At 58.8% G+C, this 57,633-nt stretch carries 46 protein-coding genes, 3 tRNA genes and 1 pseudogene; 7 read left to right on the top strand and 43 right to left on the bottom strand.

The annotated features are described in order from the left end of the window. Positions 1-58: 58 nt before the first annotated feature. From DU506_RS10735 to ccmA, 15 genes and pseudogenes are all read right to left on the bottom strand, one after another. Entirely contained in the window at positions 59-790 is a 732-nt protein-coding gene (locus DU506_RS10735) for an RNA-guided endonuclease InsQ/TnpB family protein (RefSeq protein ID WP_235825511.1), read from the bottom strand. Between the two features lie 305 nt (positions 791-1,095). Beyond that, positions 1,096-1,170, bottom strand: a pseudogene (locus DU506_RS22140) (helix-turn-helix domain-containing protein); the annotation flags it as partial. A gap of 149 nt (positions 1,171-1,319) precedes the next feature. Further along, on the bottom strand, positions 1,320-1,595 hold the full coding sequence (locus DU506_RS10730; RefSeq protein ID WP_114486929.1) for a YheU family protein: 276 nt from the start codon (positions 1,593-1,595) through the stop codon (positions 1,320-1,322). Further along, positions 1,592-3,646, bottom strand: coding sequence for an NAD-dependent DNA ligase LigA (gene ligA / locus DU506_RS10725; protein ID WP_114486928.1), 2,055 nt, complete (start codon positions 3,644-3,646; stop codon positions 1,592-1,594). Before ligA ends, DU506_RS10730 begins: the two co-directional genes overlap by 4 nt. Before the next feature lie 83 nt (positions 3,647-3,729). Next, on the bottom strand, positions 3,730-5,343 hold the full coding sequence (gene zipA / locus DU506_RS10720; RefSeq protein WP_114486927.1) for a cell division protein ZipA: 1,614 nt from the start codon (positions 5,341-5,343) through the stop codon (positions 3,730-3,732). Between the two features lie 236 nt (positions 5,344-5,579). Next, a complete protein-coding gene (gene smc / locus DU506_RS10715) occupies positions 5,580-9,092 on the bottom strand; it encodes a chromosome segregation protein SMC (protein ID WP_114486926.1) in 3,513 nt (1,170 codons plus the stop codon). Between the two features lie 33 nt (positions 9,093-9,125). Further along, entirely contained in the window at positions 9,126-10,370 is a 1,245-nt protein-coding gene (ccmI, locus tag DU506_RS10710; protein WP_114486925.1) for a c-type cytochrome biogenesis protein CcmI, read from the bottom strand. After that, positions 10,367-10,861, bottom strand: coding sequence for a cytochrome c-type biogenesis protein (locus DU506_RS10705; protein ID WP_371829346.1), 495 nt, complete (start codon positions 10,859-10,861; stop codon positions 10,367-10,369). Before DU506_RS10705 ends, ccmI begins: the two co-directional genes overlap by 4 nt. Next, a complete protein-coding gene (locus tag DU506_RS10700; RefSeq protein ID WP_114486924.1) occupies positions 10,852-11,379 on the bottom strand; it encodes a DsbE family thiol:disulfide interchange protein in 528 nt (175 codons plus the stop codon). Before DU506_RS10700 ends, DU506_RS10705 begins: the two co-directional genes overlap by 10 nt. Beyond that, entirely contained in the window at positions 11,376-13,382 is a 2,007-nt protein-coding gene (locus DU506_RS10695; RefSeq protein WP_114486923.1) for a heme lyase CcmF/NrfE family subunit, read from the bottom strand. The genes DU506_RS10700 and DU506_RS10695 overlap by 4 nt, the downstream gene beginning before the upstream one ends. 12 nt (positions 13,383-13,394) lie before the next feature. Continuing rightward, complete coding sequence (gene ccmE, locus DU506_RS10690) at positions 13,395-13,904, bottom strand: cytochrome c maturation protein CcmE (RefSeq protein WP_114486922.1); 510 nt, start codon at positions 13,902-13,904, stop codon at positions 13,395-13,397. Beyond that, complete coding sequence (ccmD, locus tag DU506_RS10685) at positions 13,888-14,136, bottom strand: heme exporter protein CcmD (RefSeq protein ID WP_328587971.1); 249 nt, start codon at positions 14,134-14,136, stop codon at positions 13,888-13,890. The genes ccmE and ccmD overlap by 17 nt, the downstream gene beginning before the upstream one ends. Beyond that, positions 14,133-14,873, bottom strand: coding sequence for a heme ABC transporter permease (locus DU506_RS10680; protein ID WP_114486921.1), 741 nt, complete (start codon positions 14,871-14,873; stop codon positions 14,133-14,135). The genes ccmD and DU506_RS10680 overlap by 4 nt, the downstream gene beginning before the upstream one ends. A gap of 13 nt (positions 14,874-14,886) precedes the next feature. Beyond that, entirely contained in the window at positions 14,887-15,555 is a 669-nt protein-coding gene (gene ccmB / locus DU506_RS10675; protein ID WP_114486934.1) for a heme exporter protein CcmB, read from the bottom strand. A gap of 55 nt (positions 15,556-15,610) precedes the next feature. Next, on the bottom strand, positions 15,611-16,255 hold the full coding sequence (ccmA, locus tag DU506_RS10670; RefSeq protein WP_114486920.1) for a cytochrome c biogenesis heme-transporting ATPase CcmA: 645 nt from the start codon (positions 16,253-16,255) through the stop codon (positions 15,611-15,613). Between the two features lie 249 nt (positions 16,256-16,504). Here ccmA and DU506_RS10665 point away from each other — a divergent pair, with 249 nt between their 5' ends. Next, the gene (locus DU506_RS10665) at positions 16,505-16,855 is read left to right on the top strand and encodes a S24 family peptidase (RefSeq protein WP_114486919.1); all 351 of its coding nucleotides are present in this window, start codon (positions 16,505-16,507) and stop codon (positions 16,853-16,855) included. Continuing rightward, the gene (locus DU506_RS10660) at positions 16,855-17,484 is read left to right on the top strand and encodes an IMPACT family protein (protein WP_114486918.1); all 630 of its coding nucleotides are present in this window, start codon (positions 16,855-16,857) and stop codon (positions 17,482-17,484) included. Before DU506_RS10665 ends, DU506_RS10660 begins: the two co-directional genes overlap by 1 nt. 77 nt (positions 17,485-17,561) lie before the next feature. Here DU506_RS10660 and DU506_RS10655 read toward each other — a convergent pair whose 3' ends face one another. The 3 genes from DU506_RS10655 to DU506_RS10645 form a co-directional block, all read right to left on the bottom strand. Further along, positions 17,562-18,884: a sodium ion-translocating decarboxylase subunit beta gene (locus DU506_RS10655; protein WP_114486917.1), complete on the bottom strand. Its 1,323-nt coding sequence runs from the start codon at positions 18,882-18,884 to the stop codon at positions 17,562-17,564. A gap of 9 nt (positions 18,885-18,893) precedes the next feature. Continuing rightward, positions 18,894-20,714 carry a sodium-extruding oxaloacetate decarboxylase subunit alpha gene (oadA, locus tag DU506_RS10650; protein ID WP_114486916.1) on the bottom strand — a complete coding sequence of 607 codons (1,821 nt, stop codon included), beginning with the start codon at positions 20,712-20,714 and terminating at the stop codon, positions 18,894-18,896. A 118-nt stretch (positions 20,715-20,832) separates the two neighbouring features. Next, complete coding sequence (locus DU506_RS10645; protein ID WP_114486915.1) at positions 20,833-21,090, bottom strand: OadG family protein; 258 nt, start codon at positions 21,088-21,090, stop codon at positions 20,833-20,835. 174 nt (positions 21,091-21,264) lie between these two features. Between DU506_RS10645 and DU506_RS10640 the strand changes: the two genes are divergently transcribed. Next, positions 21,265-22,194 (top strand): tRNA dihydrouridine synthase, encoded by a 930-nt coding sequence (locus tag DU506_RS10640; RefSeq protein ID WP_114486933.1) that lies wholly within the window; start codon positions 21,265-21,267, stop codon positions 22,192-22,194. Positions 22,195-22,368: 174 nt separating this feature from the next. On the opposite strand, the gene DU506_RS10635 is transcribed toward DU506_RS10640, so the two are convergent. From DU506_RS10635 to DU506_RS22480, 10 genes are all read right to left on the bottom strand, one after another. Further along, positions 22,369-22,445 (bottom strand) — tRNA-Arg (locus DU506_RS10635). A 63-nt stretch (positions 22,446-22,508) separates the two neighbouring features. Continuing rightward, a tRNA-Arg gene (locus DU506_RS10630) sits at positions 22,509-22,585 on the bottom strand. 20 nt (positions 22,586-22,605) lie between these two features. Then, positions 22,606-22,698 (bottom strand) — tRNA-Ser (locus DU506_RS10625). A 135-nt stretch (positions 22,699-22,833) separates the two neighbouring features. Beyond that, positions 22,834-23,022 (bottom strand): carbon storage regulator CsrA, encoded by a 189-nt coding sequence (gene csrA, locus DU506_RS10620; RefSeq protein WP_114486914.1) that lies wholly within the window; start codon positions 23,020-23,022, stop codon positions 22,834-22,836. A 194-nt stretch (positions 23,023-23,216) separates the two neighbouring features. Beyond that, positions 23,217-24,467, bottom strand: coding sequence for an aspartate kinase (locus tag DU506_RS10615; RefSeq protein ID WP_114486913.1), 1,251 nt, complete (start codon positions 24,465-24,467; stop codon positions 23,217-23,219). A gap of 112 nt (positions 24,468-24,579) precedes the next feature. Further along, positions 24,580-27,189 (bottom strand): alanine--tRNA ligase, encoded by a 2,610-nt coding sequence (alaS, locus tag DU506_RS10610; RefSeq protein ID WP_114486912.1) that lies wholly within the window; start codon positions 27,187-27,189, stop codon positions 24,580-24,582. A 126-nt stretch (positions 27,190-27,315) separates the two neighbouring features. Next, entirely contained in the window at positions 27,316-27,768 is a 453-nt protein-coding gene (locus DU506_RS10605; protein WP_114486911.1) for a regulatory protein RecX, read from the bottom strand. 3 nt (positions 27,769-27,771) lie between these two features. Next, positions 27,772-28,881 carry a recombinase RecA gene (gene recA / locus DU506_RS10600; protein WP_114486910.1) on the bottom strand — a complete coding sequence of 370 codons (1,110 nt, stop codon included), beginning with the start codon at positions 28,879-28,881 and terminating at the stop codon, positions 27,772-27,774. A gap of 109 nt (positions 28,882-28,990) precedes the next feature. After that, entirely contained in the window at positions 28,991-29,515 is a 525-nt protein-coding gene (locus tag DU506_RS10595) for a CinA family protein (RefSeq protein ID WP_235825510.1), read from the bottom strand. A 112-nt stretch (positions 29,516-29,627) separates the two neighbouring features. After that, complete coding sequence (locus DU506_RS22480; protein ID WP_268877316.1) at positions 29,628-29,759, bottom strand: hypothetical protein; 132 nt, start codon at positions 29,757-29,759, stop codon at positions 29,628-29,630. Here DU506_RS22480 and mutS point away from each other — a divergent pair. Next, the gene (gene mutS / locus DU506_RS10590; protein ID WP_114486908.1) at positions 29,722-32,322 is read left to right on the top strand and encodes a DNA mismatch repair protein MutS; all 2,601 of its coding nucleotides are present in this window, start codon (positions 29,722-29,724) and stop codon (positions 32,320-32,322) included. The genes DU506_RS22480 and mutS overlap by 38 nt on opposite strands. Before the next feature lie 151 nt (positions 32,323-32,473). Further along, positions 32,474-32,797, top strand: a complete 324-nt coding sequence (gene fdxA, locus DU506_RS10585; RefSeq protein WP_114486907.1) for a ferredoxin FdxA — start codon at positions 32,474-32,476, stop codon at positions 32,795-32,797. A 393-nt stretch (positions 32,798-33,190) separates the two neighbouring features. Here the strand turns inward: fdxA and eno are convergent, their stop codons facing one another. The 12 genes from eno to pilM form a co-directional block, all read right to left on the bottom strand. Beyond that, positions 33,191-34,483, bottom strand: coding sequence for a phosphopyruvate hydratase (gene eno, locus DU506_RS10580; RefSeq protein ID WP_114486906.1), 1,293 nt, complete (start codon positions 34,481-34,483; stop codon positions 33,191-33,193). Positions 34,484-34,557: 74 nt separating this feature from the next. After that, a complete protein-coding gene (gene kdsA, locus DU506_RS10575) occupies positions 34,558-35,424 on the bottom strand; it encodes a 3-deoxy-8-phosphooctulonate synthase (RefSeq protein ID WP_114486905.1) in 867 nt (288 codons plus the stop codon). 5 nt (positions 35,425-35,429) lie between these two features. Then, positions 35,430-37,085 carry a CTP synthase gene (locus tag DU506_RS10570; RefSeq protein ID WP_114486904.1) on the bottom strand — a complete coding sequence of 552 codons (1,656 nt, stop codon included), beginning with the start codon at positions 37,083-37,085 and terminating at the stop codon, positions 35,430-35,432. A 104-nt stretch (positions 37,086-37,189) separates the two neighbouring features. Next, complete coding sequence (locus DU506_RS10565; protein WP_114486903.1) at positions 37,190-38,608, bottom strand: FAD-dependent oxidoreductase; 1,419 nt, start codon at positions 38,606-38,608, stop codon at positions 37,190-37,192. Between the two features lie 24 nt (positions 38,609-38,632). Continuing rightward, positions 38,633-43,075: a glutamate synthase large subunit gene (gene gltB / locus DU506_RS10560; RefSeq protein ID WP_114486902.1), complete on the bottom strand. Its 4,443-nt coding sequence runs from the start codon at positions 43,073-43,075 to the stop codon at positions 38,633-38,635. 461 nt (positions 43,076-43,536) lie between these two features. Then, a complete protein-coding gene (aroB, locus tag DU506_RS10555; protein WP_114486901.1) occupies positions 43,537-44,643 on the bottom strand; it encodes a 3-dehydroquinate synthase in 1,107 nt (368 codons plus the stop codon). Continuing rightward, complete coding sequence (aroK, locus tag DU506_RS10550) at positions 44,640-45,188, bottom strand: shikimate kinase AroK (RefSeq protein ID WP_114486900.1); 549 nt, start codon at positions 45,186-45,188, stop codon at positions 44,640-44,642. Before aroK ends, aroB begins: the two co-directional genes overlap by 4 nt. Further along, positions 45,188-47,221, bottom strand: coding sequence for a type IV pilus secretin PilQ (locus DU506_RS10545; protein ID WP_114486899.1), 2,034 nt, complete (start codon positions 47,219-47,221; stop codon positions 45,188-45,190). Before DU506_RS10545 ends, aroK begins: the two co-directional genes overlap by 1 nt. Beyond that, positions 47,218-47,793, bottom strand: coding sequence for a pilus assembly protein PilP (locus tag DU506_RS10540; protein ID WP_235825509.1), 576 nt, complete (start codon positions 47,791-47,793; stop codon positions 47,218-47,220). The genes DU506_RS10545 and DU506_RS10540 overlap by 4 nt, the downstream gene beginning before the upstream one ends. Further along, positions 47,790-48,431, bottom strand: coding sequence for a type IV pilus inner membrane component PilO (locus DU506_RS10535; protein ID WP_114486898.1), 642 nt, complete (start codon positions 48,429-48,431; stop codon positions 47,790-47,792). Before DU506_RS10535 ends, DU506_RS10540 begins: the two co-directional genes overlap by 4 nt. Then, entirely contained in the window at positions 48,428-49,012 is a 585-nt protein-coding gene (locus tag DU506_RS10530; RefSeq protein ID WP_114486897.1) for a PilN domain-containing protein, read from the bottom strand. The genes DU506_RS10535 and DU506_RS10530 overlap by 4 nt, the downstream gene beginning before the upstream one ends. Beyond that, positions 49,009-50,094, bottom strand: a complete 1,086-nt coding sequence (pilM, locus tag DU506_RS10525) for a type IV pilus assembly protein PilM (protein ID WP_114486896.1) — start codon at positions 50,092-50,094, stop codon at positions 49,009-49,011. The genes DU506_RS10530 and pilM overlap by 4 nt, the downstream gene beginning before the upstream one ends. A 193-nt stretch (positions 50,095-50,287) precedes the next feature. Here pilM and DU506_RS10520 point away from each other — a divergent pair, with 193 nt between their 5' ends. Continuing rightward, a complete protein-coding gene (locus tag DU506_RS10520; RefSeq protein ID WP_114486895.1) occupies positions 50,288-52,816 on the top strand; it encodes a penicillin-binding protein 1A in 2,529 nt (842 codons plus the stop codon). 29 nt (positions 52,817-52,845) lie between these two features. On the opposite strand, the gene DU506_RS10515 is transcribed toward DU506_RS10520, so the two are convergent. The 3 genes from DU506_RS10515 to DU506_RS10505 are packed head-to-tail and all read right to left on the bottom strand — an operon-like array spanning position 52,846 to position 56,452. Beyond that, on the bottom strand, positions 52,846-54,855 hold the full coding sequence (locus DU506_RS10515) for a TRAP transporter permease (RefSeq protein ID WP_114486894.1): 2,010 nt from the start codon (positions 54,853-54,855) through the stop codon (positions 52,846-52,848). A gap of 59 nt (positions 54,856-54,914) precedes the next feature. Continuing rightward, positions 54,915-55,490, bottom strand: a complete 576-nt coding sequence (locus DU506_RS10510) for a DUF1850 domain-containing protein (RefSeq protein WP_235825508.1) — start codon at positions 55,488-55,490, stop codon at positions 54,915-54,917. 2 nt (positions 55,491-55,492) lie between these two features. Continuing rightward, positions 55,493-56,452 (bottom strand): TAXI family TRAP transporter solute-binding subunit, encoded by a 960-nt coding sequence (locus DU506_RS10505; protein ID WP_114486930.1) that lies wholly within the window; start codon positions 56,450-56,452, stop codon positions 55,493-55,495. A 284-nt stretch (positions 56,453-56,736) separates the two neighbouring features. Here DU506_RS10505 and DU506_RS10500 point away from each other — a divergent pair, with 284 nt between their 5' ends. Then, positions 56,737-57,483 (top strand): sulfite exporter TauE/SafE family protein, encoded by a 747-nt coding sequence (locus tag DU506_RS10500; protein ID WP_114486893.1) that lies wholly within the window; start codon positions 56,737-56,739, stop codon positions 57,481-57,483. Positions 57,484-57,633 lie beyond the last annotated feature (150 nt).

The raw sequence follows: 57,633 nt of genomic DNA, 5'->3' as shown, positions 1-57,633 counted from the left end.
TCATCATCAGATATACGCTATAGAGCTGTAATGGATAATAATTCTACAGCGTACCAAGCTAACAGTAAAGGCCTCTTTGTATACTTTGTGGATTGAAAATATTGTGTAGTAGATAACGGTCGTGGTGCGTATGGCAGGCGGGGCAACCCCATGACCGGACATCAAGCGTCATCTTTTCCATCTTGTGCTGGCAGGCATGGCATATCTTGGAACTGGCAAACCATGTATCGATCTTGACCAGGTGCTTGCCTTGTTCCTTGGCCTTGTAGTCCAGCTTGGTGATCAAGGCGTGCCAGGAGGCGTCACCGATATGCCTGGCGAGCTTGGCATTCTTCATCATGTTGTTGATTTTCAGTGTCTCGACTACCACCGCTTGGTTATCGTCAACGATCTGTCGGGACAGTTTGTGCTGGAAGTCATTGCGCGCATTGGTGACGCGTTCATGCGCCTTGGCAACGAGCATGCGGGCCTTGGTTCGCTTGCCGCTGCCTTTCTTCTTGCGCGACAGCGCTTGCTGTTTGCGCTTGAGGTTCTTCTGCGCCTGCTTGAGAAAGCGCGGGTTGGCGACTTTACGCCCGCTGGAGTCAATGGCCAGGTGTGTCAGCCCCATATCGAGGCCGATAACGTTCGTCGCGTCGATGTCCTTTAGAGGCTCGGGCACCGCCTGTTCTGTTTCATACAGCAGGGAGGCGTAGTGCTTGCCAGTGACGGTGCGAGACAAGGTGATGCTCTTGAGCTTGCCGTCAACCGGACGGTGAATCTTTGCCTTGATCGGCCCGAGCTTGGACACCTTGACCCAATTCTCCCCGGATTTAATCCCAACGCAGTGATAGCTCGCTGTTTTCCACGCTTGCTCTTGAAGCGGGGATAGCCGGTCTTCTGCTGGGGATCAAAGAAGCGCTGAAACGCCTTGTCGAGGTTAATGCACACCTGTTGGAGGGCGATGGAGTCCGCCTCTTTCATCCATCCATACTTGCGGGACTTCTTGGCGACGGGCAGCAACCGCTTGATGTCGTGCCTGGCACTCAGCGACTGGCCATGGCGCTTGTAGCGGCAAGACATGATGCGAAGGCCGGTGTTGTAGCAGAAACGCACCATGCCGAACTGACGGTTAAGAAACACCGCCTGTTCGGACGTGGGGTAAAGGCGTACTTTGGTGGCTTTCAGCATGGGCATGGCGGCTTTTAAACTGTACGTTTATATAATAGTGGGTTCTTGATCAACATCAACCCCGAGCAGCGCTACCGCGCCCGAGTGGGCGGGGGTTTACGCGGATTTTTGCTAACCATGAGCACCTATAAGCGACTCAGGAGAGTTTGTCAGTAGTGCTCGCCTTCTTCTTCGTCGTCGGCCAGGTCGCGACCGAAGGCACGCCACTGAGCCAGCGTCATCACTTCCGTCATTTCCAGCTCCAGATCGTGGGCAATAATCAGCTCGCTGCGCTCCAGCTGACGCTTGAGTTCCACCACCCAGCCGGCCATGCCTTCGCCGGTATCAGTGGTGTCGTAGCCTTGTCGGGTGACGAAGGTTTCAAGCAGGGCATTCAATGTCTCCGGCGGCAACATGCGCGCCGGGACTTCGATAAAGCGACTCATGATTCCTCTCCTTGCGTCACGCTGTTTTCCCACTTTTCCAGACGCACAAGAAAGGTGGGTTCGTCGATCACTTCAACCCCCATCTGCTCCGCCTTGCTCAATTTACTGCCGGCAGCTTCGCCCGCCACCAGGCAGGCGGTCTTTTTCGAGACACTGCCGGACACCTTGGCGCCCAAGGCTTGCAGACGGGCCTTGCCTTCGTCGCGTGTCATACTTTCCAGGGTGCCGGTCAACACCCAGGTCTGGCCTTCCAGGGGCCGGGGGCCATGGGTCACTTCGGCTTCTTCCCAAGTGACGCCTGCCTGCAACAAAGCGTCAATGGTTTCGCGATTATACGGCTGACGAAAAAAAGTATACGCATGCGCGGCGACTACCGGGCCGACATCGTTCACCGCTTCCAAGGCGGATTGTTCGGCTTGCATCACCCCTTCAAGCGTGCCGAAATGGCGAGCCAGGTTAGCTGCAGTCGCCTCGCCTACTTCCCGAATACCCAGGGCATAGATAAAACGCGAAAGCGTGGTTCGGCGCGCATCGCCCAACGCCCTTATCAATTTACTGGAAGATTTTTCACCCATCCGTGGCAGCGTTGCCAGCTGTTCTGCCGTCAGATGAAATAGATCTGCCGGCGTCTTCACCCAATCGCGCTCGACCAGCTGCTCGATTAGCTTCTCTCCTAAGCCATCGATATCCAGTGCACGGCGGCTGGCGAAATGCTTGAGTGCCTCCTTGCGTTGGGCCGGACAATAAAGCCCTCCGGAGCAGCGCGCCACGGCTTCACCTTCCAGACGCTCGACTTGGGCTTCGCATACCGGGCAATGGGTGGGGAATTCAATCGGGCGCGCATCCTCAGGACGCTTATCCTTGTCCACTCGAATCACTTGGGGAATCACGTCTCCCGCCCGTCGAATGGCCACCGTATCGCCGATCATCACGCCCAGCCGCTCAATTTCATCGGCATTGTGCAAAGTGGCATTGGATACCGTCACACCGGCGACAGATACCGGTTCCAAGCGCGCCACCGGGGTAATGGCCCCGGTACGCCCCACCTGGAATTCGACATCGTTGACCACCGTGGTTTCTTCCTGGGCTGGAAACTTGTACGCCACCGCCCAGCGTGGCGCGCGAGCGACAAACCCTAACTCACGCTGCAACCGCAAGTCATCGACCTTGATCACCACCCCATCGATATCATAGCCAAGGCGGTCACGCTTGGCCTCCAGCCGGTGGCAGTAATCAATCACCGCTTCAGCGCCGTTCAGCACTTCAAGCTCGACACTCGAGCGAAATCCCAGCTTTCCCAGACGTTGCATCAATTCGCTATGGCGCTCATCGCCCATGTCCGGCTCAAGCCTCGCCAGTTGATAAGGATGAAACTCCAACGGGCGAGTGGCGGTCACCTCGGGGTCGAGCTGGCGCAGGCTACCGGCGGCGGCATTGCGTGGGTTGGCGAATATCTTGCTGTCTCGCTCACGAGCGCGTTCGTTCAATGCCTCGAAACCTGAGTGACGCATGATGACTTCCCCGCGCACTTCGAGAAGCTCAGGGGTGCTCCGATTTCTTAACTTGAGTGGAACAGTCTGCAAGGTGCGCAAGTTGGAAGTAATCCCTTCACCGGTACGGCCATCGCCACGGGTAGCCCCACTGATAAGCACGCCCTGCTCATACACCAGCGATACCGCCACTCCATCGAGTTTGGGTTCACAACTGAAGCTGAGTGACTCGGCGTGTATTTCCAAACGCTCGGCGACGCGCTGGGCAAAGGCCTGAATATCCTTTTCACTGAAGACGTTATCCAACGAAAGCATGGGGATGGCGTGTTCGACTTGCGGAAAACCTGCGGCGGGAGCGGCGCCAACACGCTGCGTGGGAGAATCGGGGGTGATCAGTTCAGGGTATGCCGCTTCCAAGGTTTTCAGGCGCTGCAGCATACGATCAAAATCGGCATCGCTGAGCTTGGGATCATCCAGTACGTAGTAACGATAGTTGGCTTCATCGAGTTCGGCACGCAGCTGCGCCACTTCATCAAGTGTCTTGGAGTCAGGCTGGCTCATCGGGCAATCCAAATCTGGCGGTTATAACGGCAACGCCAACAGCCGCCATCTATTCAAGATGACGGCTGTTGGCGAAGTGAAGATCAATGAGCCTGGAGTTGGCGATTCAGGCGATGGCGGCGTTCGAATTCATGGACCCGCTGACGGGCAAATTCAATGGTTTGCGCGGTCATGACGCTGTGATTTTCATCTTTCAGCTCACCGCCCATATGTCGCACCACGACCATCGCGGTTTCCACCATGGCTTCGAAGGCAGCGGAACTATTATCGGCACCCGGCAAAGGCATCAACAGCGTGATACCCGGCGTGGTGAAATCGCTCATGGCTTCAATCGGGAAGGTACCCGGCTTGACCATGTTCACCATGGAGAATTGCAGCTCGCTGTCGGGGCTTTCGGTTTCGAAACGATGGAAGATACCCATTTCACTGCTGTAGCGCAGGCCGCAGGCCAGCATGAGGTCGAGCAACCTTCCGCCGGAGAAACCTTCTTCGTCTCGCGAAATGATGCTTATCACCACCACTTCCTCGGCATTGGTCAAGGTTTCCTTGGCGAGGGCACCACCGACGTCGTTGCGCAGGGCCTTTTCCATAGCGGGATGAACGTATTCAAGGTCATCGGCAGGATAGTCGTCCGCGTATCCAGCCTGCTTCTGCTCTTCTTGCAGAGCGGCGGCCATGTCACGCTGAAAGGCTTGTTCTTGAGCTTGCTCCTGGGCTTGCTGAGCCTTTTCCTGCTCCATACGCAGCCGTTGGGCTTGGGCCGCGGCATCGGCTTCACGCTGTTGTTCGGCCTCAAGCGCCTTGCGTTCGGCTTTTTGCTCAGCCAATACAGCCGCGCGACGGGCCTTTTCCGCCTTGCGCTCTTGCTTGGCTTCGCGCCGTTGGGCCAAGCGCTCCTTGAACGAGCGACCCAGGCCTTCGAAATCGACCAGACGGTAACGATCTTCTTCTTCGTACTCCTGATCTTCTTCCGGCTGTACATGCATCGCGGAAGCTTCTCTGTCATTACCGGCAGTATCACCACGTAGCTGGCGACGACTGGATGAGGGCGATGACGCTAGCGGTTCGCTTTGCCGCCCGGCTGATTCATTTTTTTGCATATCGGCCTGGTCGAATTCAGGCTCGGCTTTCCATATATCCTGTGCCGCCTGGTTATCAGGGTGCGCGGGCTGCGCGGGCTGCTCGTCCTGCCCTAATGCTGAAATATGCGACGCTGAAATATGCGGTTCGCGACGTGGTTCGGTGGAGGGCACATCAGAGGGGCCATTTTCTCTATGTACTTTATGACCTCTCTCTGCGTGACCTCTCGCTGCCTTGTTAGCACTTACCTTGTCAGTACTCTCCGCCTTCTTCTCACTCTCCGTCTTTTTCGCGCTACTGAAGGAGCGGCGGAATTCCGAAAGCACCTTGGAGGGCCCGGGGTGATCCTGACGTTTGAGCTTGGGCTTTTCTTCCCCGGCGCTGTAATCCGCCGAGCGAATCACCCTTGCGCCGCCATTAGGCAGCTCCCAATTAATTTCCGCCTCGCGCGCCGCCTCTTCCGGATCGGTAGCTGATGCTGCCGAACTCGTGGGGTTGTCTTCCGCCTGGTCCAGGCGAGGGACACGACGCTGTCGTTGTAAACGCCGTACACCGTCTATGACGATTAGCGTTACTAACGCCAGCCCCAGAATGATAAGCCACTCTCTTAATTCCATGTTGAAAATTCCATGGGTCGTCTTGCCTGTTGCTAAGTCACCGTGCCTGAATAAATACTGCCCGCAAGCATAGCGCGATTGCTACAAAAAGAGCCAATTTTTGCCAACATTCTTATTTTATCGCTACTTGTTTGTTACTTTAGACTGACAAGCAGCACTTTAAAGTTTAGCTAAAAATGGCGCGACGTCATGCAAAAAGTGGAACTTATTTCTATCAACATGCCATTGGCTACTTACTAGATGCTAGCGTCAGCCAAGGCAGCCGCTTCTTCCACCCCAACAGAGACAAGTCTAGACACGCCAGGTTCCTGCATCGTCACACCCATTAAACGTTCGGCGGCTTCCATGGCAATCTTGTTGTGAGTGATATAGATGAACTGGACGCTTTCTGACATCTCCTTGACGAGTTTGGCATAACGGCCGACGTTTGCATCATCGAGAGGCGCATCCACTTCATCAAGCATGCAGAACGGCGCGGGATTCAATTGAAAGATAGCAAATACCAATGAAAGCGCCGTCAACGCTTTTTCTCCCCCCGAAAGCAGATGAATAGTGCTGTTTTTCTTGCCCGGAGGTCGTGCCATGATCGCCACCCCGGTTTCCAGGAGGTCATCGCCGGTCAAGGTCAGCCAGGCCGCGCCACCCCCGAAAACACGCGGAAACAGAACTTGCAGCCCTTCATTGACTTGATCGAAGGTGGCCCGGAAGCGTAGCCGTGTTTCCTGGTCGATGCGCCGAATGGCCCGTTCCAGCGTCTCCAGCGCTTCACTAAGCTCCTGATGCTGGGCCTCCAGGTAATCGCGCCGCTCGGCTTGTTGTTCGTACTCCTCGATCGCCGCCAGGTTGATCGCTCCCAATCGACGAATTTTCTCGGCGGTGCTTTCGAGCTGCTGTTGCCAGGCCGTTTCAGTGGCATCAACCGCCAGGCTCTCGCCCAGCACCTGGGCATCGTGGCCCAGCTCGGCCAGTTGTTCTTCTTGAGCGGCGGCCTTGAGCGAAAGTGCCTGAACATCCATGCGTCGCTGCTGAAGGTATTCGCGACTTTGCTCCAGGCTTCGCTCATGTTGTTGGCGAGCCTGCTCATCCGCACGCAACTGTTCGGCCAACGCCTGGGACTGCTGGCGGACTTGATTGAGGCCCTGCTCTTCCCGGGCGCGGCGCTCCAAAAGCTCATCGAGTTCTTCACGCCCCAGTTCATCCGGCTCGATCAAGGCTTCGCGCATTTCTTCAAGCTCGGCTATGCGTAACGCCAGACGCTCCTGAGTGTCGTCGTTGCGGGATTGCTGAGCCAGCAGGCCGTCACGCTCGGTCATCAAACGCTGGGTTTCCAGTGCAAAGGCTTGCTGCTGGTCTTTCAGAGGGGCATGACGCTCGCGCAAAAGGCCGAGTTGCTCTCGTGCCACCTGCCTGGCCTGCTCGCATTGTTCGCGCCTCAGAGCAGCCTCTTCCAGACGGGTCATGGCCTGGTCCCATTGCTCGCGCTGTTCGTCCAGGGTCAGTTCGAGTTCGGCGGCATCCGCTTGCAACTGGGCAAGCTCCTCGTCCAGCTCCATGCCACGACTTTTCAGATGCATCAGCCGGTTGGAAAGTTCGCGTTCCTTGAGCGCCAGGCGCTGATGGTCGGTGGCATGGTCGCGCTCTTCCTGAGCCAGGGTATCGAGGGATTTCTCCACCTCATGCAAGCGTTCACTTTCTTCCAGTCGCTTGCTTTCACAGGCTTCCAGTTGCGTCAGGCTATGCTCTAGCTGCTGTTGCGTGTCCGCGTAGCGACGACGGGTGACCAGCAGGGCATCCACCCCCTCGCCTTCACCCTGGCGGCATAGCCAGCCGTTGCCACACCACACGCCATCCCGGCTAAGCACGCTATGCCATTCAGATGAGTGGTCGGGCAATCGAGCGGCTATCGCCAATGCCTCTGCGCCGCTGTCGACACAGTAAATCCGGCTCAGCCAGTCGCTCAGGGCCCCCGTTCCTGAAACGAGCGCAGCCAAGGACGCCGCAGAAGCCTCACCGCTTTGTGCAGCATCGACCAACTGCCAGTCCGCCGCTACCTGGCTATCCAATAAACTCAGTTGTTGCGTACCGACCAACCGGGCATTCAGCCAAGGCGCCAGCACCCAGGAGACGACCCGTTCCCAGCCGTCTGCCACTTCCAGGGTTTCGCCCAGGCGAGGCGTATTTTCCAGCCCCCGCTGCTTGAGTGCCTCGCTCAGTTGAGGGTCGTGATCGGCCAGGGCGACATCAAGCAATGCCTGAAGCGATGCCAGCTCTCCCTGGCATTGACTGACCTTGTCGCGACAGAGGTCACGCTCTTGCTCAAGGCGCTGCTGGGCATCGCGACGTTCGGTACGCGCCTGCTGCAAGGCGTCACGACGCACGGCAAACGCCTGGGTCTGGTCTTCGACGATCGTCAGGCGTTCCAGCGCTTGCTGGTGAGCTATCTCAAGCGCCTCGAAGCTTTCCAGTTCACTGCGCTGTTGATGGCGGCGCTGAATATCCGCTTGATGGCGCGTGATGCGACTTTCCAGATCACGCAGCTGGTCCTGGCGCCGTTCGGCATCACGGCTAGCCTGTTGCCAGCCGGCATTGGCTTCCTCCCACGCCTGCTCAGCGGCCCTGGCCTCGGGCTCACATTGTTGCTGGGTTTCCTCTATATCGTCGAGCTGCTCTTCCAGCGCCGCCTGTTCCGGCGCAAGTTCAGCCAGGCGCTGGGTAATCGTCTCCAGGCGCTCGGCATCGCCGGCATGAATCTGGCGTTGCTCCGCCTGTTCCTTGACCGCAGCGGCTATATCACTGGCCAACTGGGCATCCCGGCTGCGTCGGTGGGCACTATCCTGTTCCAGGCGGGCAATGGCGGTGGTGGTTTCGAAAAAGCGCTGTTGATGACGCTCCAGGTCTTCGGCCAGACGGTCATGCGCCAGACGGGCTTGCTCAAGGCGACTTTCACACTGCCGGACCCCCAGCACATCACGCTCGACGGCGGTTTCGAGCTCGTTGACGCGATTTTCCTGGGCGGTTTGCTCGGCACGCAACGTACGTCCACGCAAAAGCGCCAGCTCTCCCTTGAGCCGGTATTCCTGCTGTTTCAGGTCTCGATAACGTTGAGCGGCCTCCGCCTGACGCTTCAAGCGATCGAGCTGCTTGTCGAGCTCTTCGCGAATGTCATCCAGGCGCTCCAGGTTTTCCTGGGTGCGGCGCATGCGGTTTTCGGTTTCTCGCCGACGCTCCTTGTACTTGGATATTCCCGCGGCCTCTTCGAGCGTGGCCCGCAAGTCATCCGGGCGAGCCTCGATCAGGCGTGAAATCATGCCCTGACCGATAATCGCGTAGGAACGCGGGCCAAGACCGGTGCCCATGAATAGATCGGCGATATCGCGCCGTCGACATTTCTGACCGTTGAAGAAATAGCTCGACTGGCCGTCTCGGGTTACCAGTCGCTTGACCGCAATTTCGGCATATTGGGCGTAGAGTCCGCCCATGCTTCCGTCGCGGTTGTCGAAACGCAGCTCGATGGTGGCCTGGCCCACCGGCTTGCGCCCGGTGGCGCCATTGAAAATGACATCGGCCATGGATTCGCCACGCAAGGTCTTGGCGGAGGACTCGCCCATGACCCAACGCACCGCATCGATGATGTTGGACTTGCCGCAGCCATTGGGTCCGACGATGGCGGTCATATTGCCATCGAAGGGTACTGTCACCGGATCAACGAACGACTTGAAGCCAGCCAGCCGAATCGAGATCAAACGCATCGAATGGGCTCGGCCGGTACAACGTTCAATGTTTTATTCAAAGACACGGTCGATAACGACCTCTACCGGTTCAGCGTCGCTCTCACCCACGCGGACGTTATCCAATTGGCCGAACAGGTCTCCCGGTTGTGGCGTGGCCTGGCCTGAAGGCGACACGCGCACCATCAGGCGTGCCTGATCGACCATGGAAAGCGTTGCCTGCGGCGCCATCGCGACATTGTCATCAAGCACCACGGTCATGGGAAGCTCACCCACCACAGCGCGTACCACGGCCAGTGGCGGGAGTTCCCCTTCCAGGTCACGCGCGGTCACGAACACGGTGGCATCGTCTTCAACCTGACCGACCAGAGACGCATCCAGACTTACACGCACCTGAATTCCCGGACCTTCGGCAGCAGATAGCTCTGCCGCTTCCGGTTCGACACCCATACGTTGCTGAGCCACCCGAATTCCCTCGCGCAGCGACTCAGCCGTTGCAGTGTCCTGGACATTGGCCACTGCACGGCGCCAGTGACCAATGGCCTTTTCATAAGCACCACGCTCAAAAGCTTCGATACCCAACATGCCCAGCACGGTGGGCTGACGCGGGTCCTGCTCTAGCGTTTCATCGACCAATGCCTGCACCTCGGCGGTCAATTCACGTCCAGCCATGAAAAAACGTATTTGCGCCAACTGCGCCAGCAAAGGAGGAATACGCCCTTCGAGTTCGATCAAGCGCTCCAGCGCATCCACTGCCTCGGACACCTTGCCGGAATCGCGGTATAGCGGAAACAGGGCAGACCAGACATTAGGGTTGTCGGGTTGCCTCTCTGCCTGTTCTTCCAGACGCTCGATATACATGCTCAGCGACCCCTCGGGATGGCTCTGCACTTCCTGCTGCACTGCATAGAGGGCCAGATCACCTTCTGCGCCTTCCTGCTGGTAGCCGATCACCGCAGCACTCACCACGACCAGCATGGCAATAGGCACCATCAAGCGCCCGGAGGAAGGCGACTTGAGTGGGCGGCGTTGGTCGTTGGCGGTATCTTCGAGCAGGCTACGCTCAAGTTCCAGGCGGTCTTCATCGAAACGTGCCTGGTCGATATCACCCCGCGCCAGCGCCGCCTCGAGAGATTCGACTCGACGCCTGAAAATCGCCACATTCTGTTCCGCGGAAGTGTCATTGGCTTCAAAATATTGCTGGGCGTCGTGCCACTCGCGGGCTTGGCGCAACGGCGAGATCAACAACCACAAGGCCGGCAACAGCAATATAGCGAAAGCGATCCAGAGCAGCGTCATTTAGGCCTCTTACGGTTGATCAGGTCATTTAAGCGGGCGCGCTCTTCCGGACTCAGCGCTCGGGCCGCGGCATTGCGTCGGCTACGCACCATTAACACCACCAGCAGCAAGCCGGCCAGCGTCAGCGCAATAGGGGTGCCCCAGAGGAGATAGGTACGATTTTCCAGACGCGGATTATAAAGGATGTATTCGCCGAAACGTTGCACCATATGATCGACGATCTCGATATCCGCACGCCCGTCTTGCAGCAATACATACACTCGCTGACGCATGTCGGCGGAAATCGGCGCATCCGAGTCATCAATCGCCTGATTTTCGCATAACGGGCAACGCATGGAGCCGGTCAAGTCACGGTAACGCTGCTCCATCACCGGGTCATCGAACTCACGAATTTCGATGCCGGCCGCCATCGCAACGCTACTATTTCCCAGTAGCATCAGCGCCATTGCCAATGCGGTTGCTAACCCCAGGAACGGGCGGATCATTGCCATTTTTCCACCTCCGGTAAAATCGTGTCGCGCACATCCGCCGGAGAGATATAGCCGGTATGGTGGTAGCGAATCACGCCATCACGATCGACCAGAAAGGTTTCCGGCGCCCCATAGACTCCCAGTTCGAACCCCAGGTCTCCCTCGGGATCGAAGATATTGACTTCAAAAGGGTTGCCGAATTCATCCAGGAACTGCAGCCCCTTTTCACGGGTATCTCGGTAATTGATCCCCACCATGCGAATGCCTTGTTCGGCAAGGCTCAGAAGTTGCGGCATTTCCTGCTTACAGGCGGGACACCACTCGCCCCATACATTGACCAACGTCACCTCACCTTCGAGCAGCGAGGTATCCACCCGCCTTTCCGGCTCTTCCAGAGTGGCCAGATCGAAGGCGGGAAAATCACGTGCCATCAACGCTGAATCGCGATGCGAAGGGTCCAGTGCCAAGCCCCGATAGAAGAAAAGCGCCAGCAACAGGAAACCCACCAGCGGTAGCAGCAACAACAAACGGCGCTTCATGCGGTGGCCTCCCGAGAGGGGGTTTGGGTCTGTCCGGGCTGCGTCTCACGCCGGCCCGCCAAGCGCCGATAACGTTTGTCGGCAATCGCCATGATGCCCCCTGCAGCCATCAACAGAGCCCCTAGCCATAACCAGCGCACGAAGGGTTTGTACTGCACACGCATGGCCCAGCTACCATCACCCAGGTCTTCGCCCATGGCGACATAAAGGTCACGGAACAAGCCAGGGCGCAGCGCGACCTGGGTCATCGGCATGCCGGTGGCGATATACAGGCGCTTTTCCGGGCGCATGGTAAAGCTGCGTCCATCCTCGCCACGCTGCACCTGCAGTGTTGAGGTATCGGCCAGGAAGTTGGGGCCGCGACGGCTGCCCAGCTCGGTCATGGTGAACTGATAACCCGCCACTTCGACCGTCTCCCCGGGGGTCATGCGCACATTGCGTTCGATATTGTAGTTGGAAACCACCGTGACCCCGATGATGGTAACCGCGACACCCAAATGTCCTAGCACCATACCCCAGTAGGCCAGCGACAACTTGCGCAGTCCACTGAGAAACGAGCTGGCGTTACGTGTCTTGTCGAACATGTCACGCAGCATGGGCAGCACGATCCAAAGCGCCGAGACGATGCCCAGCGACACCCAAAGATTCCAGCTGCCGCCATATACCAATGGCGCCAATATCCCGATGGCCAGTGCGGCCACCCCAGACATCCATAGCTTGCGAGCCAATGCCGAGACCGACATGCGCTTCCAGCGTGAAGACGGCCCAAGCCCCATGAAGACACACAGGAGCACGGTCAAAGGGACGAACAAGGAGTTGAAGTAAGGCGGACCCACGCTGATCTTGCCCAGCCCCAAGGAATCCAGAATCAAGGGATAAATGGTTCCCAACAACACCGTCACCGTCATGATCACCAACAGGATATTGTTGATCAGCAACAAGGCATCCCGCGACAACCAGCTGAAGCCCACGTTCTGGCTCACCCGTGGCGCGCGCAGAGCGAATAACAGTAGGGATAGCGCCACCGTGATGGCCAACAGAACGAGAATGAAGAAGCCGCGGGCTGGATCGTTGGCGAAGGCATGCACCGAGGTGAGAACCCCCGAGCGCACCAGGAAAGTGCCCATCAACGACAGCGAAAAGGTGGTAATCGCCAGGAGTACGGTCCAACTCTTGAACGAGCCGCGTTTTTCAGTCACCGCAAGCGAGTGAATCAGGGCGGTACCTGACAGCCAGGGCAACAGAGAGGCGTTTTCCACCGGATCCCAGAACCACCAGCCACCCCAGCCAAGCTCGTAGTAAGCCCACCAACTGCCCAGCGCGATGCCTACCGTGAGAAAGGCCCAGGCCAGATTGGTCCAGGGACGTGCCCAGCGTGTCCAGGCAGCATCCAGCCGCCCTCCCAGCAATGCCGCAATGGCAAAGGCGAACACCACCGAAAAGCCCACATAACCCATATAGAGCATGGGCGGATGCACCACCAGGCCAAAATCCTGCAGCAGGGGGTTAAGATCGGCGCCGTCCTGGGGCATGTTGGGCAACAGGCGTTCAAATGGGTTTGAGGTCACCAGAATGAACAGCAAGAACCCCATGCAGACCATGCCCAGGATACCAAGCACCCGGGCCACCATATCCCGGGGCAAGTCTCGCGAGAACACCGCGACCGCACAGGCCCAGCCTGCAAGCATCAAGCTCCACAGCAGGACAGACCCTTCATGGTTTCCCCATACCGCGCTGAACTTGTAATACCAGGGCAACAAGGAATTGGAGTTATTGGCCACGTTGGCCACGCTGAAATCATCCAGCATGTAACTGGCGGTCAAACAGGCGTATGCAATCGACACGAACAGAAATTGGCCCATCGCCATGGGGCGGCCGTAGGCCATCCACAACGGACGCCGTGTAGCGGCACCGGCCAGCGGGACAATCGCTTGCACTACGGCCAGCAGCAACGCGATGATCAGCGCAAAATGGCCGACTTCAGGAATCATCTTGATCAACATGAGGGCTCCGGATCAATACTGGCTGGGTTCGGCATTACCTTGGGCTTCCAGGCGTTTGCCCACTTCAGCCGCCTTGGCCTGATAGTCGGCGGGAGAATAGCCGGCCTCTTCCAAGGCTTGAGCCACTTCCGGGGGCATATAGTTCTCATCATGGCGCGCCAGTACCTGATCGGCACGAAAACGCCCGTCGCTCTGCAGCTCACCCACGACCACCACGCCCTGACCCTCACGGAACAGGTCCGGCAGAATGCCGCTGTAATAGACCTCCAGGTCATCGACGTAGTCGGTCACCTTGAATTCCACTTCCAGGCTTTCTTTGTTACGCGACACGGACCCTTCCTTGACCATGCCGCCGGCACGAATCTGTCGTTCCATGGGAGCGCTACCCGCCGCAATCTGCACCGGGCTGAAGAACAGATTGATATTGGCCCGCAGGGCATACAAGGTCAGCCCGATGGCAATTGCCGCCAATGACACCAGGCCGAGTACGATAAAGAGTTTCTGTTTACGCTTGGGGGTCATGATTGCCTCCACCTTGAGCTGTGTTCAACGGGGCCTGAGATGCCACCGGCTGATGGCGTGCCTGTTCGCGGCGAACACGCCGCCGGAGTGTCGTGAGCAGTTGGCGCCGCTCGAAGCGCGCATGCAATACGGCGACGATCAGCAACAAGAAGGTGATTCCCCAGGAGGACCACACATAAGGCGCATGGCCGCCCATGGCGAGGAAATCTGCAAACGAATCGAATGCCATCATTGTCCTTCCTCTACCAACTCACGCACCCAGCGTTTATTCGATTCACGCCGCAATATTTCACTGCGGGTGCGCATCAACGTCAGTGCAATGAAAAAACTGTAAAAACCCAACACCATCAGCAGCAACGGCAGCCACATTTCAGTGGGCATCGCCGGACGCGAGGTAATGGTAAAGGTGGCCGGTTGGTGCAAGGTGTACCACCAGTCTACCGAATACTTGATGATCGGAATATTAATCACCCCCACCATGGCCAGCACGGAGGCGGCACGTGAGGCACTGTCGCGGCTGGTAAAGGCACCACGCAAGGCAATCACACCCAAATACAGAAACAGCAGTATCAGCATCGAGGTCAGACGCGCATCCCACATCCACCAGGTTCCCCAGGTGGGCACGCCCCAGACCGCGCCGGAAAATAGCGAGATGAAGGTCATCGCCGCTCCCAGCGGCGCCATGACCGCCGCCGCCATGTCCGCCACCTTGATCTTCCACACCATGTACACCAGCCCGGCTATCGCCATCGACACGAAGATCGATTGCGCCAGAAATGCTGCGGGGACGTGCACATAGAGGATACGAAAGCTGTTGCCCTGCTGGTAGTCCGCCGGAGCGAAAGCCAGCCCCCAGAGCGAGCCGGTCACGATCAGACCGGCTGCCGCCACCCAGAACCAAGGTTGCAGCTTGGCGCTGATGCGGTAAAACCACTTGGGCGAACCCAGTTTATGAATGAAAGCCCACATTCTGTATTCGTCCTCAACCGTTGATACTGATTCGCAGCGAGGCTGCAATTGCCCAAGGGGCGAAGATCAGCGCACCTGCCAGTAGCGCGCCTAGAATAGCCAGGTGCGCGGTGACGCCATCACCGAAAACGGCCGCCTGGACGGCACCGGTACCGAAAATCAATACCGGAATGTAGAGTGGCAACACCAGCAGCGAAAGCAGGACACCGCCTTTCGCCAGCCCCACGGTAAGCGCTGCACCAATCGCCCCGATAAGACTCAAGCTGGCGGTACCCAACGCCAGCGAAAGGGCCAGGATCAAATAACTGCCCGCCGGCAGCGCCAACATGATGCCCAGCACCGGCGCCATCAGGGCGAGGGGCAAGCCGGTCAACAACCAATGTACCGCTACTTTGGCCAGGCTCAATGCCGCCAACGGCTGGGGAGCCAGCATCAGTTGCTCCAAGCTGCCATCGTCATAATCACTGCGAAACAGACTGTCCAGGGAAAGCAGGGCCGCCAGTAGCGCCGCCACCCATAAAAGCCCTGGTGCGATCAACGCGAGCAGTTCGGGGTCGGGAGAAATGCCGATCGGAAACAAGGTGATCACCAGCGCGAAGAACACCAGTGGATTGAGCATTTCGCCTCGCCGTCGCAACATCAACGTCAGGTCACGCTTTAGGGTCGCCGTAATAGCGACCATGAGATTACCGCCGGGTTCCCCAAGCGCCACGCCAGCAGAGGCCACGGGAGCTGTATCAGATACCTGCAAGGTTATCTCCTTGACCCAGCTGAATGCGCCTTAATGCTGTTGATGCCGCCAACTCATGATGGGTGGTGACCACAACACTGCCCCCGGCCCGCGCATGAGCCACAAGCCGCGCTTCGAGTGCTGCGACACCCTCTCGATCAATGGCGGTAAACGGCTCATCCAGCACCCAAAGGGCACGCGGGGTCAGTTCCAGCCGTGCCAAGGCGACGCGACGTTGCTGGCCGGCGGAAAGCTGGCCGGCCGGCAAGTCTTCGAACCCGGCGAGCCCAACGCTTTCCAGTGCAGCGAAGCGAGCCGTTTCATTGCCGGTCTCACCACTCAACGCCTGATACCACTTCAGGTTTTCCAAGGGTGTCAGCCCCGCCTTGACCCCGGGGGCATGCCCCAGATACAGCAGGTTGGCCAGAAAATGCTCGCGCGCCTGACGCATGGGCGTGTCGTTCCAGAAGAGCTCACCCTCATATTCCGTCAGCTGGCCGGAAAGGATCTTCAACAGCGTGGTTTTACCACTCCCGTTAGGCCCCTCGATTCGCACGATTTCACCGCCGCGCACCTCCAGGTCGAGACCTTGAAAAAGCCAGCGATCATCGCGCTCACAGGCTAGGTTTCGGGCGTGTAGCCGCAGGCTCAAAGGGGACTCTCCCGGCATATTGAATTCGAGCCAGACTTTACACGGAAAGGTAGTTTGTCGCTAGTCGAGTCCTGCGGCGCCAGGTCGCATGGAATGCCAAACGTTGAGAGTCGAAGCTGGCACTGTAATTAAAGACAGGTCTATACTGGCAGTCACTGTATAAAAAGACATGCTCAAGAAACGCTACGTATGGAAACTCTCACCATTGATGACAGCCCATCGCTTTACGCTACCGCCAGGAGCTCCCTGATGCTGCCTTCTTCCGCCGTACCCTCTCCTCGCACGACTTCTCCTTCTCAGGATAGAGTCATGCGCCGCAATACCTATGCCGTGAAAATTCGCGGTAATGCCCTGCATGATTGCAACCTTTTCGATGGCGATGTCATCATTATCCGGCGCTTCCAGAACGACGCCGATGAAGAAACGCTTACCGCAGAGATCAATCAACAGGAAATCACCTTGAAAAAGCTCTCGATCAGCCGGCTCGGGGTTCATTTGCTCCCCGCCGACACCCTGCAGCCCGCCATGTTCCTGCATAATCGTGACATTCAGGTGCTGGGCCTGGTCATGGGCATCAATCGCCATGTCACGGCGCACTGATGCGCTACCTCGTTCCACAACTTCCTCCTGAGACATGGCACAGTGCCGATACCGAGGTGGAAAAAAGCCGCTTCATTACCTGGGTCAGCCATGCGCCGTCTCCCGCCGAGTTCCAGGCTCTACTCGGTGCAGCCCGCCTTGCTCACCCCAATGCCAGCCATCATTGCAGCGCCTTCATCGCCGGCCCCCCCGGCGAGCAGAACCACATCGGCTTTTCCGATGACGGTGAACCGGGCGGCACCGCCGGACGCCCCATGTTTCAGGTGCTGGAAGGCAGCGGGCTGGGGCAGATCGGCTGCGTGGTGACTCGCTACTTCGGCGGCACCAAGCTGGGAACCGGCGGGCTGGCGCGGGCCTACGCTCAGGCAGTCAGCGCCGCACTTGTCGACTTACCCACCCGGGAGCTGGTGGAGCGCCGCCGTTACGGCTTGCAACTGCCGTTTGCGGGCGAAGCCGAAGCGCGAGCCTGGCTAGCCGAACAGGCCATTCCTATCACCGACGTGACCTATGATGCCCAGGGTGCCCATCTGACCATCGGTTGGCCCAGCGACCAGCCTGTGGATCTTTCACCACTGGAAAACCGTTTGAAAACGTCACTCGGCTACCAGGATCTCGACGCCAAAAAATAACGCGACATGCCAGGGCATGCCGCGTTATTTATATTCTTGCCAGCGATACGTTCAAGCCAGGTGGCTTTCTCAAGTACTTAACCTAGGTACTTGATCATCACCCCGGCGGCCACCGCCGAACCGATGACCCCGGCCACGTTGGGCCCCATCGCATGCATCAGCAGGAAGTTGTGCGGGTTGGATTCCAACCCCACCTTGTTGGCCACCCGCGCCGCCATGGGGACCGCCGAGACACCGGCGGCACCGATTAAGGGGTTGATCGGCATCTTGCTCATCAGGTTCATCAGCTTGGCCATCAATACCCCGGCGGCGGTGCCGATGCCGAAGGCCACAATGCCTAGCCCCAGAATACCCAGCGTCTCCACCGACAGAAAGCTTTCCGCCATCAGCTTGGACCCGACCGAAAGCCCCAGAATGATGGTGACGATATTGATCAGGGCATTCTGGGCGGTATCCGACAAGCGCTCGACCACGCCACACTCGCGCATCAGGTTACCGAAGCAGAACATCCCCAGCAGCGGGGCCGCATCGGGCAGAAACAGCGCGACCAGAATCAGCAGCATCAGCGGGAAGATGATTTTTTCCAGCTTCGAGACCGGCCGCAGCTGGGTCATGGTGATTTCGCGTTCTTTCCGTGAGGTCAGAAGCTTCATGATCGGCGGCTGGATCAGCGGTACCAGCGCCATGTAGGCGTAGGCGGCCACCGCGATGGCCCCCAGCAGCTCCGGTGCCAGGACGCTGGACACGTAAATCGAGGTCGGGCCATCCGCCCCGCCGATGATGCCGATGGCGGCCGCCTGGTTCAGCGAGAAGTCCATCACGCCCATCGACGACAGCGCCACCGCGCCAAACAGCGTGGCGAAAATACCAAACTGCGCAGCGGCCCCCAGGAACAGCGTGCGTGGGTTGGCCAGCAGCGGGCCGAAGTCGGTCATCGCCCCCACGCCCATGAAGATGATCAGCGGCGCAATGCCTGAAGCGATCGCGACGCTATAGAAGCTGTAGAGCATGCCGTCGCCATAACCGACACTCATGGCGACATCCTTGGCCGCGCGCAGCTGATCCGGGGCAGCGGCGTCATGGGCCATGGCTTTCAGCGATTCCCGCCATGCTTCAACCCCGGCTAACGGATCCAGCGTCGCCTCAAGTGCCATCGCTATCTGCTGCAGCACAGCGGGTTTCGCCACCTCGATGGCTTGGTCCAGCGCGGAAATCGCCAGCCCCGCTTCAGGAATATTGGCCAGGATACCGCCGAAACCGATCGGGACCAGTAGCAGCGGTTCGAATTTCTTGTAGATGGCCAGGTACAACAGCAAGAGGCCCACCGCAATCATCACGGCCTGGCCCACTTCTAGGTTATATAGCCCTGACCCTTCCCACAGGATGTGTAATTTATCCATGTCCTGCCCTTAAAGTTCGATCAGGGTGTCGCCGACGGCAACGCTATCGCCTTCGCCGACCTTGACCGCGGTGACGGTACCGGCGCTGGCGGCCCGCACTTCGGTTTCCATTTTCATGGCTTCGAGAATGATCACCACGTCACCGTCGGCCACGCTATCGCCGGGCTTGACGTTGACCTTGAAGATATTGCCCGCCAAGGGCGCACTGATGACGTCTCCCGACGAAGGGGCAGAGCCTTCGTCGTGCGACACGGATGCCGGGCTTGCGGCCGACGGCTGAATATCGCCGACCTCGCCGCCTTCAGCGACTTCCACCACATAGGCCTTGCCATTGAGCTTGATGGTGTAGGTTTCCGGGGCGGCGGCAGGAGCCGGGGCCTTGGCAGCGGGCTTGGCCGGCACTTTAGGTTGCGCCGTTGCCTGTTCAGCCTGGGGGACCGGTTCGAAGGCGTCCGGATTGTCGCGGTTCTTGAGGAACTTCAGGCCGATCTGCGGAAACAGCGCATAGGTGAGTACATCGTCGATCTCGCGCTCGCCCTCGGCCAGACGGATGCCCTCGGCCCTGGCCTTCTCCCTGAGCTCGGTGGTGAGCCTATCCATTTCCGGGCTGAGGTTGTCCGCCGGGCGACAGGTGATCGGCTCACCGCCCTCGAGCACGCGGTTCTGCAGTTCCTTGTTGAACGGCGCCGGGGCGGTACCGTACTCGCCCTTGAGCAGCGCCTGGACTTCCTTGGAAATCGACTTGTAGCGCTCGCCCATCATGACGTTCATCACCGCCTGTGTGCCGACGATCTGAGAGGTGGGCGTGACCAGCGGAATGAAGCCTAGGTCCTCGCGCACCCGCGGAATTTCTTCGAGCACGGCATCGAGCTTGTCACCGGCACCCTGCTCCTTGAGCTGGCCTTCCATGTTGGTCAGCATGCCGCCGGGCACCTGGGCGATCAGGATGCGCGAGTCGATGCCTTTGAGCGAACCTTCGAAGGCGGCGTACTTCTTGCGTACCTCACGGAAATAACCGGCGATATCTTCGAGCAATTCCAGATCCAGCCCGGTATCCCGGCCGGTGTCCTTGAGCATCGCCACGACCGATTCGGTGGGGCTGTGGCCATAGGTCATCGACATCGACGAAATCGCGGTATCCACATTATCGATACCCGCTTCCACCGCCTTGAGAATGGTCGCGGTGGAAAGTCCGGTGGTGGCGTGGCACTGCATGTGAATGGGAATCGACAGCTCTTTTTTCAGCCGCGTCACCAGTTCGAATGCCGTGTAAGGCGTCAGCAGCCCGGCCATGTCCTTGATCGCCAGCGAATCCGCGCCCATGTCGGCGATCGACCGGGCCAGATCGACCCAGCTGTCCAGGGTGTGAACGGGGCTCACGGTGTAGGAAATCGTGCCTTGGGCGTGACCGCCCACCTGGCGCACCGCCTTGATCGCCCGCTCCAGGTTGCGCGGGTCGTTCATGGCATCGAACACCCGGAAGACATCCACCCCATTGGTCTTGGCCCGCTCGACAAATTTATCCACCACATCGTCGGCGTAGTGGCGGTACCCCAGCAGGTTCTGGCCACGCAGCAACATCTGTTGCGGGGTATTGGGCATCGCTTCCTTGAGGGCCCGAATGCGCTCCCAGGGGTCTTCCCCCAGGTAACGAATACAGGCGTCGAAGGTTGCGCCACCCCAGGACTCCAGCGACCAGAAGCCCACCTTGTCGAGTTTTTCGGCGATCGGCAGCATGTCATCCAGGCGCATGCGCGTGGCAAACAGTGACTGGTGCGCATCGCGCAGCACCACATCCGTGATGCCTAAAGGACGTTTTGTGTCGTTCATGATGTAGGCCCTAGTGTCGTTTTAATGAAAAATGAAGAAAAAAGACGCAAATATGCATAGGAAATAAAAGCACGAAAACGACACACGACAGGCACCCAAACGGCCTGTCGTGTGCGGTTCAATTCCGGTGACGGTTGCGATATCGGTGAATGGCAGTGCTGATCACCACCTTCAGTTCATCTTCCTGGGGGGTGCCCGGCGCTGTTGGCGTCGCTGGTTTACCTGTCGCGGCGGGCGCAGCCTCGGGGGCAAAACGCCGGATTACGCCCGACATCAGCGTGACGCTGATTACCAAAACCGTAAGAAAAACAAAAACAAACCCCATACCCAGTCCCATCAAGGCCAGTCCTTCATGGAGCAGCTGTGTATCCTGCATACGGTTTTTCTCCTGAAAATTTGCGGGTGTTGCCAGTATAACAGCCTAGAAAAGCAACTTGGCGCACTAAGAATGATGCATTAACCTGCCACACCCTGAAAAGATTGCAAGGTCGCCATGGTGGAAGTCAACGTTGTTAATTTACTACAAGATGGAAAAATTGGCTTGGCGCCGATGGAAGGCGTCATCGATGCCACCACGCGCGACCTCCTGACCCGGATACCCGGTTTCGACTGGGCGGTAACGGAATTCGTCCGCGTGGTCGATGCACGTCTTCCGCCGCGAGTGTTTCGCAAACATTGCCCGGAACTCGACAGCGCACCGGTTGCAACGCCTAGCGGGGTACCGGTGCATCTTCAGTTACTGGGCTCCCAACCCGAGGCACTGGCCACCAATGCCCGACAGGCATTGGCCTTGGGGGCGATCAGCATAGATCTTAACTTTGGTTGCCCAGCCAAGATTGTCAACCGGCATGATGGTGGCGCCTCAATGCTGCGTCGGCCGGATCGCTTGCATCAGGCCGTCCAGGCGGTGGCCGATGCCGTAGGCGAGCACATCCCCGTGACCGCCAAGATCCGCCTCGGGTTCGCTGATCGCCGCCTGGCACTTGAGTGCGCCCTGGCCGTCGAAGCCGGGGGCGCTCGCCAGCTAGTGGTACATGGCCGCACTCGCGACGAAGGCTACCGCCCACCGGCACACTGGGAATGGATAGGCAAGATTCATCACCGTTTACGCATTCCCGTGGTCGCCAATGGCGATATCTGGACGCTGGAAGATTATTGGAAAGCGCGCACCCTATCCGGCTGTCGCGATGTCATGCTGGGACGAGGCGCTCTGGCCGACCCTTGGCTGGCAGCCCGCATTCGCCACTGGCAAGCCACGGGCGAGCGCTTGCCCGCCACCACCTGGGCGATGCAGGCAGACATGCTGCAGCGCTACGCGGCTCGGCAGAGCCAAAGCCTGCCGCCACGGGTGGTGGTCTCTCTGGTCAAACAGTGGTTGGCTCAGATGCGCTTGCGTAGCCAGGAGGTGGAAACACGCTTCCAGCAGCTAAAGCGCATCACCGATCTGGCTATACTTCTGGAAGTCCTGAGAGCGGCTTAAAAAAAAGCGCCCTTCGCAAAGCGAGGGCGCCAAACACGATCACCAGACCGTCTATGCGAGCAGCAATAGGCCTAGCCAGTAGAAAAACAAGAAAAAAGCGATTCCGAAAAACTATTTCTTAAAAGTTATTCTGAAACAGAAAACCCGCCCTCGCGAGAGGACGGGTTTGAAATCTGGCGCGCCCGGGAGGATTCGAACCTCCGACCACCTGATTCGTAGTCAGGTACTCTATCCAGCTGAGCTACGGGCGCTGAACGAAAGCATGAAGGCTGGTGTAAAAACGTGATACTTACAGCGAACTTCATGGATGAAGATGGCGCGCCCGGGAGGATTCGAACCTCCGACCACCTGATTCGTAGTCAGGTACTCTATCCAGCTGAGCTACGGGCGCTTGTCTTCACATCTACCGATTGGCGGAGAGAGAGGGATTCGAACCCTCGATAGGGCTATAAACCCTATACTCCCTTAGCAGGGGAGCGCCTTCAGCCACTCGGCCACCTCTCCTTAACGGCACGGCGCGAATATTACCGATTTCAGGGATGCTTGTCCAGTCATCCTGCCGATTTTTTCGCGCCCGCATCAAACCATCTTGCTTGGCAACACCGGGAACAGCCTGCTCGGCAGGCAGTGGAAAGCACTTTATTCGGCACCTTCTTCACTGCTTCTCTCACGCTGAATGCGCTGATAAATCTCTTCACGGTGTACGGCGACGTCTTTAGGTGCATTAACACCAATACGTACCTGGTTGCCTTTTACACCCAGTACAGTCACGGTGACTTCATCACCGATCATCAGGGTTTCGCCGACACGGCGGGTCAAGATGAGCATGGCTGATCTCCTTCTCAGTCGTTTTGTAGCAACGGGATGTGCACGCCAACAGCGTCACCATGCCATTATGCGGCATGGTGATGCCAGTCACCAATCTTCCAGTTTTGTAGCACTCAACGCTTCCCGTTGAAATAAAGCCCACCACCACCCGGTAGCGAGTCCCTTTTCAGGGTAGAAGGGTCGCTATATGAGCGTTACTCGCTTTCAATATCGGACTTATCCAGCCCAAACGCCGTGTGCAACGCCTTCACCGCCAGTTCCATGCGCTTCTCGTCGATGACGACCGATATCTTGATTTCCGAGGTAGAAACCATACGGATATTAATATTTTCATCCGCCAGTACGCGGAACATCTTGGAAGCCACCCCGGCATGCGAACGCATACCCACACCGACCAGGGACACCTTGGCGATATTATCGTCGCCACGCAGCTCACCGCCGCCCAGATCAGGAATCACGATCTCTTCGAGAATACGCTTGGTAGCCTTGTAGTCGCCCTTGGCCACAGTGAAAGTGAAGTCGGTGTAATCGCCTGCTGGTGCCACATTCTGCACGATCATGTCGACTTCGATATTGGCATCGGCAATCGGCCCGAGAATGCGTGATGCAACACCAGGGACATCAGGCGTGTTCAACAGGGTCAGCTTAGCTTCGTTCTTGGTAAAAGCGATACCGGAAATCAGCGGTTCTTCCATGGAGTCCTCGTCTTGGTCGGATTCTGCAACAATCAGGGTGCCGGGGCCGTCTTCGAAACTCGACAGCACCCGTAAGGGAACGTTGTACTTGCCGGCGAATTCGACCGCGCGGATCTGCAGCACCTTCGAGCCCAGGCTGGCAAGCTCAAGCATTTCCTCCACGGTTATGCGTTCCAGGCGCTTGGCCTTGGTGCATACCCTGGGGTCGGTTGTATAGACGCCATCCACATCGGTGTAAATCTGGCATTCATCAGCCCCCAACGCCGCCGCCAGAGCAACGCCGGTAGTATCCGAACCGCCCCGGCCCAGCGTGGTGATATTGCCATCCTCATCCACTCCCTGGAAGCCGGCGACCACAACCACCTGACCATCATCCAGGTCAGCCTTGAGATCATCGGTTTCGATACGCTGGATACGCGCCTTGGTATAGGCACTGTCGGTATGAATACCCACCTGGGCACCGGTATGCGAGGTAGCCGGAACACCGATCTGCTGAAGCGCCATCGCCAGCAAGGAAATCGTCACCTGCTCACCGGTGGAAAGCAGCATGTCCATTTCACGGGGAGTGGGTTCTTCATTGATTGAGCGGGCCAATTCGGTCAACCGGTTGGTTTCGCCGCTCATGGCGGAGACCACCACCACGACCTGATGGCCCTGGTCGCGGAAGCCCTTGACCTTTTCCGCCACGGCCTTGATGCGCTCAGGAGAGCCCACCGAGGTACCGCCGAACTTCTGTACGTATAGTGCCATATGCGGTTTTTCCTGTTCGTCCGGGAATGGAGGGTGAATGAAAATGCAAAATGAATAACAAGGATAATAACAAAAAACCGGGCCGGAGCATTTCGCCACCGGCCCGGTTTTTTTAGCCGAGCTGAGTTTCCAACCAGCCGGGAACACTTTCCAGAGCACCGGGCAAGGCCTCCGGCTGACTTCCTCCGGCCTGCGCCATATCGGCACGACCACCGCCTTTACCGCCTACCTGGGAAGCCACGAAATTGACCAGCTCGCCCGCCTTGACGCGATCCGTCAGGTCCTGGGTGACCCCGGCAATCAAGCTGACCTTACCGGCGGCTTCGTCGGCCACCGCCAGCACGATAACGCCTGAACCCAGCTTGTTCTTGAGCTGGTCGAGCATACCGCGCAATTCCTTTCCGGAAACGCCTTCCAGCTGTGTAGCGAGAAGCTTGACACCGCTGATCTCACGGGCTTGACTCAACATATCGCTGCCTGCTGCACTGGCCAGCTTGCCCTTGAGCTGTTCGAGCTCTTTTTCCAGCGTACGGTTACGCTCGACCAATGATTCGACCCGCGACTCCAGTTGTTCGGGTTTGACCTTCAGGCGTTCACCGATGCGATTCAAACAACTTTCCTGCTCACGGAAATAGCTCAAGGCATTCTCACCGGTAATCGCTTCGATGCGCCGCACTCCCGAGGCGATACCCACTTCCGAGACCACATGAAAGCAGCCGATATCGCCGCTGCGACCCACATGGGTACCACCGCATAACTCGATGGAAAAATCGTCAGGGCCGATGGTAAGCACGCGGACATTATCGTCGTACTTGGCCTCGAAGAGGGCCGCCGCCCCCTTGGCCTTGGCCTGCTCCAGGCTCATCTGTTCGGTTCGGGTCGGCGCATTGGCCAATATTTGCGTATTGACGATGCGCTCGACCTCGTCCAGCTGTTCTGCGGTCATGGGCTCGAAGTGGCTGAAGTCGAAACGCAGCCGCTCAGCGGTCACCAAGGAACCTTTCTGCTGAACGTGATCGCCAAGCACCATGCGCAATGCCTTGTGCAACAAATGCGTGGCCGAGTGATTGCGCACCGTGGCATCGCGCAGACCGGCATCCACCTGGGTGGTCACCGGCTCGCCGACGGTCAGCTCGCCTTCCACCAGCACCCCGTGATGCAGGTGGTGGCTTGCGTATTTTTGCGTATCGGTCACCTCGAACCGGCCGTTGGCCAAGTAGAGATAGCCGGTATCGCCCGCCTGCCCGCCGGACTCGGCGTAGAACGGCGTGCGGTCCAGCACCACCAAACCTTTCTTGCCAGCTTTCAGGGTGGCAAGTTCATTGCCGGCGCTATCCATCAGCGCGATGACCTGGGCACTGTCTTCCAGCTGCTCGTAGCCAGTGAAGTCGGTCTTACCTTCAAGCTCGATATTGATGCTGGCCTCTGCGCCGAATTGGCTGGCGGCACGCGCCCGTTCACGCTGGGCGTCAAGCTCGCGCTTGAAGCCTTCTTCGTCCAGCTGCACCCCCCGCTCACGGCATACATCCGCCGTGAGGTCATAGGGGAAGCCGTAGGTGTCGTACAACTTGAAGACGGTTTCGCCGGGCAGCACCACGCCTTCCAGCTTGTCCAGCGCGGTTTCCAACAGTGTGATGCCGTGGTCCAGAGTGCGCGCAAACTGCTCTTCCTCTTTCAGCAGCACACGGGCGATCTGCTCGCGCGCTTCGCGCAATTCCGGGTAGGCCTCGCCCATTTCCACATCCAGCGCATCCACCAACCGATGGAAGAACGGCCCCTCGGCGCCTAGGGTATGGCCGTGACGAATAGCGCGGCGAATGATGCGACGCAACACATAACCGCGTCCCTCGTTGGAGGGCAGGACGCCATCAGCGATCAGGAAGGCACAGGAACGGATATGGTCAGCGATCACTCGCAGGGAAGGGTTTTCCGTGTTGTTGAACCCGGTTACCTCAGCCGCCGCCGCGAGCAGATTCTGGAACAGGTCGATTTCGTAGTTGGAATGTACGCCTTGCATGACAGCGGCGACACGTTCCAGCCCCATACCGGTATCGATGGACGGCTTGGGCAATGGGTTCAAGGTACCGCTTGCGTCACGGTCGAACTGCATGAACACCAGGTTCCAGATTTCGATATAACGATCGCCGTCTTCCTCTGGGCTTCCCGGCGGGCCGCCCCAGACCTCGGGACCATGATCGAAAAATATCTCGGAACTCGGCCCGCAGGGGCCGGTATCGCCCATCTGCCAGAAGTTGTCTTCATCCAGCCGGGAGAAACGCTCAGGGTCGATACCGATCTCATCCTTCCAGATGCGCTCAGCTTCATCATCGCTGATATGGACCGTGACCCAGAGCTTGCTCTTGGGCAGCCCCAGGGTTTCGGTCAGGAACGTCCAGGCGAAGCGAATGGCCTCGCGCTTGAAATAATCGCCGAAGCTGAAGTTCCCCAACATCTCGAAGAAGGTGTGGTGACGAGCGGTATACCCCACGTTATCCAGATCGTTGTGCTTGCCACCGGCACGCACGCAGCGCTGAGCCGAGGTTGCGCGCACATAGGGGCGCGGGTCGCGCCCCAGAAATACATCCTTGAACGGCACCATGCCGGCATTGGTGAAAAGCAGGGTCGGGTCGTTTCCCGGCACCAGCGAACTGCTGGAAACGACGGTATGCCCCTGTTCTTCAAAGAATTTAAGAAAGGCCTGTCTGATGTCTGCGCTTTTCATAGGGTATCCAAAAAAGAAACATGATGCCCCAGGGCGCTTGAGCCACTACCCGTCGGGGTCGCAAAGAAAGACAGGCATTATAGCGCAGTTGGCAAATGACTAAAGCCACGGACAGGAGAAGAAGCGTTACAGGCAATCAAGCGCATGGCGAATCTGTTCGAAATCAAACCCCCGCGAGGCCAGAAAGCGCTCACGCCGGGCACGTTCCTTGGGTATGTCGCCAGGCGTGGAAAAGCGCCGTGACAGCGTCTTTTCGGCCAAGGCGAACCAGTCGATTCGCTCTTGCTCGACCACTGCTTCGATGGCATCGCGCGCAAGATTTTTGTCGATTCCTCGTTGAAAAAGCTCGCCGCGGATACGAATCGGCCCCTGACCTCGCATGACCCGAGAGCGCACGAAGCTTTCGGCAAAGCGCGCATCCGACTGCAGGCCCTGCTCAGCCAGGGTATCCAGGCACGCCTCTATCTCGTCCGCTGCATGCCCCTTGCGGGTCAAGCGTAGCCGTAACTCGGCGCGCGAGTACTCGCGCCGAGCCAGGAGAATAATGGCAGCCTCGCGGGGTGTCGCCGCACCGGCCATGGGTTAGATCAGGTCGTCTTCGGGAGGCTCGATCGACGTGTCGGCGGGCGCAACGGCAGGCTCTTTACCCTTGGCAGGTTCTTTGCCCTTGGCAGCCTCCTTGTCTTTTTTCGGTTCCACGGGAGCCAGCAGCTGGGCGCGAATCTGGGCTTCGATTTCTTCCATGATCGCCGGGTTGTCTTCCAGGTACTGCGCCGAATTGGCCTTGCCCTGGCCGATCTTCTTGCCCTTGTAGCTGTACCAGGCACCGGCCTTGTCGACCAGGTTGCACTGCACGCCGAGATCGATCACCTCACCGGCATGATAAATGCCCTTGCCGTAGAGAATCTGGAACTCTGCCTGACGGAACGGCGGCGCCACCTTGTTCTTGACGACCTTCACGCGAGTTTCGTTGCCGGTGACTTCATCGCCGACCTTCACCGAGCCGGTGCGACGAATATCCAGACGCACGCTGGCATAGAACTTCAGCGCATTGCCCCCGGTAGTAGTTTCGGGTGAACCGAACATCACCCCGATTTTCATACGGATCTGGTTGATGAAAATAACCAGGCAGTTGGCATTCTTGATGTTACCGGCAATCTTGCGCAAGGCTTGAGACATCAAGCGTGCCTGCAAGCCGACGTGAGTATCGCCCATCTCACCTTCGATTTCCGCTCGTGGCGTAAGCGCCGCCACCGAGTCGATGACGATGACGTCGACGCCGCCGGAACGCACCAGCATGTCGGTGACTTCCAAGGCCTGCTCACCGGTATCCGGCTGGGACACCAGCAGATCGTCCAGGTTGACGCCGAGTTTTTCGGCATAGCTGGGGTCAAGGGCGTGCTCGGCGTCAACGAAGGCACAGGTCTTGCCTTGCTTCTGGGCCTCGGCAATCACGGCCAGCGTCAGTGTGGTCTTGCCCGAGGATTCCGGGCCGAAGATTTCCACTACACGGCCATAGGGCAGCCCCCCGATACCCAGGGCGATATCCAGCCCCAATGAACCCGTGGAAACCGACGGCATGACCACACGGGGCGTATCACCCAGACGCATGACGGTGCCTTTACCGAACTGACGATCAATCTGGCTGAGTGCTGCATTCAGCGCCTTGGCGCGGTTGTCATCCTGTGCCATTCAAGGCTCCTCATCATAAGCTGTATAATTAGCCAGTATTATGCCAAATATTGCTGCGCAAAAAAACGCATATCGCTCAGCAATCGATTTAATCTCTGCTGTGTTTTTGCTACTCAGCCATGGTCTCGATCCACAGGATCAACCCGGCAAGGGCTTGATGCACTGCCTGCTCGCGTACCGCCTGACGACTGCCTGAAAAGTGAAAGCACTCCACCTGCTGGTGCGACAGATTGCCCCAGGCAAGCCAGACGGTGCCCACCGGTTTGGCGTCACTGCCACCGCCCGGTCCCGCCACGCCACTCACCGCCACCGCCAGTTGCGCCCCACTGTCTCGACAGGCACCTTCCACCATGGCTTGAACCACATCTCGGCTGACCGCGCCATGAGCGTCGAGCAGCGCGGGCTTCACCCCCAGCAGGCGTGTCTTGGCCGTATCGGCATAGGTGACGTAGCCGGTAGTGAAATATGCCGAACTCCCCGCCACCTCGGTGATCGCGGCGGCAATGCCGCCACCGGTACAGGATTCCGCAGTGGTCACCTCTATTCGATGCTCACGACATAGCCGCCCCAGATGCTCGGCCAGCGCCCCCGGTTCTGATTCGTACATAGGAAGTGCATGGGGTAGGCGTGGCATGTCGGCTCCTTGATGATGACGGGTTTACATCGACGAGGGTGAAGAATGCAGAATACATGATAGTGAACCCTAATGAGTTCATGACGGTGACAGCTTCATCTCGATGATCAGTTCAGCGTAGAATACCGCGTTCTCCTTGCCCACAGAACATGCCGCCCGCCACCGCCAGATCGTGCTGCCGGGCGCCACGCTCAATCAGGAAGCTCATGTCCCAGGCCAGTCCAGCAAATACGCCGATGATCACGCAATACCTCTCGATCAAACGCGACCACCCCGAGGTTCTGCTGTTTTATCGCATGGGGGATTTTTACGAGCTGTTTTTCGATGATGCCAAGCGCGCCGCCACGCTTCTGGATATCACGCTCACCCAGCGCGGCCAGTCCGGCGGCAAACCGATTCCCATGGCAGGAATACCCTACCACAGTGCCGAGGGCTATCTAGCGCGGTTGGTAGGAGCCGGCGAGTCCGTGGCGATCTGTGAACAAGTGGGTGACCCCGCCACCAGCAAGGGACCGGTGGAGCGCAAGGTGGTGCGTATCGTCACACCCGGCACCCTGCATGATGAAGCCCTGCTCGACGCCCGGCGCGACAATGTCCTGGCCGCCCTGTATTCCAAAGGGCCGCACTGGGGCCTGGCTTGGCTGGAACTTTCCAGTGGTCGCTTCAGTGTGCTGGAAGTGGAAGGCGATGCCGAAATGCTGGCTGAACTCACCCGCCTGGCACCTGCCGAATTGCTGGTTCCGGAAGACCTGGCACTGCCCGGCGGACTCGCCCAGCAACGCGGCGTGTGCCGTCAGAGCGACTGGCTATTCGACCTGGAAAGCGCCATTCGAAGCCTATGCGATCAATTCGAGGTACAGGATCTACGCGGCTTCGGTTGCGCCCACCTGGAAACGGCGCTAGTCGCCGCCGGCGTGCTGATCGATTATGCCCGCGACACCCAGCGCTCGCGCCTGCCGCATGTCACCGCCATTGCCGTGGAAAACCGCGACGACACCGTGGTCATCGATGCCGCCAGCCGGCGCAATCTCGAAATCGACATCAATCTCGGTGGCACCACCGATAACACCCTGGCCAGCGTCCTCGATACCTGCACCACGGCCATGGGGTCACGTCTGCTCAAGCGCTGGCTGAACCGACCCTTGCGTCAACGCGATATCGTCACCGCACGCCAGGCCGCCGTGGCATTGCTTGCGCTTGAGGCTGCCTACATGACCTTGCGCGAAACATTGAGCGCGGTAGGCGACGTGGAACGCATTCTGGCGCGCGTGGCGCTTTACAGCGCCCGGCCACGCGATCTGGCCCGCCTGCGCGATGCCCTGGCCGTTCTCCCCGATCTTGAACGGCAACTGACGGAAGTCGAGCCTGGCAGCGCCCTGGATGTGCTCAAGACCCATACCCGCCCTTTCCCCGAGCTTAGCGCCACCTTGCAACGCGCCTTGATCGACAACCCTCCAGTGGTGATTCGCGATGGCGGCGTGATTGCCGAGGGCTACGATAGCGAGCTTGACGAGCATCGCGGCATGGCGGAAAACGCCGGTGCCTATCTGGTGGAGCTGGAAACCCGCGAACGCCAGCGCACCGGGCTTGCCCACTTGAAAGTGGGTTATAACCGGGTCCACGGCTATTTCATCGAGTTGCCCCGCGCCCAGGCTCAGAGCGCGCCCGCCGACTATATTCGTCGCCAGACGCTCAAAAATGCCGAGCGTTTCATCATTCCCGAGCTCAAGGAGTTCGAGGACAAGGCCTTATCGGCAAGGTCCCGCGCCCTGGCGCGGGAAAAATGGCTCTACGACAGCTTGCTGAGCGAGCTCAATGAAACACTCCATCCGCTTCAGGCCACCTTTCGCGCCGTGGCGGAACTGGATGTCCTCTGTGCGTTCAGTGAACGGGCGCAGACCCTGCATTGGGTACGCCCCACGCTAAGCGAGGCCGGTGGCATAGAGGTCAAGGCCGGGCGTCACCCCGTGGTCGAGCAGGTCAGCGAAACGCCCTTCGTACCCAATGATCTGAGCCTGGATCAGCAACAGCACATGCTGATCATTACCGGCCCCAATATGGGGGGTAAATCGACTTATATGCGCCAGGCGGCATTGATCACGCTGCTGGCGCATGCAGGAAGCTTCGTGCCGGCTGATGAAGCCCGAATCGGGCCGGTGGATCGCATCTTCACCCGTATCGGCTCCAGTGATGACCTGGCCGGCGGGCGCTCCACCTTTATGGTGGAAATGACCGAAACCGCCAACATCCTGCATAACGCCACCGCTCAGAGCCTGGTGCTGATGGATGAAATCGGTCGCGGCACAAGCACTTTCGACGGCCTTTCGTTGGCCTGGGCAAGTGCCGAACATCTCGCACAGACCCAGGCATTGACCCTGTTCGCCACGCATTATTTCGAAATGACCGCGATGCCGGAGCATATCGAAGGGGTGGCCAATGTGCACCTGACCGCAACGGAACATGGCGAAGGCATCGTGTTCATGCACCGTATCGAACCGGGGCCGGCAAGCCAAAGCTACGGCCTGCAAGTGGCGCAGCTCGCCGGGGTACCGTCGCCAGTGATCGCCCGGGCAAGAGAAAAGCTGGTGACACTCGAACAACGGGAAATCGATCAGGATGCGCTGGCGCCAAGAAGCCTGGTTAATGACCTTGGGAAAGAACCGGGGGGCGTCGCTTCGCCGCACCAGGCAGACCTGTTTGCCGCCGCCCCCCACCCGGTGGTGGAATCATTGTCCCAATTGGCGCTGGATGACCTGAGCCCACGCGAGGCCCTGGCCATGCTGTATCAATGGCGCGACCTGCTGTAGGGATAGAGCTTGCCGCCGGGATAGCCCCCCGACTAGAATGTGGCGATAATTTTTTCTTTATAAAAACCTATCGCTTTATAACCATACACACTTAGACCATTCACGACCGCCGGGCGCCAATGCGGCCCGGCCAAGCAAGAGGGATATCGAGATGACGTTTGTCGTTACCGAAAACTGCATCCAATGCAAATACACCGACTGTGTGGAAGTATGCCCGGTCGACTGCTTTTATGAAGGGCCGAACTTCCTGGTCATTCACCCCGATGAGTGTATCGACTGCGCCTTGTGCGAGCCGGAGTGCCCGGCGGAGGCCATCTTCTCCGAAGACGAGCTACCGGAAAATCAAGAAAGCTTCACTGAAATCAACGCCGAGCTGGCTGAAGTGTGGCCCAACATCACCGAAAAGAAAGATCCCTTGCCGGATGCGGAAGAGTGGGATGGCAAACCGGGCAAACTGGAAAAACTCGAACGTTGAAACAAAAAAAGGCGGCCCTAAGGCCGCCCGCTCCAAACTTTTCTTGCAATATCCCTTTGCCGACATCCCTGGGTGCCTTCCTTGCCAAGGTTAACGTCCTGTTTCACCCGGCGCACCAAACCTGTTTGCATCCCGTCGCATCCTGCCCGAAGCGTCCCTGCTTCCCCTTTCTCCTGTGGCCATTCTGGCAGCTTGGGGGTTTAACTCAAGACGGTCCCAATGACGAAGGGCGAGCCTCGCCGGCTCGCCCTTTATTTTCTATTACTTGTAAAACATATAGTTAATGACGAACTAGGTTGAAGTTATTCTTCAAAATAGCGTTTCTCTTCGCTCTTTGTAAGAGATGTCTTACAAGAAATGGAGACATCTCTTACGCAGCGTCAATATTTCGCTTTACTGGCCCTTGATCGCTTTCAGCCCCGGATAGCCCGCCTGATCACCCAATTCGGATTCGATCACCAGCAAGCGGTTGTACTTGGCCACCCGGTCGGAGCGACACAGCGAGCCGGTCTTGATCTGGCCGGCACAGGTGCCCACAGCCAAGTCGGCAATGGTGGTGTCTTCGGTTTCGCCGGAGCGGTGCGAGATCACCGCGGTGAAACCGGCGTCTTGGGCCATTCGGATCGCGTCCAGCGTTTCGCTAAGCGAGCCGATCTGGTTGAACTTGATCAAGATCGAGTTGCCGATTTTCTCGTCGATGCCACGCTTGAGAATCTTGGTATTGGTGACAAACAGGTCATCGCCGACCAGCTGCACGCGATCGCCCAGCTTGTCGGTCAGCGCTTTCCAGCCGTCCCAGTCGGACTCGTCCATACCGTCCTCGATCGAGACGATGGGGTAGTCGTCGCACAGTCCTGCCAGGTAGTCGGTGAAACCGGCGGCGTCATAGGCCTTGCCTTCGCCTGCCAGCACGTACTGGCCGTCCTTGTAGAACTCGCTGGAGGCGCAGTCCAGCGCCAGAGTCACATCGCTGCCCAGACTGTAGCCGGCATCCGCCACCGCCTGCTTGATTACCGCCAGGGCCTCGGCGTTGGAGGCCAGGTTGGGGGCGAAGCCGCCTTCGTCGCCCACGGAGGTCGACAGACCGCGGGCGGACAGGACCTTTTTCAGGGCGTGGAAGATTTCCGCGCCCATGCGCAGGCCTTCGCGGAAATTCTCGGCGCCGACCGGTTGCACCATGAATTCCTGGATATCCACGTTGTTGTCGGCATGCTCGCCGCCGTTGAGGATGTTCATCATCGGCACCGGCATCAAGTACTGCCCCGGCTGACCATAGAGCTCGGCGATATGCGCGTAGAGCGGCAGATTTTTGGCATTGGCCGCGGCCTTGGCGGCGGCCAGGGACACCGCCAGGATGGCATTGGCACCCAGGTTGGCCTTGTTGTCGGTGCCGTCCAGCGCCAGCATGGCGTTATCCAGGCCGCGCTGCTCCTCGGCATCCATTCCCAGCAGGCGATCGCCGATCGGGCCATTGATGGCATTTTTCGCCTTGAGCACGCCCTTGCCCAGGTAGCGCGCCTTGTCACCGTCACGCAGCTCCAGCGCTTCACGCGAACCGGTAGAGGCGCCGCTGGGGGCGAACGCCTCGCCCACGGCGCCGTTTTCCAGGCGCACCTTGGCCATTACCGTGGGGTTGCCGCGCGAATCCAATACCTCGAGGGCACTGACATCAACGATTTTGGTCATCAAACGATCCTTTTTATCTCAATCAAGTAAGTCAACGGCAGCAGCGCCGTTTCAGCAGCACAAGCAACGCCGCCTCAGGTTATCTCCAGCGGCGCGAAGCCTTTGACCAGACGGTCCAGGGCGACCAGCTGGGTCAGAAACGGCTCGAGCTGGTCGAGCGGCAAGGCACAGGGGCCGTCGCACAGGGCAGCGTCAGGGTCGGAATGCGCCTCCAGAAAAAGCCCCGCCAAGCCGACCGCGACACCGGCGCGGGCAAGCTCGGCGACCTGGGTCCGCCGACCACCGGCGCTATCGGCACGCCCACCAGGGCGCTGCAGCGCATGGGTCACATCGAAAAATACCGGACGACCGGTTTGCTTCATGTCACCCAAGCCCAGCATGTCGACCACCAGATTATTATAACCAAAACTGGTGCCACGCTCGCACAGCATCAGGCGGTCATTGCCGGCTTCTTCGAATTTCTTGAGGATATGGCGCATTTCATGGGGGGCGAGAAATTGTGGCTTCTTGATATTGATCGCGGCGCCGGTTTTGGCCATGGCCACGACCAGATCGGTCTGCCGCGCAAGAAACGCCGGCAACTGGATGATATCGGCGACTTCAGCAGCAGGTGCGGCCTGCCAGGGTTCATGCACATCGGTGATGATCGGCACATCGAAGCGCGCCTTCACCTCGGCCAGAATCTCCAGGCCTTTCTCGAGGCCGGGGCCGCGATAGGAGTGAATCGAGCTACGATTGGCCTTGTCGAAGCTGGCCTTGAACACATAGGGAATACCCAGTTTCGTACTCACCTCGACATAGCGCTGGGCCACTTCGAGGGCCATTTCCCGGGATTCCAGCACATTCATGCCACCCAAGAGCATCAACGGCAATGAATTGCCGGCCTTGAGGCCGGCAATCGTTACATCACGCTCGAGAATCTGTCGTTCAGGTGCGGACATCTCGCTCACTCCTGAGGAGGATTTTGGGCACGCGTGCGTGCCGCCTTGTGCTCCACCGCAGCATTGACGAACCCGGAGAACAGCGGATGACCGTCACGCGGTGTGGACGTGAACTCCGGATGGAACTGGCAGGCCACATACCAAGGATGGTCCGGCAGCTCGATCATTTCCACCAGCGATTGATCGACACTCTTGCCCGACACTACCAGACCCGCCTGTTCGAGTTGCTCGACGAACTGGTTGTTGACCTCGAAGCGGTGACGATGGCGCTCGACGATTTCGTCGGTTGCATAAGCCTCACGCGCTCGAGAGCCTTCCTTGAGACGACAAACCTGCCCGCCCAGGCGCATGGTGCCGCCCAGATCAGAGCCTGCGTCTCGCAACTCGATCTTGCCTTCGGGGGTGAGCCACTCGGTAATCAAGCCGACCACGGGATGCTGGGTATCATGGGTGAACTCGGTGGAGTTGGCATCTTCCCACCCCGCGACGTTGCGGGCGAATTCGATCACCGCGACCTGCATGCCCAGGCAGATGCCTAGATAAGGAATGCCGTTTTCACGTGCGTAGCGGGCGGCGAGTATCTTGCCTTCCACCCCACGCTCGCCGAAACCACCCGGCACCAGGATCGCATCCTTGCCCATCAGCCGCTCGGTACCGTGATGTTCGATATGCTCCGAATCGATGTAGTCGACGTTGACCTTGATACGATCCTGAATACCGGCATGAATCAGCGCTTCGTTGAGCGACTTGTAGGCATCCAGCAAGTCCATGTACTTGCCGACCATGGCGATGCTTACCGACTTGAGCGGATTGAGCTTGGCATCGAGCACCTTGATCCACTCGGAAAGATCGGCCTCTCCGGCTTCCAGGCGCAGCTTGTCGCAGACGATCTCATCGAGCCCATGTTCGTGAAGCATGATGGGGATGCGATAGATGGTATCGGCATCCTGCAGCGGCACCACGGCACGCTCTTCGACATTGGTGAACAAGGCGATCTTGCGACGCTCGCTCTCCTCGAGCTCCACTTCACTGCGGCAAATCAGGATATCCGGCTGGATACCGATCGAGCGCAGCTCCTTGACGCTATGCTGGGTCGGCTTGGTCTTGGTCTCGCCGGCGGTCTTGATATAGGGCACCAGCGTCAGATGCATGAAGATCGCTCGGGTCGCGCCCAGTTCACTTCTGATCTGACGGATCGATTCCAGAAACGGCAAGGACTCGATATCGCCGACGGTGCCGCCGATCTCGACCAGCGCCACGTCGAAACCTTCGCCCCCGGCATAAACACGCTGCTTGATTTCATCGGTGATGTGCGGAATGACCTGCACCGTACCGCCCAGGTAATCCCCCCGGCGCTCCTTGCGTAGTACATTTTCGTAGACGCGACCGGTGGTGAAGTTGTTGCGCTGGGTCATCTTGGTGCGAATAAAGCGCTCGTAGTGCCCCAGGTCCAGGTCAGTTTCGGCGCCATCTTCGGTCACGAAAACCTCGCCATGCTGAAAAGGACTCATGGTGCCCGGGTCCACATTGATATAGGGGTCGAGCTTGAGCATGGTGACCTTGAGGCCGCGTGCCTCGAGAATCGCCGCCAGCGAGGCGGAGGCGATGCCCTTTCCGAGAGAGGACACAACGCCGCCGGTCACGAAGATATATCGTGTCATGGATAACCTGTCGAAACGTGATCAGAAGGCGCGGCAGGAAACCGCGCCAGGATGGGTCGACAGACTAGCAGATTACGCCTAAAGGCTCAATTACACTGCCGCTTTTACACTTGCAGGTAGTCGAGAATACCTTCGCCCGCTTGGCGGCCTTCGTGAATGGCCGTGACCACCAGGTCGGAGCCACGCACCATGTCGCCACCGGCGAAAATTTTCTCGTTAGTGGTCTGAAAGGCGTAAGCGCCATGTTCCGGCGCTTTCACCCGATCACGTTCATCCACCTGGATATTGGCTCCTTCGAACCAGGGGGCGGGGCTGGCCTGGAAGCCGAACGCGATGATCACCGCATCCGCCGGGATGATTTCCTCGGAGCCGGGCACCACTTCCGGGCGCTGGCGACCGTTTTCATCCGGTTCGCCCAGGCGTGTCCGCACCACCTTGACCCCTTCCACCTTTCCTTCGCCCACCACCGCTACCGGCTGTCGATTGAACAGAAACTCCACCCCTTCTTCGCGGGCGTTGGCGACTTCCTTGCGCGAACCGGGCATGTTCTCTTCATCGCGACGGTAGGCGCAGGTCACCTCGGTGGCCCCTTGACGAATCGCGGTGCGGTTACAGTCCATGGCGGTATCGCCCCCACCCAGCACCACCACGCGCTTGTCCTTGAACGAGATGTAATCCTCGGGGTTCTTTTCGTAGCCTAGGCAGTGATTGACGTTGGCGATGAGGTAATCCAGCGCCTTGTAGACGCCGGGCAAGTCTTCGCCGGGGAAACCGCCCTGCATGTATTTGTAGGTGCCCATCCCCAGGAAAACGGCATCGTATTCCGCCAGCAAGGTATCGAAGTCGACATCCCGACCGATCTCGGTATTCAGACGGAACTCGATACCCATTTCCTCGAATACCGCCCGGCGACGCTTCATGACGTTCTTTTCAAGCTTGAATTCCGGGATACCGAAGGTCAAAAGCCCGCCGATTTCCGGATAACGATCGAATACCACGGACTTGACCCCGGCACGCGCCAGAATATCGGCACAGCCCAGACCCGCCGGCCCCGCCCCGATGATCGCCACTTTCTTGTCGGTCCACACCACCTTGGACATGTCCGGCCGCCAGCCCATGGCGAAGGCGGTGTCGGTAATGTATTTCTCCACCGAGCCGATGGTGACCGCGCCGAAGCCGTCATTCAGGGTACAGGCGCCTTCACAGAGACGGTCCTGGGGACAGACCCGGCCGCAGACTTCGGGAAGGGTGTTGGTCTTGTGCGACAGTTCCGCTGCTTCAAGAATATTGCCCTCGGCCACCAGCTGCAGCCAGTTGGGGATATAATTGTGTACCGGACACTTCCACTCGCAGTAAGGGTTGCCGCAGTGCAGGCAACGGTGCGACTGGCCGGCCGCCTCGGTGGGCTTGTACGGCTCATAGATCTCGGTAAATTCCTTGGCACGCTTGCGCGCGTCTTTCTTCTGGGGGTCATTACGCCCCACATCAATGAACTGAAAATCGTTATTCAATCGGTTTGCCATGTTCGTCTCTCCTGGAAATCCGGTTTACTCGGGCCGCCTACGGGATTCGGCGAGCAGACTGGACAAGCTCGCTGCCTTGGACTTCACCAGCCAGAAGTGACGAAGATAATCACTGAAATCTTCGATAATGGCGGCGCCACGCTTCGATCCGGTTTCCGTTACATAGTCTTCGATGACTTCACGCAGGTGTCGCCGGTACGCTTCCATGCTTTCGGTGTTGATCCGGTGAATCTCCACCAGCTCATGGTTGTACTTGTCCACGAAAGTACGGTCTTCATCCAGGACGTAGGCAAAACCACCGGTCATCCCCGCACCGAAGTTGACCCCGGTTTCACCCAGCACACAGACCAACCCGCCGGTCATGTATTCACAGCAATGGTCCCCTGCGCCTTCGATGACCGCTGTAGCGCCCGAGTTGCGCACCGCGAAGCGCTCGCCGGCGGTACCCGAGGCAAACAGTTTGCCGCCGGTCGCACCGTACAGGCAGGTGTTCCCGACAATCGCGGTCTCGTGGCTTTCAAAGGTACTGACCTTGGGCGGCACAATGACGATCTTGCCGCCGTTCATGCCCTTGCCTACGTAGTCGTTGGCATCGCCTTCAAGATAAAGATTGAGGCCGCGAGCATTCCATACGCCAAAGCTTTGCCCCGCCACGCCGGTGAAGCGCGCATTGATGGGCGCGTCCTCGAGCCCCTCCTCACCATAACGCTTGGCAATGGCGCCGGAGGTCAGTGCCGCCACCGAGCGGTCACAGTTGGTGATGGTAAAGTCGAAGTCACCGCCGGACTTGGACTCGATGGCCCCTTTCAAGGCTTCGAGCACCTCCTGGTTCTTGGCACCCGGGTCATGCGGTACGTTGCGGCTGACTCGGCAGAACTGCGGCGCATCCGCCGGCACGAAATCGTTGCTCAGCAGCGGCGACAGATCCAGCTTGCGCTGAGAAGGCGTCTTGCCTTCGATCACTTCGAGCAAGTCGGTACGGCCAATCAGGTCGGTCAACTGACGCACACCCAGCATCGCCATCAGTTCACGCACATCTTCGGCAATGAAGCGGAAGTAGTGCTTGACCATGTCCACGGTGCCCCGGAAGTGCTCGCCACGCAGGAAATCGTCCTGAGTGGCAACGCCGGTGGCGCAGTTGTTCAAGTGACAGATACGCAGGTACTTGCAGCCCAAGGCCACCATCGGGGCGGTGCCGAAGCCGAAGCTTTCGGCGCCGAGAATCGCCGCCTTGATCACGTCGAGGCCGGTTTTCAGGCCGCCGTCGGTCTGCAGACGAATCTTGTCGCGCAGGCCGTTAATCCGCAGCGCCTGATGCACTTCAGGCAAGCCCAGTTCCCAGGGAGAACCGGCGTGCTTGATCGAGCTCAAGGGGCTGGCCGCCGTGCCGCCGTCATAGCCGGAGACGGTAATCAAGTCGGCATACGCCTTGGCCACCCCGGTGGCGATGGTGCCGATGCCCGGCTCGGAAACCAGCTTCACCGATACCTGGGCTTCCGGATTGACCTGCTTCAGATCGAAGATCAATTGCGCCAGATCCTCGATCGAGTAGATGTCATGGTGCGGGGGTGGTGAAATCAGGGTCACCCCGGGTACCGAATAGCGCAAGCGAGCAATCAGGGCGTTGACCTTGCCCCCTGGCAACTGGCCGCCTTCACCCGGCTTGGCACCCTGGGCAACCTTGATCTGCAGCACCTCGGCATTGACCAGATAATGCGGTGTGACCCCGAAACGCCCGGAGGCGATCTGCTTGATCTTGGAAGAACGCACCGTGCCATAACGTGCCGGGTCTTCCCCGCCTTCGCCAGAGTTGGAGCGACCGCCCGCTTCGTTCATCGCCTGCGCCAAGGCCTCATGGGCTTCCGGCGACAGGGCACCGAGACTCATGCCGGCACTATCGAAACGCGGCAACAGGGCTTCGATAGGCTCGACTTCATCCAGCGGAAGCGGTGTGGCGGCAGGCTTGAGTGCCAGCATGTCGCGAATCGTGGCGACCGGGCGTTCATTGACCAGGCGAGCGAATTTCTTCCACTTTTCGTAGCTGCCCTCCTGTACCGCCTGCTGCAGGGTCGTCACCACATCCGGGTTGTAAGCGTGGTATTCGTGACCATGCACGTACTTCAGCATCCCGCCCTGGGTAATGCCCTTACGCGGCAGCCAGGCATCCCGCGCCAACAGTTCCTGTTGCAGTTGCAGCTCGCTGAAACCGGCACCCTCGATGCGTGACGCCATACCGGGGAAACACATCCGCATGATTTCAGAGGACAAGCCCACCGCTTCGAACAACATCGAGCCACGGTAGGAGGCCAGCGTCGAGATACCCATCTTGGACAGGATCTTGAACAGACCTTTCTGAATGCCCTTGCGATAGTTCTCGCGAGCATCCGCCGGGTTGCCGGTCAGCTCACCGGTGCGATGCATGTCCGCCATGACCTGATAGGCCAGCCACGGATACACCGCCGTGGCGCCGACGCCGAAGAGCACCGCCATCTGGTGAGCATCCCGGGCATAACCGGTTTCCACCACAATATTGGCATTGGGACGCAGCGCCAGGCGGCCCAGATGGGTATGTACCGCCCCCACGGCGAGTACCGCCTGGATCGGAATCTCACCGCGGGGCAGGCTGGCATCGCTCAGCGTCAGGATCACCTTCCCGGCGCGCACCTGGGCCTCGGCCGTCTCGCACAGCGCCTTGAGCGCTTGCGGCAGGCTTTGCTGTTCCGGGTCATAGCCTAGCGACAGCGTATGGCTGGCAAACGCGGGGTCCTCCTGAGTCACCAGGGCGGTGAACTTGCGCGGCGACAGCACCGGCGTGGTGAGGATCAAGCGATGCGCATGCCCAGGGGTTGCCTGGAACACATTCAGCTCGGCCCCGCCACAGGTTTCCAGCGACATGACGATCGCTTCGCGCAAGGGGTCGATCGCCGGGTTGGTCACCTGGGCGAATTTCTGGCGGAAAAAGTCGCTGAGCAAGCGAGATTGGGTGGAAAGCACCGCCATCGGGGTATCGTCGCCCATCGAGCCCACGCCTTCCTGGCCGCTTTCGGCCAGCGGACGCAGTACCTGGTCGCGTTCCTCGAAACTCACCTGGAACATTTTCTGCTGGATATTAAGGGTGTCGGTATCCAGATTCTGGAAACTGGCAAGCTCCGTAAGGGCCGACTCCAGGTAACTGGCTTCTTGCTTCAACCAACGCTTGTAGGGATAGGCCGACTTCAGACGGTTGTCGATATCCTGGGTATGCAGCACCTCACCGGTATGGGTGTCCACCGCCAACATCTGGCCCGGACCGACACGCCCCTTGGCCACCACATCTTCCGGCCGGTAGCCGTAGGTTCCGGTTTCCGAGGCCAGGGTGATATAGCCGTTCTTGGTAATCACCCAGCGGGCCGGGCGCAGACCGTTCCGGTCGAGCATGCATACCGCCTGGCGACCGTCGGTCATCACCACACCGGCAGGTCCGTCCCATGGCTCCATATGCATGGAGTTGTACTCATAGAAAGCCCTCAGCTCGGCATCCATGGTTTCCACGTTCTGCCAGGCCGGCGGCACCATCATGCGTACCGCACGATGCAGTTCCATGCCCCCGGTCAGGAGCACTTCGAGCATGTTGTCCATGCTCGAGGAGTCGGAACCGGTGGTATTGACGATTTCATCGAGCTCGGCGATATCCGGCAGGCGCTCATTGACGAAATTGGATTTGCGCGAATTGGCCCAACCACGGTTGGCTTCGATGGTGTTGATTTCGCCGTTGTGCGCCAGCAGGCGGAACGGCTGAGCAAGCGGCCAGCGCGGTGCGGTGTTGGTCGAAAAGCGCTGGTGGAAAACACAGATGGCGGTTTCCAGGCGCGGATCGTTCAGGTCATGGTAAAACGCCGGTAAATCTTCCGGCATCACCAGACCTTTATAAGAAACCACTTCAGAGGACAGCGAAGCGACGTAGAAGTCTTCATCGTCGCGCAACGCCTGCTCGGCACGGCGACGCGCCATGTAAAGATCCACATCGAAATGCTCGCCCTTGCCCGGCGAGACGAATACCTGGCGGATACGCGGCAGGCAATCCAGGGCCATGGGGCCGCAGACACTTGAATCGGTGGGCACGTCGCGCCAACCGATCACTTCAAGTCCACGCGTTTCGAGTTCGTGGTCGAGGGTCTGGCGTGCATGCGCTTCACGGCTATCATCGTTGGGCATGAATACCACGCCGACGGCAAAGCGTTCCTGCAACTCGACACCCAAGGCGTCCTTGGCCACCTCACGCATGAAAGCGGTAGGCATCTTGAGCAACAACCCGCAACCGTCACCGGTCTTGCCATCAGCGGCAATCCCGCCGCGGTGAGTCATGCACGTCAAGGATTCAATGGCGGTCTTGAGCAAGTCGTGGCTGGCTTGCCCTTGCATATGGGCGATCAGGCCAAAGCCGCAATTGTCGCGAAACTCGCCGGGCTGGTGAAGACCTCTGTTCATGGGCGTGCCTCTCATAAGCGTATTTTTTTTTGCAGCTTTTTATGATATAAAAACCGGTTAATCTATTTTTCAAGCTGACTTTACCGGGTTCAAACGCACCCCTGAGGTGCCAGTGAAATGCTAGCTGCATGGCGAAAATGGCCGCTCAGCATAGCGATTTCCAGGCCTTTCGCGCAATCTTCACTACCCTCCCCTCTCTAAAAACTCCCCATAAATCCAAGACTTGCGCACCAGGTGTTTTTAAAAACAACATACACTTCAACCACTTGCAAACAAGAAAAACGCTATTTAAACGCAAATATTCGGGATCTATACTTTGGTCTAAAAACACGCTTTTCACCCATGCCGATAGCGCATAAGGCATACGGATTGTTGTTTGTCCTATTTTTCCCAGCCCAGTTTCCAGGCACAAAAAAGCCCGCAAAAGCGGGCGATAGAGTAACCAGGTTTACGAGGTAAGCTTAACGACGCGGGAAGTCTTCCAATAAAGCGTGAAGCATTGCGCTTGGCGTCGCATCGAATACACAGGCATCCCCTACCGACTTGAGCAACACCAGCCTGAGGCGTGTATCGATATTTTTCTTATCCAGACGCATGCGACTGAGAAAGTCCTCAGCATTCATGTTGTCAGGCACTTCAAGTGGAAGCCCGGCACTTTCGATAATGGCCTGGACACGCGCCACATCGCCTTCATTCAACCATCCCAAGGCTCGGGAAAGCTCAGCGGCCATGGCCATGCCGGCGCCCACGGCCTCACCATGCAACCAATTGCCGTATCCCTGGTGAGCTTCGATCGCATGGCCGAAAGTGTGCCCCAGGTTGAGCAATGCCCGAACGCCTTGCTCGGTTTCATCCTCGGCAACGATCTCGGCCTTGAGCCGGCAGCTGCGCTCGATGGCGACGACCAGGGCTTCGTCATCCAAGGCTCGCAGCGCCGCCATTTTGTCTTCCAGCCAACCTAGAAATGCCACATCGCGGATCAGGCCGTACTTGATGACTTCGGCAAGCCCGGCGGAAAGCTCACGCGGCGGCAACGTGGCCAAGGTAGCGGTGTCGATCAGTACGGCCTTGGGCTGCCAGAACGCCCCGATCATGTTCTTGCCGCGTGGATGGTTGACACCAGTCTTGCCGCCTACCGAGGAATCCACCTGAGCCAGGAGCGTGGTCGGCACCTGGATGAACGCCACCCCGCGCTGATAGCAGGCGGCAGCATAACCGACCATATCGCCGATCACTCCGCCTCCCAAGGCAATCAAGGTGCAGCGGCGATTGAAACCCGCTTCCAGCAAGGCATCCCAGATACGGCTCACCTGCTCGAGGGACTTGTACTGTTCACCGTCGGGCAACACTAACTCGCGCACCTCTAGTTCGCCGGACAACCCTGCCTTGAGGCGCTCGAGATAAAGCGGCGCCACCGTCTCGTTGGTGACTATCATGACCTGTCGACCCGCCAGATAGGGCGTAAGCCAACGCGACTCACCCAAGAGCCCGGGGCCGATGTGGATAGGATAACTACGTTCATCCAGCGACACGCTCAGCGTGCGTACCGCATCAACAACCTGCGTCATGGGGAAGCCTTGGATTGGAGGGGGTCGACGAGACGGCGTACTCGCCGGAGAATTTCATTGACCACGGCACGCGGGCTGCGCCTGTCGGTGCGCACCGTAATATCTGCCGTGGCACGGTAAAGGGGATCACGCAAGGCAAACATGTCGTTGAGTACCTGTTCACGGTTATCACACTGCAGTAGCGGGCGATTACGGTCTTTCGCCGTGCGCTTGAGCTGCTGGTCCACCGTGGTGAGCAGATAGACCACCGTGCCGCGCTCACGCAGGGCACAGCGATTTTCTTCACGCAGCACCGCTCCCCCACCGGTGGCCACCACCACCTGGGAAAGCTGGGTCAACTCATCGATCATCTGCATCTCACGCTGGCGAAAGCCCTGTTCACCTTCCACGTCGAAGATCCATGGAATGTCCGCCCCGCAACGGGCCTGTATGGCGTGGTCGCTGTCAAAGAACTCGCGTGAGAGTTCGGCCGCCAACAATCGGCCTATCGTACTTTTACCGGCCCCCATGGGGCCGATGAGAAAAAGGTTGGGTAAATCCTGCATCAGGGAACCGCCAAGCCATCGTCAAGTAGTCGTGGAGTAATGAAAACCAGTAACTCTACCTTTTCATTGCGCTCTTCGGTATAGCGAAAAAGTTTGCCCAGCAGCGGAATATCTCCCAGCAAAGGGGTCTTGCTCAGCTGACGCAGCTCTTCGGTGGTAAGAATACCGCCCAGCACCACCGTTTGTCCGTTATCCACCAACACCTGGGTTTCAATGGTGTTGGTATCGACCGGGGGTTCACCGCCAAATTCCGATTCGCGAAAGCTGTCGTTGGTGATTACCAGATCCATGATAATCCGGTTATCCGGGGTAATCTGCGGCGTGACCTCCAGCGACAGCAACGCCTCCTTGAATTCCGTCTGGGGAATATCGTCACTGACTGTCTGATAGGCCCGCTCTTCGCCCTGGCTGATAGTGGCTGTACGCTGGTTCGCGGTAATGATACGCGGCTGGGAGATGGTCTGGCTTTTCCCTTCCGTCTCCAGGGCGCGCAGCTCCAGGTCGAGTAGAATATCTCCGGACAGGTAACCGAAACTGAACCCGGTGCCCGCGCCAGCGCTTTCGCCGAGGTTCACTTCCAAGCCACCCATAGCACGGTTGATGCCACCGGGGTTGATATCTCGCCGACTGTAATCACCGCCCTCCTGCTGAAAGCCACGCGTGGTGTCGGCGCCCCAATTGATCCCCAGTTCACGCGAGGCGGTATCCCGCGCGATCACGATCCGCGCTTCGATCTGCACCTGACGCACGGCCACATCCAGGCGATCCAAGGTGCGCAGAATATCCCGCACCTGATCGGCGGTGTCCTGAACTAAAAGCGTATTGGTGCGCTGATCGACACTCACTCGGCCACGTTCGGTCAACAGGCCGAAGCCGTCAGCCCCGCGCAACAAGGTGGCAAGATCCTCCGCACGGGCGTATTTGACCTCGATGAACTCCGTCACCAATGGCGACAGCGTTTCACGCTGATTGCGTGCCTCGATTTCCTGGCGTTCAAGTTCGGCAAGTTCCGAGGCCGGCGCCACCACAATCACATTGCCCTGCTGGCGACTGGATAGCCCCTGGCTTTGCAGGATCAGATCCAACGCCTGGTCCCAGGGCACTTCATTGAGGTTCAAGGTGACGCGTCCGGTAACGCTATCGCTGGCCACCAGGTTCAGGTTGGTGAATTCGGCGATTTCGTTCAGCACCGCACGCACTTCGATATCCTGAAAATTCAGGCTCAATCGGTCGCCGGTATAAGCCTCCCGCTCCTGCCGGTGCTGCTCAAGCGGTGCCTCGCTGACCGACTGGGCTTCGATCACCAGCTGTCGCCCGCTTTGCGAGGACACCATGGCATAGGGGCCTTGGGTTTCAAGCTCAAGCGTTGCCGCCCCTCCCCCGAGACGTGGGGTAACGCGAACGATCGGGGTGCCGAAATCCGTCACGTCGTACACCTGATTGAGCGAATCCGGGATCGTGACATGACGAAGCTCAGCCACAATCTGATCGCGCCCGCCTTCGCGCACCCGGGCATCCACCCCCGCACGATCAAAGGTTACCACCAGGCGTCCGGCACCGTCGGCGCCACGCCGGAAGTCAATTGCCTCCACCTGCGGCCCCATCGCGGTTTCCAGCCTTTCGACCGGCGGTGACTGATCCGCGTTGACACCGGCTCCCGGGCCGATCGAAATGCGCAAGTGATTCTCATGCTGACTGGTCACATAAGGGTGCGCCTGGGCCAGGTCCACCACCAGGCGTGTGCGCGAGCCGGTGTCCAGGGCGGTGATACGCTCGACGCCCGCCACGCCCACTTCCTGGCGACGCTGCTTTAATGCACTGGAAGTGTCGGCAAGATCCAGCGCCAGGCGCGGTGGCTCATCCAGGCGATAACCACGCAGTTCAGGCAAGGGGCCGGAAAAGTACAAGTCGATCTCAACGTCACCGGTGGTTGTCTGACGTACATCCAGATCGGTCAGCACCGAGGCCGCCGATGCCAACGCCGGCATTAACATAAGCACCAGCATCACAACACTGCGGGTCATCAAAGTCATTGGTCATCTTCCGCGTTATTGTTCATTGCGTTGGTTTCAAGCATCAACTCCACCTCACGCTCACGCCAGCCATCGCGTTCGGTAAATACCCGTTCGGCAATCAGGATGGCATTGGTATCGATCCGCTTGATACGCCCATGATGAGTACCCAGATAGTTGCCTTCGCTCAACGAAAAAACCTCGCCGCCCGGCGCCGTGATCAACGCCACATGGCGATTGCCCATGCGCAGCGTACCCACCAGCCGGAGCTCCTGAAGGGGATAACGCTCCAACGGCTCCTCAGGACGCTGCTGATTGGGGGCCAATCGATCATCGAACGGCTCATTTGCAGCGGAAAGGATCGCTTCGCGAGGTAGAAAAGGGCTGCGTAACGACTCGTGGCGATATTCCAGCGGCTGGTATTCAGGCACCACGGGGATCACGATTCGCGGCGGCCCGCCCGGCATCTGCCGAATTTCCTGCATGCGTTGATCCAGCTGGCCAAGCTGAGGATCACCACAGCCGGAAAGCCCCGTCACCGCGAGTAGCACCCCGAACAAAAGTCGCCCTATCACGCGTCGAGAGCTCATCATTCAGCCTTCTCCTCGGCGCGGTAATTGTAAGTGCGTGCCAACATCGATAGACGCAACTCATCACCCTGGCTTGCCACCGGCTCCAAGGTAAAGTCGTGTTGAGTGACGATGCGCGGCAAGGCAGCCATATCAGCAATGAAGTTGGCAATCTGGTGATAACCACCACGCACCTGAATATCGAAGGGCTGTTCGACGTAATGCGTGCGGGGGTTCGATGCGCGCAACCGAATGGCATCGATCATCAAACGGTTATCGATGGCGGCATCACTGATACTGTCGAGCAATGAAGGCACTTCGGCAGTGGTAGGCAGCATATCGCGTAGACGTTGCATCTGGCTTTCCAGAGACATCAGCTGTTCCTGCATCTCCGGCAAATGCGACGCTTCCGCCGCTTTGACGCGATAGTCGTCAAGCAGGCTGGCCTCACGACGCTGGGCGCTTTCCAGCGCATCGCGTCGTTCGCTGATCACGAACCAGTCCATCGCCGCCAAAGCGACTGCCAGTGCCAGCACACAGCATAATAGTTTGAGCAGCAACGCCCACGAACCGGCTTCTTTGACATCCAGTTCACGCCAGTCGGTATCTTTAAGGCGTCGCCCTTCATCCGCCAACCATTCCCATTGAGCCTTGAAATTCAAGCGTCATTCTCCGCGTTGCCGTCCTCGGTCTCCACCAACGACGCCGGGGCTTTCAAGATGACCGACAGGCGAAAGCGACGCCCAGCGCCTCCAGACTCGCTTTCCACTTCGGATAACCTGGGCACATCGAAGGCCGGGGCGTCCGCCAGACTACGCAGCTGGTCGGAAACCTGGCGATTGCTGGTAGAAAGGCCCGTCACATTCAAGGTCTGCCCAACGCGTTCCTGGCGTGTGTAATACACACCATCCACCAGACTTTCAGCCAGGCTATTGAATACCTGCACCACTTGCGTTCGCCCTGACTGAAGCTCCTGGAATACCGTGATCTGCTCCCCAAGGCGGTTCAAGTCACTTTCATAATCCTGGATAGCACGTATATCCGCCTCCAGCTGGCTCACTTGCCGACTGATATGGCTGTTACGTTCCTGCTGGGTATCCAGTGCCATCTGATAACCTTGGGCCACGCCGAACCCGATGACGGTCCCCAGCATCACCATCAACCCCACCAGGAGATGAAAATGCCGCGTGCGTGTTTCGCGTCGGGCTTCACGCCACCCCAGCAGATTGATATCCACGCTCATTTATCACCACCCCTGACAAGCCCTTTGCCCACTCGCATGGCCAGCCCACAGGCGGTAAGCATCGCCGGCGCATCGTTGGCCAAGGCTTGAACATTGAGACGCTTGTTGATTTTCATGTTTTGAAAAGGGTTGGCGATAGTGACTTGCATACCGCTGTCTTCGGCAATGCGCTCGGCCAGTCCTGGAATCACGCTGGAGCCGCCGGCCAGGATAATCTGTTTGACCTCCTGTTTGCGCCCCGCAGTGTAATACAGCTGTAACGAACGCCCCACCTGCTGAACGACGGTTTCCAGAAAGGGATTGAGCACGCTTTTCTGATAATCGTCGGGCAGTCCACCGCGTTTCTTGGCGAACCCCGCTTCATCCATGCTCATGTCGTAACGCTCACGAATCGCATCGGTCAGTTGCCGCCCACCGAACACGGTATCCCGGCTATACACGATGTGACCGTCCTGCATTACATGGAATGCATTCATGTTGGCGCCGATATCGACCAAGCCTACGCTGGCGTGCGGGTCGTCACCCGCCAGCAACTGGCGCCGCAAGGCGTCAAAGGTACGCTCCATGGCGAAGGTTTCGACATCCACCGCCGCCGGCTCAAGCCCGGCGCGCTCCAGGGTTTCGGTCAACTGGGTGACATCCTGTTGCCGACAGGCCACCAGCATCACTTGTTGCTGCTCTTCATCAAACGGTGCGGGACCCAGACACTGGAAATCGAACGCCACTTCGTTGAACGGAAACGGAATGTGGCGGTCCGACTCAAGCACGATGCGTTCCTCGATCTCATCTTCGTCGAGCGAGATGGGAAAGTTCAGCGTCTTGGTAATGGCGGCACTCGCCGGCACCGCGACCGCCACCTTACGGGTCGAGGGCTTGGCATGTTCCACCGCACGGCTGAGTACGCTGGCCACGTCGTCGATATCACGGATGCGACGTTCGACCACCGCGCCTTCACGAACCGGGCGCACGGCGTAGCTTTCCACCTGGTAACCATCGCCGGAACTTTTCAGTTCGAGCAACTTGACGGTCGCCGAGGTAATATCGACACCGATCAACCCTTTACTGGGTCTGAGAAAGCGCATCACGGTTCGGCTCCGCCTGCATAATTGAGTAATTTCGAGGTTACATGATTTTATGGGAACTCACACCCACCCTCATTGAGGCATATCAAGGCTGGTGACCGACTCGCGGCTTTTCTATAATGGCTGCCGGTAGAGCCACCCGACAGCCAGCGCGCGCTGACCCCCTCATTATTTCCATGGATGTCACTTTTTCATGAAGTTTTTTCGAACCCTGATTTTTTCCTTATTCTGGCTGTCGGTGTCATTGCTGGGCGCCGTCTCTCTGGCGGTGGTCGGTGCGGCGCTGTATTTCTCCCCCGGCTTACCCGATGTCCGTCAGCTTCAGGATTTCGAACTGCATACGCCCCTGCGCGTCTTCACACGCGACGGCAAGTTAATCGGCGAGTTCGGCGAAGAGCGGCGCATGCCGGTGGATTTTGACGAAATCCCCCAGCACATGGTGAATGCGTTGATTGCCGCCGAAGATAGCAGTTACTTCGAGCACCGTGGCGTCGACCCGCGCGGTCTCATTCGGGCAGCCTTCGAACTTGCGCAGAGTGGAGGGGATATCCAGTCCGGGGGGTCAACCATCACCATGCAGGTGGCCCGTAACTACATGCTGACGCTGGACCGTACCTTTACCCGCAAGATTCGCGAAATCCTGCTGGCTCTGCAGATGGAACAATTGCTTTCGAAGGAAGAAATCTTCGAACTTTACGTCAACAAGATTTTCCTGGGCAACCGCGCCTACGGTATCGCGGCGGCGGCTGAAACCTATTACGACAAACCTTTGGCGGAACTCAGCCTGGCCCAGACGGCAATGATCGCCGGCCTGCCCAAGGCCCCTTCAGCATTCAATCCGCTGGCCAACTCGGAGCGCTCCTTGATCCGCCGTAACTGGATCCTGTTTCGCATGCGTGGGCTGGGGCATATCGACGAGAGCGTTTATCAGGAGGCGGTGCAGGAGCCGGTCAGCGCCAAGCGCCACTGGACGCAAACCGAAGTGGAGGCTGCTTACGTATCGGAAATGGCTCGCCAGTATGCGATCGAGCGTTTCGGCGACAATGCCTATACCGGCGGTTACCGCATTTACACCACCCTCGACAGCGAGCTGCAACCCGCTGCACGTCTGGCCCTGTCTCGAGGTCTACTCGACTACGATTTGCGTCATGGCTGGCGCGGCCCAGAGCAGCGCGATATCGCTTCAAGCCTGGTGGAAGCGCAGGAACAGATCACTACCCAAGGGCTAGAAGAAGAACTTGCGGAATCCCCGGAAATTCGCGAGACCGCACGTCAGGCGGCCGAGCGTAGCCAGACCCGGGTGGAAGGCATCGATGGTGATGTCAGTAACTGGCTACAAGTGCTGGAACGCACGCCAGATTACGGCTTGCTACAAGCTGCCATGGTGGTGGAAAGCGAAGGGCGTGAAATGCAGGTCATGCTGCGCGGCGGTGAGCTGCACAGCATCGACTGGGATGGTTTGCGCTGGGCACGCGACTACCTTAGCCCACGTAGCCGAGGCGCCGAGCCCACCTCAGCCGAGGCCATTGCGACTCGCGGCGACCTGGTACGGGTGGTGATCAACGAAGACGGCAGCGCCCGTCTTTCTCAACGGCCCGATGTCGAAGGTTCGCTCGTGGTTCAAGACCCCCGCACCGGCGCCATTCTGGCCTTGCAAGGTGGCTTCGACTTCAACGCCAGCAAGTTCAACCGCGCTGTTCAGGCTCAGCGTCAGTCCGGTTCCATCTTCAAGCCGTTCATCTACCTGGCAGCCTTGGAAGATGGGGAAATGAACGCGGCAAGCGTGGTCAATGACGCCCCCGTGGTACTCCAGGATGGCAGCAATGATCTATGGCGCCCGGTCAATTCCAGCCGTGACTTCCGAGGGCCGACCCGGTTGCGCTCGGCGCTGGCTCGTTCACGTAACCTGGTGACTATTCGCGTGCTTCAGTCCATTGGGCTGGATCACACCATCAACTATCTGGAAGGCTTCGGCTTCGCCCCCGGGCGCTTGCCGCGCGGCCTTTCCCTGGCGCTGGGCAGCGCCAACCTGACGCCGATGGAAATGACCAACGCCTATGCCATTCTGGCTAATGGTGGCTACAAGGTTTCGCCCTGGATTATCGAGCGCGTCACGCGGATCAATGATGACCAGCTCATCGAACAGGCCACTCCGCATGTCGCTTGCCCTGAGTGCAGCGAAGGTCAGGAAACCGTCACTATCGATGGGCGCGACTACCCGGTTGCCCCGCGCGTGGCGGATGCCGCCGCCGTCTACATTCTGCGTGACATGCTGCGCGATGTTATCGAAGTGGGTACCGGACGCGCCGCCTTAAGCCTGGAACGAGGCGACATCGTGGGCAAGACCGGCACCACCAACGGCCAGCGCGATGCCTGGTTTGCGGGTTACAACAGCGATCTCGTGACCACCGTATGGGTCGGCAAGGACAATAACGAAACCATTGCCGAATACGGCGCCAATGCCGCTCTGCCGGTGTGGATGGACTTCATGGGCGAGGCTCTCGAGGGTCGCCCGGAAGCGGTTCTCGAGCGTCCGGAGAATATCGTTACCGCCCGTGTCGACCCGACTACCGGGCGTCGGCTGCCTAACGACCAATCCGGGGGCATTTCCGAGATATTCCACGGCGATCACCTGCCCGAGTTTCAGCAGCGCGGCATCAGCCGCGAACTGGAAGAAGTCAGCGGCTCCCAGGGGTCGGGCACCGCTGAATCGATCTTCTAAGCCTTTGCTGACCACCTGCAAGACAAGTCTCAGGCCACCGGCGCGACCTCGCGCCGGCTGGCCAGCCAGTTTCCAGCGATGGCGACGGCCATCACCGCAACGCCCGCGACTTCCGCCAGGAAGTTGGGATAAAACACCCCAACGATTGCCGGCACGATCAGCACCCGTGGGATCAATGACATCCGTGTGAACAGATATCCTTCCAGAGCGGCGGCAAAGGCCCCTAGCGCCAGAATGGCGATCACTCCGTTCCAGATCACTATCGGCCAGGCCCCTCCCATGATGATTTCCGGGTTGAACACCATAAACAGCGGAATCAGATAAAGCCCCTTGGCAAATTTCCAGGCCTGAAAACCGGTTGCCATAGGTTTGCTTCCGGCAATGGCCGCCCCGGCGAAACCGGCCAAGGCGATAGGTGGCGTCACGTTGGAATCCTGGGAATACCAGAACACCACGAGATGCGCGATCAACAGCGGAATACCGAACTCGGCGGTCAAGGCGGGTCCCACCAGCACGATCAACACGATGTAGCTTGCGGTCACCGGCAGCCCCATACCCAGCACCAGGCTGGCCAGCAGCACCATGAGCAGCGCCAGAACGATATTGCCGCCGGAAAAGGCCATCATCATGGAAGAGAACTTGAGTCCCAGCCCGGTCAGGCCGACCACCCCCACGATGATTCCGGCCACGGCGCAGGCCAGAGACACCGCTACCGCATTACGTGCCCCCAGCTCCAGACTTTGCACAAGCTTGACGATACCCGCCCACACCATATCCAGAGTGCTGTGCAACGTCACCGCCTGCCCTTGCCTGGGTGCCACGAAAAAGAACCACACCGCATAACGCAGCGCCGCCACCACCACCATCGTGACCACGGCGTAATAACCCACCCGCATCGGCGACATGTTCATCGCCAAGAGATACACCAATACCCCGAGCGGCAACAGAAAGTGCCAGCCGTCACGCATCACTTGACGCATTTTCGGCAACTCGGAGCGCGGCATTCCCTGCATGCCCTGCTTCAGGGCAATGATATGCACGAAGAGATAGACGGTGGTGAAATACATGATCGCCGGCAGGATGCTGACCTTGACCACCTCGAGATACGACACCCCGGTGTATTCAGCGATCAAGAAAGCCCCGGCCCCCATGAGTGGCGGCATGATCTGACCACCGGTGGACGCCGCCGCTTCGATCCCCCCCGCCTGATGCGGCTTGTAACCCAGGCGTTTCATCAACGGAATGGTAAAAGCGCCGGTAGTCACTACATTGGCGATGGCGCTGCCGGAAATCGACCCCATGCCCGCCGAGGCCAACACCGCCGCCTTGGCCGGCCCCCCGCGCTGGCGGCCGGTGGCGGAATACGCCATGTCGATGAAGAACTTGCCCGCCCCGGTACTTTCCAGAAAGGCACCGAACAGCACGAACACGAAGATATAGGTCGCCGCCACACCCAGCGGCAACCCGAAAATACCTTCCTGGCCCAGATAGAGCTGGCCCACCAGACGGTCGATATTGTAGCCGCGATGCTCGAGAATCCCGGGCATGAAAGTTCCCAGCCAAGGAAGCTCACCGCGTGGCCCAGCGAAGGCATAGAGAATCGCCGTCAAGCCGATGATGGTCATCCCCAGCCCCACCGCGCGACGGCTGGCTTCGAGTACCGTCACCACGGCGATACAGCCCACCGCGATATCGGTCTGGCTCCAGAAACCCGCACGGTCAATGATTTGATCCAGAAAGAGAGCTAAATAACCGCCGGTGATCAAGGCGCCGGCGAAGAATACAAGGTCGATTGCGCCACCCAATACGCCGCGTTTACGGCGCGGGCCAAACACCGGAAACAGCAGAAACGCGAGCATCATGATCAACATCAAATGAATGCTGCGTTGGTAGAACAGACCCAGCGGCTGAATACCGGCGGAATAAAGCTGGAACAGTGACAAGGCCACTGCCACCAGGGAGATCGCCCACATGATCGGGCGGGGCTGCAAGACTTGCCCCCCCGAGGCACTGGCGGTGGAAGGGTAAAGATCGCTCATGCAGCAGCCTCTCAAGAGCTGTTACCGGCAGAATTTGCCGGCAAACGAAAAGGGAACAATCAAGGGTCGACTTGATTCGTTTCAAGCTGGCCTGTCTGAAGCTGAATAGTCACTGCCTGATCGGCGGCCTGCTCACTAAGACTGATCCGCCGCCCTTCATGCAGCAGGCGATGGTCCACCGCAAGCGAACCGACCCGCAAGCGATAGCGATTGCCGGGAACGGGTTCGTTGATATCTTCAATCCAGTAACCTCCGGCCCCATCCGATACCTGTCGGCCTCGGCCCAGTACATGGCCGAGGCCGGCGGCAAAGTCAGGCTGATGACTGCGTTCGAGCACCATGCGTCCGGCATCGTGCCGATAGCAATCCTGCACCCGAATACTGGTCACAGAGTGATTCCATTCCAGGCACCAGGTCGCGCCTTCCGGCATGGGGATACTGACTAATGTATCCCCCTGCGTATTGCGCACTACCAATGCCGCCTCAGCTTTCGGCGGCGCCGTGGACGCCCAGGCGCCACCGCTGTTCAACAAAGCGCTGGTCCACAAGGCGCCAGCCACCAGCAAGCTGAAGACGGCCAGGCGACTCATCGCGCCCTTGTTGAAGGCGCCACGATGAGTCGAGCGCTCAGCCATGCTTACTCGCGCTGATGGTCGGCAATTTCAGCACCGACTTCTTCGTAGTAGCGCAGGGCACCCGGATGGAAAGCGATCGGCGTGGAGTCGACGCTGAACTCGACCGTGGTGTCATTGGCTGCCGGATGGATCGCAATCAGATCGTCGGTTCTTTCAAATAGCAGCTTGGTGACTTGATAGGCCAGTTCTTCGTCCATTTCGCTGCTCGCCACCAGGACGTTAGGAATGCTGACGGTCTGAACGGCCTCATCCATGCCTTCGTAAAGGCCAGCGCGCAGCTTGTAGGCAGCAAACACGGGTTCCACTTTCCGTGCATTGGCGACTTCTTCATCGGAAAGCCCGACCAGGCGGATATCCCTGGTGGTCGCCAGGTTGAGGATCGAACTGGTCGGCGGCCCCACGCTCCAGAAGCCGGCAGCGATGTCGCCGTCACGAATGGCATCCGCGGTCTCGTTGAAGTTCAGGCGTCGCGGGTCGAAGTCGTCGTAACTTATGCCGTTGGCCTCGAGCAGGGCCTGGGCGTTGACCTCGGTACCGCTACCCGGGGCGCCCACGGAAATCGTCTTGCCCTCGAGGTCGGAAAGCGACTCGATACCCGAGTCAGCCAGAGTTACCAGCTGCACGGCGTTAGGATAGATGGACGCCAGTGCCCGGATGTTTTCCAGCTGCCGACCTTCGAAATCGTCGGTACCGTTATAGGCCGCATACACCGTATCGGCCAGCGCCAGAGCGATATCGGAATCGCCGCGCCACACAAGCCCCATGTTTTCCACGGAGGCGCCGGTTACTTCGGCAACCGCACTGACGCCTTCAATGTGGTTGTTGATAAGCTCGGCTAGACCGCCACCGTAAGGGTAATAAGTGCCGCCCGTACCCCCGGTGGCAATGGAAAGCTGCTGCGCAGATGCCGGTAGCGCCACGGCCAGAAGGGACGCCGCTGCTGCATATTTGAGAACGTTCATTATGATGCTTCCTCCGTCCTGATTGGACTTGTTGGTTTCGATGACGAAAAGGAAATGGGAAGACATTCTCTATTACTGCACCTTCTATCACCACGCCCTGTTCAAGCGGTTTTAAAAACACAGGGCTGGCAACGAAGCGGTGACAAAGAAACGTCTCGATTCGAAATTAGCACGGCTTGTGCGTTAGATGCCAATGGCTTGCGTTAACATGACCGATGATTCGAGTGAGTAGTGCGACGGGAGAGAAGCATGTTGAAGAGGAAAGATTGCATGGACACTTGCCCATGACGACTTGGGAAGCTATCGCTCTGGTGGGCATTGGAATTATCGCGGGGTTCATCAACGTCCTTTCCGCCGGCGGGTCGATGCTGACCTTGCCACTGCTGATGTTTCTGGGCTTGCCCCCTCAGGTGGCCAACGGCACCAACCGTGTGGCGATCGTGCTGCAAAGCGTGTCGGCTGTGGGCAACTTTCTGCGTGCCGGGGCCTCGCATATCGGCCTGAGCCTGCGCCTTTCCGTGCCCGCCGTGGCCGGATCGCTCCTTGGGGCCTGGCTAGCGCTGCACGTCAGCGATGTACTCTTCGAAGCCATCCTGATCGCCGTCATGGCAGGCTCCGCGGCAATGATGGTATTGCCCCAGCCAAGGCTGGATACACGCCCGTTGACACCCGAGCGTCTGACGCTGCCCGTCTACGCGGCAATGTTTCTGATCGGCGTCTATGGTGGCTTCATCCAGGTCGGTGTGGGGCTCTTGTTTATCGTGATGCTCTACCGTCTGCTCAAGATCGACCTGGCACAGGTGAATGTGTTCAAGGTATTCATCATCCTGATCTACAGCCTTCCCGCCCTGGCGTTATTCATATGGTTCGATCAGGTCCGCTGGAATTACGGTCTGCTGCTGGCGCTGGGCAGCATGACCGGTGCTTGGCTTGCGGTTAAAGTCAACATGAGTCCAAGGGGCACCCTCTGGATCAAGCGCCTGACGCTAGCCGTGATCACCGCGATCTTGCTGCGTTTACTGCTCGGCTAACGATATTATGCAGGCAATAACGGTGAGTTTGCCTAGCAGTCTGTCGGATTTTAGATAACGTCATGAGATACTTGCCTCCTGCCACCCCACCGGAACGACGCCATGAGCCGCTTCATCCCCGTTGACCGCCAGACCGACTATCTTCTGCCG

Origin of the sequence: Vreelandella rituensis (assembly GCF_003336665.1) — a bacterium.
GTDB classification, from domain to species: Bacteria; Pseudomonadota; Gammaproteobacteria; order Pseudomonadales; family Halomonadaceae; genus Vreelandella; species Vreelandella rituensis.
The sequence above is the reverse complement of the archived record's forward strand: the minus strand, read 5'-3'. Positions and strand labels throughout refer to the sequence as shown.

Coding starts and splice junctions, on each gene's coding strand:
- DU506_RS10730 (WP_114486929.1), bottom strand. CDS start 1,595: ATGAGTCGCTTTATCGAAGTCCCGGCGCGCATGTTGCCGCCGGAGACA.
- ligA (WP_114486928.1), bottom strand. CDS start 3,646: ATGAGCCAGCCTGACTCCAAGACACTTGATGAAGTGGCGCAGCTGCGT.
- zipA (WP_114486927.1), bottom strand. CDS start 5,343: ATGGAATTAAGAGAGTGGCTTATCATTCTGGGGCTGGCGTTAGTAACG.
- smc (WP_114486926.1), bottom strand. CDS start 9,092: ATGCGTTTGATCTCGATTCGGCTGGCTGGCTTCAAGTCGTTCGTTGAT.
- ccmI (WP_114486925.1), bottom strand. CDS start 10,370: ATGACGCTGCTCTGGATCGCTTTCGCTATATTGCTGTTGCCGGCCTTG.
- DU506_RS10705 (WP_371829346.1), bottom strand. CDS start 10,861: ATGGCAATGATCCGCCCGTTCCTGGGGTTAGCAACCGCATTGGCAATG.
- DU506_RS10700 (WP_114486924.1), bottom strand. CDS start 11,379: ATGAAGCGCCGTTTGTTGTTGCTGCTACCGCTGGTGGGTTTCCTGTTG.
- DU506_RS10695 (WP_114486923.1), bottom strand. CDS start 13,382: ATGTTGATCAAGATGATTCCTGAAGTCGGCCATTTTGCGCTGATCATC.
- ccmE (WP_114486922.1), bottom strand. CDS start 13,904: ATGACCCCCAAGCGTAAACAGAAACTCTTTATCGTACTCGGCCTGGTG.
- ccmD (WP_328587971.1), bottom strand. CDS start 14,136: ATGATGGCATTCGATTCGTTTGCAGATTTCCTCGCCATGGGCGGCCAT.
- DU506_RS10680 (WP_114486921.1), bottom strand. CDS start 14,873: ATGTGGGCTTTCATTCATAAACTGGGTTCGCCCAAGTGGTTTTACCGC.
- ccmB (WP_114486934.1), bottom strand. CDS start 15,555: ATGGTCGCTATTACGGCGACCCTAAAGCGTGACCTGACGTTGATGTTG.
- DU506_RS10665 (WP_114486919.1), top strand. CDS start 16,505: ATGCTGCCTTCTTCCGCCGTACCCTCTCCTCGCACGACTTCTCCTTCT.
- DU506_RS10660 (WP_114486918.1), top strand. CDS start 16,855: ATGCGCTACCTCGTTCCACAACTTCCTCCTGAGACATGGCACAGTGCC.
- DU506_RS10655 (WP_114486917.1), bottom strand. CDS start 18,884: ATGGATAAATTACACATCCTGTGGGAAGGGTCAGGGCTATATAACCTA.
- oadA (WP_114486916.1), bottom strand. CDS start 20,714: ATGAACGACACAAAACGTCCTTTAGGCATCACGGATGTGGTGCTGCGC.
- DU506_RS10645 (WP_114486915.1), bottom strand. CDS start 21,090: ATGCAGGATACACAGCTGCTCCATGAAGGACTGGCCTTGATGGGACTG.
- DU506_RS10640 (WP_114486933.1), top strand. CDS start 21,265: ATGGAAGGCGTCATCGATGCCACCACGCGCGACCTCCTGACCCGGATA.
- csrA (WP_114486914.1), bottom strand. CDS start 23,022: ATGCTCATCTTGACCCGCCGTGTCGGCGAAACCCTGATGATCGGTGAT.
- DU506_RS10615 (WP_114486913.1), bottom strand. CDS start 24,467: ATGGCACTATACGTACAGAAGTTCGGCGGTACCTCGGTGGGCTCTCCT.
- alaS (WP_114486912.1), bottom strand. CDS start 27,189: ATGAAAAGCGCAGACATCAGACAGGCCTTTCTTAAATTCTTTGAAGAA.
- DU506_RS10605 (WP_114486911.1), bottom strand. CDS start 27,768: ATGGCCGGTGCGGCGACACCCCGCGAGGCTGCCATTATTCTCCTGGCT.
- recA (WP_114486910.1), bottom strand. CDS start 28,881: ATGGCACAGGATGACAACCGCGCCAAGGCGCTGAATGCAGCACTCAGC.
- DU506_RS10595 (WP_235825510.1), bottom strand. CDS start 29,515: ATGCCACGCCTACCCCATGCACTTCCTATGTACGAATCAGAACCGGGG.
- mutS (WP_114486908.1), top strand. CDS start 29,722: ATGTCCCAGGCCAGTCCAGCAAATACGCCGATGATCACGCAATACCTC.
- fdxA (WP_114486907.1), top strand. CDS start 32,474: ATGACGTTTGTCGTTACCGAAAACTGCATCCAATGCAAATACACCGAC.
- eno (WP_114486906.1), bottom strand. CDS start 34,483: ATGACCAAAATCGTTGATGTCAGTGCCCTCGAGGTATTGGATTCGCGC.
- kdsA (WP_114486905.1), bottom strand. CDS start 35,424: ATGTCCGCACCTGAACGACAGATTCTCGAGCGTGATGTAACGATTGCC.
- DU506_RS10570 (WP_114486904.1), bottom strand. CDS start 37,085: ATGACACGATATATCTTCGTGACCGGCGGCGTTGTGTCCTCTCTCGGA.
- DU506_RS10565 (WP_114486903.1), bottom strand. CDS start 38,608: ATGGCAAACCGATTGAATAACGATTTTCAGTTCATTGATGTGGGGCGT.
- gltB (WP_114486902.1), bottom strand. CDS start 43,075: ATGAACAGAGGTCTTCACCAGCCCGGCGAGTTTCGCGACAATTGCGGC.
- aroB (WP_114486901.1), bottom strand. CDS start 44,643: ATGACGCAGGTTGTTGATGCGGTACGCACGCTGAGCGTGTCGCTGGAT.
- aroK (WP_114486900.1), bottom strand. CDS start 45,188: ATGCAGGATTTACCCAACCTTTTTCTCATCGGCCCCATGGGGGCCGGT.
- DU506_RS10545 (WP_114486899.1), bottom strand. CDS start 47,221: ATGACTTTGATGACCCGCAGTGTTGTGATGCTGGTGCTTATGTTAATG.
- DU506_RS10540 (WP_235825509.1), bottom strand. CDS start 47,793: ATGATGAGCTCTCGACGCGTGATAGGGCGACTTTTGTTCGGGGTGCTA.
- DU506_RS10530 (WP_114486897.1), bottom strand. CDS start 49,012: ATGAGCGTGGATATCAATCTGCTGGGGTGGCGTGAAGCCCGACGCGAA.
- pilM (WP_114486896.1), bottom strand. CDS start 50,094: ATGCGCTTTCTCAGACCCAGTAAAGGGTTGATCGGTGTCGATATTACC.
- DU506_RS10520 (WP_114486895.1), top strand. CDS start 50,288: ATGAAGTTTTTTCGAACCCTGATTTTTTCCTTATTCTGGCTGTCGGTG.
- DU506_RS10515 (WP_114486894.1), bottom strand. CDS start 54,855: ATGAGCGATCTTTACCCTTCCACCGCCAGTGCCTCGGGGGGGCAAGTC.
- DU506_RS10510 (WP_235825508.1), bottom strand. CDS start 55,490: ATGGCTGAGCGCTCGACTCATCGTGGCGCCTTCAACAAGGGCGCGATG.
- DU506_RS10505 (WP_114486930.1), bottom strand. CDS start 56,452: ATGAACGTTCTCAAATATGCAGCAGCGGCGTCCCTTCTGGCCGTGGCG.
- DU506_RS10500 (WP_114486893.1), top strand. CDS start 56,737: ATGACGACTTGGGAAGCTATCGCTCTGGTGGGCATTGGAATTATCGCG.